This window comes from Nostoc sp. DedQUE05 (assembly GCF_034530955.1).
GTDB lineage: Bacteria > Cyanobacteriota > Cyanobacteriia > Cyanobacteriales > Nostocaceae > Nostoc.
In genome coordinates this window covers 57,672-115,342 of the sequence record NZ_JAVRCB010000024.1, presented here as the reverse complement: position 1 = coordinate 115,342, position 57,671 = coordinate 57,672, and the positions used below count along the sequence as shown (strand labels likewise).

Below are 57,671 nucleotides of genomic sequence, written 5' to 3'. Positions count from 1 at the left end.
CCAGAGATTCTGCGAAGCCTCGCTGATACTGGTGGTTTACCTAATTGGTTAGCACAGTTTTTGCGAGATGGTAGATTAATTATTTTTGGGTTACTTATAGTAATAGGTACAATCTTTTTCCCTCAAGGGCTAATTACTCCAGATGTTTTTCAAATAAAAAAACGAACCGTCAAGCAGGCAAAGGGCACAAAGGACTAAGAGTTTTAGAGAGTTATTGCGTAAGTTTTATAATTCATAATAATATGCGAAAATGTCACATAGTATTTCAGCAGCTAACAGCAATATTGTCTTAGAAGCAAAAGCATTAACTCGTCGCTTTGGTGGTTTGGTGGCGGTAAATAATGTATCTTTTAGTGTAAATAAACATGAAATTTTTGGGTTGATTGGCCCTAATGGTGCTGGCAAAACAACACTGTTTAATTTGATTACTGCCTTTATTCCACCTTCTGGTGGCCAATTAATTTATCAAGGTGCAGAAGTTTCTCAACTGCGTCCTCATCAAATTGCTGCTTTAGGTATCGCCCGTACTTTCCAAAATATCCGCTTGTTTGGGGAATTATCAGCGTTAGAAAATGTGATAATCGCGCGACATTTACACACCAAAAGTAATATGATTACAGGTGTTTTGGGATTACCACCAGCGCCTCGCGAAGAATTAAAAACTAAGCAAAAAGCTTTCGATTTATTAGATTTAGTAGGATTAAGCGATCGCGCTGACGAGAAAGCCAAAAACTTTGCTTACGGCGATCAGCGTCGCTTAGAAATTGCCCGTGCTTTAGCCTTAGAACCGCAAATTTTACTTCTCGACGAACCGGCGGCGGGAATGAACCCAAATGAAAAGCAGCAATTGAGTGAATTTATCCGTAGCCTGCGCGTTCGCTTCAATTTGACGATCGTCCTTATAGAACACCATGTACCATTGGTTATGGGTTTGTGCGATCGCATTGCTGTATTAGATTTTGGTCAATTAATTGCCTTGGGTGAACCATCTGTAGTCAGAAACGATCCGGCTGTAATTGAAGCTTATTTGGGAAATGAATGAATTTACGTAGACAAAATTACCATAAATTCGTCTAAAGAACTTACAGCGATCGCACTATCCATTAAATTTTCTAATTTTTCCACACTTTCACCCTCAAGCCTTGCTTCCACTTCATGAGGAATTTCACCAAAGCGTCGTCGCAATACTCGGATTAACTGCCGTTGTACACCCTGCTGAAGACCTAGCTGAATACCTCTTTGCTCAATTTCTTGATACCAAGGCGATTCTCGCAATACTGCCATATCCCACCTCATGATTTGTTGTACTAAAGGCGTGTCTAAGACAAAGCTAGCAAAAAATGCCAGCAATGATTCTAATTGGTTCAACTGTGCGTCTGCTCGTAGCGCCTGTAATGCGCGTTGCACAACTGATACCTCTCCCCCTCCTCGCAGGATTGGCACAAAGGGTAACAACGATGGTAGTGGTTGCTCAAAGACTATTTCAGCATCGATTTCCCACAAATTGATCGTGCGATAATCTTGGATAGCACGTAATCCTAAAAATTCCTGCTCGTAACTACTGACAATAGTTAAGTTGGATGAAGGCGGTAAAATGTTGATCAGTACTGGGTAAGTTGGCAATCGATAGCGTTCTTGTGCCAAGGCAGCATAAGCTCTCATCCGTAGAGGCATCTGTGTTGTGTAACGCAGTTGTAGTTCATTGAGTACAAGAAAATCTCCGTCAGTGGCACTGTATGCTTTCACTAACACATCTGTTTCGCGGCTAATCCAGTGAAACTCAGAGCCGAGAATTTCTCTCGCCACAACTTCAGGACGTTGTGTTACCCACTTTACCCATGCATCGGGAGCTAAATTAATTAGTCCTTTGCTACCAATATCTGCTACTTTTCCCACTGGACGCTTGATATATTTATCAGTAATTAATGGTACATCATAAAGATTACGGTATTATGGCGTTAGTTTGAAGTTGAAGCAATGTCTTGGCACTGTTTTAAGAAATGTATGATTGATGTATCTTAGATTTTGAATCAACATTTCTGGATGTAAACCGCCCATGAAAGCCGATAGTAAGCCAAACTATACAATTTTAGAAGTTCAAGAACTTGATGTAAATTATGGCGGTATCCAAGCTTTAAAAAAGATTAATTTAATTATTCAAAAAGGCGAGGTAGTTACTCTAATTGGAGCTAATGGTGCTGGAAAAACAACTACACTCCGTGCCATATCTAAAGTAGTTAATCCTAAGAGTGGCGTAATTATCTATAATGGACATAATATTACTCGTCGCCAAACTCACGAAGTTGTACAACTTGGTATTGCCCATTGTCCTGAAGGACGTAGAGTATTAGCGCGGCAAACTGTATTTGATAATTTACTTTTAGGTGCTTATATTCGCTCCAATCAAGCCGAGATCAAAGCAGATATTGGGCGCCAATTTGAGCTATTTCCCCGCTTGTCACAAAGACGCAATCAACTAGCAGGAACACTCAGTGGTGGCGAACAACAAATGTTAGCGATCGCTCGCGCTGTCATGAGTAAACCACAACTATTGCTTTTAGACGAGCCTAGCTTAGGTTTAGCACCTGCGATCGTTCGGGAAATCTTTTCTATTATTGAAAATCTTCGGGCTACAGGCGTGACTATTTTGTTAGTTGAACAAAACGCAAATTTGGCGCTGCAAATAGCCGATCGCGGTTATGTTTTAGAAGCTGGTTCTATTACCTTAACAGGAGCAGCATCAGAATTGATTAGTGATGAGCGAGTTAAAAAAGCTTATTTAGGGTAAATATTATTCTAACTTCTGAATTCTTCTTCAATTCCCAACAACTCTATTGTTGTAACACCGAGAGAGTACCTTCTAGAATTACACTGAGCGGTGCAGTTAGTTCGCGAAGTAGACGTTCATCATTGGCATCAAAGGGGCTACCTCCTAATTTGTTAGTCAACACAACCACTGCAAACACTTGGTTTTTGCTATTGAACATGGGTAAGCAAAGGATATTACAAGTATGATATCCAGTTGCTCGATCGATTTCTCTATAGAACTGAGGATTTTGCTGAACATCAGTTATATTTACACTCTCACCAGTTGTGGCAACATAACCACTAATACTATCATTCATCGGCAGGAAAATTTCTACCGCTTCTTCATTTTCACTCCGAGAAACCTTAGACCAAAGCTGGTTTTTTTCCCGATCGACTACAAAGATAGTTGCTCGATCCGCACGCATAATTTGGGCAATTTTCCAGGCTAAAGCCCTAATCACTTCCTCAATATTTGCTTTTAACATTTGCTCGCTGAGAATATTCATTGCTTGCAAAACTTGTTCAAATTCTTCTTTGAGCTTCTGAAGCAAACTCAAAAACTGAGGGATTGTTAATTCTTCGAGCGTGCGGCTCAATTCCTCTTTTTTCGCTTTAACTAATGAGGTTGTGGTACTCTCAATGTCTAAAATTGCTTGCTCTGTAGGCGAGGCTAAACGACCATCTTCTAAATGAACAATGCGATCGGCAATATCTAAAATTCGGTTGTCATGTGTTACTAGCAAAATGGTACAATTTTGCTGCTTTGCCAGTTTTTGCATTAGTTCCACCACATCTCGACCACTGGCTTTGTCTAGCGCTGCTGTTGGTTCATCTGCCAAAATCAGTTGGGGTCGGTTTACCAAAGCCCGCGCGATCGCCACTCGTTGTTTTTGTCCGCCCGATAACTGGTGTGGATAAGAATGAATCCGCTTTTGCAGTCCCACTTGCTCTAATATTGCTTGCGATCGCTCTTGCGCTTCTTCCATTGCGATCGCATCATTCAACACCAAAGACATTTGCACGTTTTGGTTTGCGGTTAGGGAACCTAACAAATTATGAGCTTGGAAAATGAACCCTATCTGCTTGCGGACATTTTCCAGCAACCGATTGCTGGCTTTGCTTAACTCGTGTCCTAGTATCTGAAGGCTACCTTCTTGAACAGAACGCAATCCCCCAATTAAAGTTAGCAGTGTTGTCTTTCCAGACCCAGAGGGGCCGGACATAATCACAATTTCTCCAGGATAAATTTTCAGGGAAATATCAAATAATATTTGTTTGCGTAATTGACCCTTGCCATAATAATGGTTGAGGTTTTTGATGACAATAATTGGTTCGTTAGACATCGGTTTATATCAACATCTATTCAAAATCTTTGTTAATAAATATCAGCAGGATCTATTTTTTTAAGTTTTCTGCTGGCAATCAGTCCAGAAATCACACACATTAAAATTGTTAAAAATAACACGAGGCTGATAACGTTAAAATCCATTTCTAATTGCAGCCCTGTAGCCGTAGAAATTAATTTATAAAAAATAGAACTTAAGCAAAAGCCCGGAAAAAAACCAAAAAATGAAAGAATTATAGATTGGAGAAAAACAATACTGACAAGATAAAAATTAGAATGGCCAATGGCTTTCAAAGTACCATATTGAGGTAGATTATCTGTAACATTACTATAAATAATGTTGTAAACTACGACAATACCAACCACAAAACCGATGATTGTTCCTAATCCAAAAATAGCCCCAATTCCAGATGATTGCATCCAATAATCTAGTTCTTTGGCAATAAAATGTTGTTTGGTGTAAACAACTATATCAGATGGTAAAGCTTGATTTAAAAACTTTTCTAGGCGATCGCTATTCGTTCCTGGAGTCACTTTGATTAGACCAATATCAACGTCATTGAGCGATGGACGAAGCTTGGAATCAATGCCAGAAGGTCTAGTTGCAAAGATTCTCAGAAAATTAAGATCGCTGACAATTAAATTGCCATCAGTTACAAAGTCAGCACCCAGTTCAAACGTGCCAATTATTTTGATGTTGACACCAGAAAGCTCAGTCGTCACACCCGGTTGCATAGAACCATAATCTTTGCGAGACCTGCTATCGGTCAATACAGTGTTGGGCATTTTGAGAACAGATTCAGCAGCTTGAATCTCAGGCAAAAGAAAAACAGGATCGTCTAAGTTAAATCCCAGTACTCGAATAGACCTTTCCTCAGCAGTTCCAGAACGTCTCCAACTACCGAGAGTGATATAAAGAGGATAAGCGGCGGCAACGCCCTCAAATTGTCTAGCTTGATATAATCGAGTTCGATTAAAGGTTTCGTCAATAACTGTAACATAGCGTCGCTGACTGAGCATGATTAAATCAGCATTTAATACCTGAATAAACGCAACGTTACTATTCAACATTGCATTCTGAAATCCGAGTTGGGAAAACATCAAAAAAACTGCAAAGGCGATCGCGGCTAATGCTGTGAAAAACTGCGATCGGCGCTGGAGCAGGTTGCGCCAAGCAAGGGAAAACTTAAAAAGGAGAACTCGAACCTTTTTTCTAGAAAACATCAGCGGGATCTGCAACTAATACTTTGCGAGCAACAATAAGTCCAGACGCACTACATGTCAGAATCGTCAAGCCAAATACTAATAACATCCGGCTAACAGTCATGGCGACTGGTAGTCTTGTGGCAATAAAAATGGCATGGTACATGCCCAAAGCCAGAAGACAACCGGGAATAAACCCCAGCGCCGCCAGCACAACCGCTTCTTGGACAACGACTGTCAGCAAACGCAGATTAGTATATCCAATGGCTTTTAAAGTTGCGTATTCGTGCAAGCGTTCAGTGACATCAGAACTCAGGACTTGATAGACAATGACAGTCCCAACTAAAAAAGCCATGACAACGGCAACACCAATGATATAACCGAGCGAAGAAGATTTAACCCAAAATTCCTGCTCTCTGGCCATGGCTTCCTGGCGATCGAACACCTTAATCGTTGCCGGCATGATTTGGCGTAAGCGTTGTACGACTTCATCAACGTTTACACCCGGCTCAACTTTCAGCAGCCCCAGACTCACATCATTTAGCGATCGCCCCGGATTGAGACGAATAAAATTTCCATCGCTAACAATCACAGTGCCATCAGCACGGATAGTGTTATTTAAGCTAAACAACCCCACAATCTCAACTTGTCGCCTGCTCAGTTCAGTTTTCAGACCTACTTCTCTCGGGCCAAATTCGGAGCGTGAAAAGCGATTCATTAGCAAGGTATCTTGGCGTTGCAGGTCTTGTAAATACGGATAAACTTCTGGCACGCGCAACACAGGATCTCGATAATTAAACCCCAAAACCAAAAGCGCTCGTATTCGCGTCGTTTCTACATTGCGCCACGAGCCAAATGACAGGTATAGCGGTCTAGCAGCAGCAACGCCATTCATCCCTCCTGCCTGATACAAATAACGTCGAGGAAAGGGTGGAACATTGGTAGACTCTGGCGACTTGGATGAAATCAATACAATGTCAAAATCGAGGCTGTCATAGAGGAGCGTCGCTCCCTTCATCACTCCGCCAAAGAGTCCAAGTTGCATAAATATTAAGGAAACCGCAAAGCTGATGGCTGAAACTCCCACGCTTAAGCGAGCTTTACTCTGCATTAAGTTGCGCCATGCCAACGGGGGCCCTTTCCAGTGTTTGCGGTGCTGACGTTTAGTCACATTCTCTGACTCCTAATGATTTAGACATCTGCAAAAATTGTTAAAGTCTAAGTTCCCTATTCCCTATTCCCCATTCCCCATTCCCTATTCCCTGTTCCCTATTCCCTGTTTTCTTTTGAAAAACCTTTAGCGAATTAATTTAAATCAATCTCGGTATCTACTTGCAGATTACTAAGATCGGAGACAAGTTTGCTTCGATCTAAGCGGATTTTCACTTCTACCACTCGGACATCTGATTTTGCTGTCGGATCGTCCCCAATAATGTCGTTTTTGAACACCAGTTGACCAATTTTGGCGACAGTGCCAGTCATTTTTTCTTCAAAAACCGGACTGGTAATCGTTGCTCGCTGTCCGACTTTAATCAACTTAACGTCTGTTTCAAAAACCTCTGCCACTACATACATATTACGTGTGTTGCCCAGAGCCAGAAGCCCGCGATCGGAAATCACTTCTCCAGCCTGGGTGTAAATCTTCAGGACTTGGCCGTTTTTGGGCGCACGGATAATAGTTTGCTCTAACTGTGCCTGGGCTAGTTTTAAATTTTGGATGGCTGAAATCAACCCACTATGGCTAGCGACTCGTTTTAAATTCATCTCTGAGCGTTTGAGGTTCTCTTGAGCTACTTTGATATCCTCTGTGCGGGTCGTGGTTAATTGATCTAACTTGGCTCTGGCTTGACTTAAATTCTCCTGAGTTTGTACAACCAGTAACTTCCTAATCTCATAATCTTCTTTAGGAACTGCACCTTCAGCATAAAGTTTTGCATAGCGATCGCGTATGATAATTGCTTGATCCAACTCTGCTTGCGATCGGCGAACAGCAGCCTCTTGAGAGCTAATTTCTTGCAAACGAGGAGTAGAAATCTGACTAATCTGTGCTTGTGCCTGACCAATCTCAATTTTATTGAGGGAGCTATCTGTTTGTATCTGTTTTTGCACCTCCTCTAACTGGCTAGCAACCAAATTTCGTTTAGCCAGCATTTCTTGGTGACTTTTGAGATCAGCCAAAACTTGTCCGGCTTTAACCCAATCACCCTCAGAAACTTTTAATTTATCAATCTGCGCCCCCACTGGAACTGCAACTTTGGTAATCTCCCCTTCTGGTTCCAACCGCCCCAATGCCAGGACTTTTGTTTTTTCAGCGGGCAACGATAACGAAGATGACGAGGCGTTGTTGGCGGGTGACGGGCTAGATACTTTAAACAGGAAAACGTATCCAGCCCCGATACTTAAGGCAAGTAGACCAGCAAAGATACTAAGATTGCGAGCAGTAACAGTAGGGGTCATAAGTAGCAAAAGTTACCAGTTCTTATTCGTTCTTCAAGTTCAGCCCCGATCGCTGAATTTCGCTTTTAAGTTCGTCTAGAGATTGCTTGAGATTCCGAATTTCTTCAGATGTCTGTTCTTGAACTCCCCGTATTTGTTCTTCGGTGGTCATCACAATCCCAGCTTCTTGTTCCTGGAGCATTTCTTGTAAAAAGATGCTGAGAATTCCTCTAATGGGTTGCCACAACTGATGCCACCGTTTTTTGTCTTCTTGCAGCAGTTGAATGTAGGTATCGAAACTGTGAGGGAAAGGAACACCTCCCATAAATTCTGCCGCTCCCCCAAAATTCAGAGAGACACCGTGATTTCCCAGTCCGATTACGTGATGAACTTCTCCCACATGTTCGTAATTGCCTAAGTAAAGTTCCCCCAATCTCAAGCCATTGCCAGCAACCATACTTAAAGGGAAAGGAAGGCTAAAGGGTACTAGAGTAAACGGATCGAGTTGATTTTCGACGCGGTAACTAAATCCTTCTCCTAATTGTTCGTTGTAGTAATTGGCAAAATGCCGATTGCCAACTTTCACAGATCCAAAGGTGTATACTTTGACTCGTAAAGCTAACTCTCCTAAAGAACTAAAGCGGCGTTTTAAGAACAGAGCGCCGAGTTGAGCTAAACCACCGCCCAAACTATGACCGCCCACGAAAACCTCAAGGCGGCTGGTATTTTTAGGTATCTTAGATATAGAATTTAAGCTAGCGTCAGCCCTGCGACTATTCGATAACTGACTCATTTCTCTAGAGATATCTTCAAAGTTCAACAGTTCATCGCGGGCAAAACTCCAGGCTCGATTCAGGTTGCCGATCGCATCATAAGAGAAGACTTCCGAAATTAGTTTTTTTAATCGGCGCTCAAAGGCCAGTCCGAATCGGATTCCTCCAGCCGCAGCAATGGCATGGGCAATAGCAATTTGTTTGCCAGAATTCAAGGTTTGAAATGTCTCAAAATCTTGAGCATTAATTTGACCTAAGAGAACCTGGAAAAAAACAGCAAGTTCGTCTTTGACCGCTTCAAATCCTTCAAAAAATCCCCGTGCAACTTTGACTCGCGTATCTGGTAGAGAACCATAGTTAATTAATGACCAATTGAGATCGGTCAAAATATCCGTTAATTCAATTTGACCGCGATCGGTAACAATCGAGCCTCGAAAAATCACCGCAAATTGATTACTTTCTTCTCGTTTAAAAATGAAACCTCGGATATTATTTTCATTATTTTGCAAGCTATGAACTAATTTCCAGCCCTCATTCTTATACAGAGAGTTATAGATATCTTGGACTTCGGCATCTTCAACAGAGCCTCCTCCGACTTGAAATATTTCATAACTTCGTTTGGAGAACTTAGCCATTAAAATCGCTTCATCAAAGCTAAAACCACTGCGAAGCTTTAAAGGTATACTCATAAGAAGTAGGTTGCTGTGAATATTGATTAGTGGAATCGGGCAGAATATAAAAGGGTTTCAGCCTATTTTATTTTTCTTTACATAGTTTGGTTTTTTGAAGCCGTTCTACTTATTGCTTGATTTTTATCCTCTGAATATAGATGGAGACTTGATAGGATAATATCAGTTAGTGCTGTTTTATAACTATCAGTAATCAAAGCGAACATTTTGGTTATTATTTATTTTTATAAATCTCCTGATAGTATTATCAAGCTAATACAAGCCTCTTAGAAAAGGGAAAATCTACAACACCTCCATCTTTTGAATCTGCGCGCGATCGAGACAAGCTTTTAGCTTTTCGGCAAGTACCTCTACATGGGGCGGGAGAACTAAATTCAGATGGTTTCCCGGAATTTGGTGAATCTCAATTCCTCCCATTGCTAGATCGCCCCAGCCAAGGGTTGCATCTTGGGGATTTTTTCCAGTTTGTTTGCTCGTCCGAAATAGGGTAACTTTACCTGGATAAGGCTGCGGCTTGTATTTGAGGAGGGCTGAGTTGTTAGCTTGTATGACTTGAAATAGCCGTCGCGCAGCTGGTTGGAAAAGCTTACTCAGCCTGGACTGGTGGGCGACAACCTTAGCTATACTTCCTGGCTCAACCAAAAAATCCAATGGCTTCGAGGTCTTAGTTGCAATCTGTTGGGTGAGTTGTCGTTCTTCGACAGCAGTCAGAAAATGGTCTACTGTTTCATCCAGATAAGGGCCAAGATTGCGAAGCACGGAATTCAGGAGAAATTTAGCCATCTGGAAGAAATTCTGAGTGCGATTGTCGCAAAAGGCGGGAGTATCAATCAGTGCAAGTAAAGCAATGGTCTGCCCTGCTTGCTGTAGCTGTTGGGCCATTTCAAATGCCACCAGCGCGCCAAAAGACCAACCTCCTAGACAATAGGGGCCTTCTGACTGCACCTGTTGGATACCGTGGATGTACTCAGCAGCAATGTCTTCTATACAATCTTTTGATTTGCTTTCGCCAGTAATCCCCGCAGATTGTAGCCCATAGAAAGGTTGTTCTTGACCCAATAACTCTGCCAGGTCGGAATAAACGGAAGCGACACCCATCACCGGATGAATGCAGAAAAAGGGTAGCTTTTCGCCTTGCTGCTGAGAATTTACTCCAGTCAATTGTCTGAGAATTTGAGCAGCGAGATTTGCAATGGTCACACCTTCTAGAAACTTGACCACAGGAACATTGACTTCTAGATCGACTTCGATTTGATGTTTAATCTCGATCGCAGTCAAGGAATCGAGGCCTAGCTGATGCAAGGGTTGTTGGGGATGGAGTTTCGCTAAATCAACTTTCAGTCCCCTGGCTAGTTTTGCTTGAATGTAAGACTCTAAGTGCTGTTGTCTTTGTGTGGGAGCGATCGCTAACAGTTCTGCTGCTGTGAGTTTATATTCGCTATTTTTGCCATCCCATTGGGGCAAGATGTCAGCAGCAATCATGTCCAAACTACCTGTTTGAAATCCATTGCGGCAAGCAGTACGGGAAATCTTACCACTCGATGTTTTGGGAATGCTGGCAGTCTTGAGCAGCAACACTGCATAAACTGATAACTCATGAACCTGTGACACCGCTTGCCGAATTGTGGCGATCGCTTCATCTGCATTCAGCTTTCTTAAGTAGGTGCGCTCGATTTCTTGAGCAACGACGATTCTTTCTTCTCCTTCTACCTCAATGGCAAACACTGCTCCACAACCTTGCCGGAGAGCAGAATGGCTTTCCTGTACCGTCAGTTCAATGTCTTGAGGATAGTAGTTGCGACCTCGAATCACAATTAAATCCTTGAGTCGCCCGGTAACAAATAATTCACCATTATGTAGAAATCCCAGGTCGCCCGTTCGCAGAAACGAACCCTCATCTGTATCGTCTAAACAGGCATAGAATGTTTCTTGCGTTTCTTGGGGTTTTTGCCAGTATCCTTGAGCAATACTTGCTCCTGTAACCCAAATTTCTCCGACTGTACCATCTGGACATCTCTGGAAAGATTGCGGATTGGCGATCGCAATTGTTTGACCTAACCCCGTCCTCCCCTGCCCAACAATCTTGATACTATGCTGCTGTTGCTCTGCACACAGCACAACTTGGTTTTGTTCGAGAGCAGCACTTTCTACATTACACACCGTTGGGTAGCACTCTTTTACCCCCCCGGAAATCAACAATGTGCCTTCAGCCATCCCATAGCAAGGATAAAAAGCTTCAGGGCGAAAGCCGTAAGGCTCAAACTTGGTAGCAAATCGCTCTAGGGTCTGGGCACGAACTGGTTCAGCACCATTGAAAGCAACTTTCCAACTGCTCAGGTCAAGACCCACTAATTGTTCTGGCTGAATCTTCTGCACGCACAAGTCATAGGCAAAATTCGGCCCGCCGCTAATCGTCGCTTGATAGCAAGAAATTGCTTCTAACCAACGGTATGGCTTCTGCAAAAACGCAACAGGCGACATCAAAATTATTGAGGAACCGACGTAAAGGGGTTGAAGGATGCCGCCGATTAAGCCCATATCATGATAAGGGGGCAGCCAGGATACGCCTAATTCGTTAGGAGTGGTTTGGAAAAACTGGTGAATCAGTTCTAAATTGTGCAGTAAGTTGCCATGACTGACCATAACCCCCTTGGGCATCCCGGTTGAGCCAGAGGTGTATTGCAGAAATGCGATCGCGTTTGGATCGAGTACGGGTTCGTGCCAAAACTCTGCTTGCTGATTAGCGATGGTGTCGGTAGTTAAAATCTGTTTTGTGGTCAGGTCTGGATGGTGGTTAAATTGAGTAGCGATGGTTGTAAGCAGGGAAGTTGTAGTCAGGGCAACCCTAGCTTGGGCATCTGCCATAATTGCCATCAGCCTGGAGATCGACTGATTTTGTCGAGGCGGATAAGCAGGAACGGCGATCGTACCAGCGTATAAGCAGCCAAAGAAGGCGGTAATGAAATCAAGACCAGGCGGGTAGAGAAGCAGGACACGCTCATGCTTGGCACTGACAGTTTGCAGTTGCACCGCGATCGCTCGTGCCGATAGATCCAGTTCTCGATATGTGAGACTAATTACTTCCTTTTCTCCATCCAGCAAAAAACTATAGGCGAGGCGATCGGGCTGTTGTTCGGCGCGATAACGCGTCAGTTCTACTAAATTTTTGACTGACAAACTAGATGTTAACAATTCATTCAATACCATATTTAGCCCTCTCCAAAACCCGATCTGCTTTTGCTTGTACTCGTCTCAATACCGAACTGAGGCTAAAGTGTTAACTCCTCTATTTCTTCGACAAAATTAGCAATCTGAATAGTTGGTATCAAATTTTTCAAAATTAATTGTTCGTGGCAAGCTTGAGCTAATTCCGCAATGCTAGGACTAGCAATGAACTGTTCGATTGGCAGTTCAATCTTTAAATTGGTGACAATGTGATTTCTCAGACTCACAGCCATCAGAGAATCGATGCCCATACTATTAAGTGGCTTTTGGACATCAACTTGAACAGGCTCACACTCTAACGCTTGGACAATTTGTGCTTGAATGTAAGTGCTTAATAAATCGGTGCGTTGGCTATTTACGGCTACTGACCATTGCTTTATAATATCAATCCCAGAGCCGTTGGATATAACCGCACTAGAGGTTTGGGCAGTATTAGATTCTCCTAATCTATCTTGCCGTGAGGCTTCTGATTCGTGCCAGTAACGCTGTCGTTGCCACGGATAGGACGGCAAACGTACAAAACAACCACCATGAGGATAAAGAGCATTCCAATCAATTGAATCTTCTAGGGTATAGCGCTCTGCTAAGGAATTCAATATCTGAGCGCGTTCAGTAGCAAAATTTAGAATTTTGAATTGAGGACTTCTCCCCTGCCCCTCTGCTCCCCTGCCCCTCTGCTCCCCCTGTTGCTCTACATAGCCGGAAAACATCGAGGGGCGGCTTTCTTGTGCGAGAAAAGCCATTAAATGCTCGGCGAGTTGTTTCTTAGAATCAACTACCATTGCTAAACGGTGGGAGTGATGGCTACGGCGCAAACTAGTTGTATAGCAAATGTCTGCCAATGAAATTGTCGGGTTATCCTGGGCAGTAAAAAACTCAATATAAGCTTTAGCAAAGGCTTTCAAAGCCTCTGGACTACGAGCTGACATTAAAAACAGTTGTGGTTGGTTAGCGATCGCCGCGTCAATTGGCAAGGATCTTGGCTTACCAATCTCTACACCTTGCAGAATCACATGAACATTCGTGCCCCCCAGACCAAAACCATTTACACTGACGATTGGTGGTTGATTATCCTTATTTATTAATGGTTCCAGAGATTGTGCCACGCGCAACCGCAGTTCTTGCCAAGGAATTTTGGGATTGGGGGTTTGAAAATGCAGATTGGCTGGAATCTGACGATGGCTAACTGCTAGCGCTGCTTTAATCAGTCCGCCAATGCCGGCAGCCGCTTCCATGTGTCCAATATTTGTTTTCACAGATCCGATGGCGCATTCATTGCCCAAAGCGCGATCGCTGCCGATGACAGCCCCGATCGCTTTGGCTTCAATCTCATCCCCCATCGGCGAACTGGAGCCTTGAGTTTCTACATACTGCACCTGCTGAGGGAGAATTCCTGCCTGCCGATAGGCTTTTTGCATGACTGCCTGCTGCGCCAAAGCTTCGGGGGCTGTAAAACTGCTGCCGCGACCGTTTTGATTGACAGCACTGCTGCGGATCGTTGCATAAATAGCATCACCGTCAGCGAGGGCATGAGATAGCGGCTTTAGAACAACAACCCCCACCCCTTCAGCCCGCACAAAACCATCTGCTGCGGCATCAAAACTCTTGCAACGACCATCCGCAGACAGTAAAAATGCCTTACTCATGGCGATGCTGACTTCTGGTTTGAAGATGACATTGACCCCACCTGCTAGGGCAAGGCTACATTCCCCATTCCAGAGACTAGAGCAAGCAAAGTGAACGGCGACTAATGATGAGGCACAGCCAGCGTCAATCGGTAGACTGGGGCCTGTGAAGTCAAAGCAGTAAGAAATGCGATTTGGTACCAAGTTGAGGTTTGAGCTAACTATGGTATGGGCATTAATCGCATCGCGATCGCGCTCCCCCAATTGAATGTAATTGTAATCCCGGTTAAGTACCCCAATAAAAACCCCGGTATCGCTGCCAGCTAGATGTTCTGGCACTTGTCCTGCATCCTCTAGCGCCTCCCACGTTGTTTCTAACAAGAGTCGTTGTTGGGGGTCAATCCGAGCCGCTTCCGCACCAGAAATCCCAAAGAATTTAGCATCGAACTGGTCTATCTGGTCGATAAACCCACCCCAGCGGCTATACATTTTACCTGGTTCCACCGGATCGGGATGATAAAATTTGTTAACGTTCCAGCGATCGCCAGGTATTTCGGTAATTGCATCCCTGCCATTTTGCAACAGGTTCCAGAAGCTAGCTGGGCTTTGGACACCTCCAGGAAAGCGACAACCAATACCAACGATCGCGATCGGTTCTTGATTCATATCCCACTCACTCGCCGATGAATTTCAGGCAAAAGCTGAACGCCAGATTCAAAATCAATCGCTCTAGCACCCAAGTAAAACACGTACATTGTCGTCAGCCAGTTGGTAAATTCTTGCTTAGAACCTAAGTGTCGCTCCATATTCAGCATAATCCAGCCCATCTGCGACCAGGTTTGGTAACAGGTTGAGCAATCGGGATGTTCGCTGGTGCAGCATGTCCTGGTTGATTTGCCATCAGGATTGTAAGCGCGAAAGTGAAGATTATAGGGTTTACCATTTTGGAATCGGGCTGCATTCTCTGGGCGATTTTCACTAATGCAAGGACAGACATCATAGCCCCAGGTTTCATCGTACATTTGCCCTGTAGTAAATACTTGATTCATGTAGGAGGTCATCAAGATGCGATCGGGATAGCGGGCAATCATCCGGTCGATTTCATGACGCACATCTGCAAACCCTTGTTGATTATCATAAACACCTCCTAACCCTGCCTTATCCCCGTAAAAGTTAAACATTACGCAATTACCGTTTTCGACACATTGTTCAACAACCCGTTCAATTTCATGGGCGTTACCAGCGGTCGTTGTGTAGTACCAAAAGGCTCGACGGTCGTCTTTGTAATTTTTGAGAGCCTTGCTGAAAACATCTAACTTGCCTTTTCCCCGCAGCTTTTTATCGGTTTCGCTATCTCCCCAAAGCGAAACACTAATAGCTGTATTTTCAAATCCCTCATAAGGAATTTTGATCATCCCGTTTGTGACAACAATCATCCAAAAATTTTGCGCCAGCTTTCGCAATCGATCCAGCATTAAGGTAGGCTCACCCCCAACTGCCGTAATGTAGTTAGTGCCTCTAGCTTTTTCTTGTGCAATTAAAGCCTCAAACTCAGCATCGTCTTTGGGTGCTGCATTTTGATCTAAGTCATCGGTGAAAAAACAACAACCCTCACACCGCAGATTACATAGATGAGTTAAGTCTACAGAGATTCCTTTAATAGCGCCCGCTTTTCTAATCTGTGCGAACAGGTTATACAGAAAAGGGTCTTCTAAATACTCCATTAAAGGATCTTGTACCTCGGTTTCTATTACTTGAGTAGCCATAGCAATTTATTTCCTTTGCGAAAAACCGAGCAATATAGAAACGAATAGATCCTGAATTACTAGCAATTTACTTTCCTCTGTGCTGAGTCTTGAGTAAGGAAAATTACTCAATATTGATGTACACAGGTATTAGCTTTGATTCTTCCGGGCAGTTTTTTACTCAGCACAGGCTAAACCTTAGCTATCCGCTAACAAAACTCAGCACTCTTGATTCGTTGATGAATTTCAGGTAAAAGTTGCACGCCAGATTCAAAGTCAACCATGCGACACATCAGGTAAAACAGGTATGTCGTAGTCAGCCAGTTAGTAAATTCTTGTTTGGAACCGAGGTGTCGTTCTAGATTGATCATGATCCAACCAACCTGCGCCCAAGTTTGGTAACAAGTTGAGCAATCTTGATTATCACCTGTGCAACAACGCCGAGTTGATTTCAGATCGGGATTGTAAGCGCGATAATGGGGATTATAACGTTTACCATTTTTAATCCGGTTTTGATTAATTTCATGATCTACAGTGAGACTGGTGCAAACTTCATAACCCCAAGTTTCATCGTAAAGTTGCTGTGTGGTAAACACGCTGCTCATGTACGAAGTCATTAAAATTTTGTCAGGGTAGCGGGCGATCGCTTTATCAATCTCACGCCGCACATCTGCAAATCCCAGATTATGATCGTAAACTCCTCCTAAGTCAATGCGATCGCTGTAAAAGTTAAACAAGACGCGATTACCGTTAGCTACGCACTGCTCGACAACGCTAGCGATTTCATGGGCGTTACCTGGTGTAGTAGTGTAATGCCAAATAGCACGCGGATCGTCTTTGTAATTTTTTAAAGCTTTGCTGAAAACATCAAGTTTACCACCTCCTCGGAGTGTCTTGTCAGTTTCACGATCGCCCCAAAGAGAGATAGCGATCGGCATTGTTTCAAATCCCTCATAAGGGATTTTGATCAGGGCATTGGTAACAACCATTAACCGAAAATTTTGGTAAAGCTTCTGCAATCGCTCTAGCATCAGGCTGGGTTCTCCCCCAACCACTGTAATAAAATTTGTTCCTCTGCTCTTTTCGTGAGCAATAAATGTATCAAATTCGGCTTCATCTTTGGGTGCTTTGAACTGATCCAATTCATCTAAAAAGAAATAGCATCCCTGACACCGAAGATTGCACGCATGGGTTAAATCAACTGATATCCCTCTAATTTGTTCAGCTTTTCTGATTTGTTTAAAAAGGTGATTTAAAAACGGATCTTCCAAGTATTCCATTAATGAATCTTGGACATCGGACTCGACAGTTTGAGTAACCATTTTCACCTGCTTTTGGAAAAAGAACGGGGACTGCAATACCGTTTGGTTAACGTGAGTTCGACAGACTTCTTTCTCCCAGCCGCTCTCACCTTTTAGGAGAGGGAAGAGTAACGAGAAAAGAAAATTTTTTGCTTTCCTCTCCTGGTAGGAAAGGGGCTGGGGGAGAAGTCAAAATAGCACTTGTCGAACTCACTGGTTAAGGTTTTTTGATGAAAGTTATAGATTACAAAGACGCGATTTATCGCCGTCTATACGAAGGAGCGATCGTTGTTGTAGAGACAGCGATTTATCGCTTCTTGTACCTTAAAACAATATTGACTGGGGAATTTTTATTGCGTAACTTTAACTTCTTGAGAAGCTTCGTCTTTAAACTTGGCGAACAGTTCCACCAAGTCATTGATTGTCTTAAAGCTAGAAACTTCTGTTCTGGGAATTTTTATTTTGAGTTCTCGCATACAAGCAGAAACAATTTCTACGCCGTCAAGACTACTAGCTCCATATTCTCCAATTGTTTTATGTGGATCTATTTCAACATTTTCCAGTCCATCTATGTTGAGCTTGATATGTTTAATTACGACATTTAATACTTGCTCTCGATCCATGATGTCTTGTCTCCTATATTGAAAATCAAAAAACAAAATTTAGGCTAAATAAGCCGCTTCGATGTGTGCTAATGTCCCTGGAACGCCAAAACAGATTTTGTGCATTAGGTGTTCGCGGGACAATGCTGCTTGGAGAGCTTGACGCCGGGGTAGACACAGGGTGTCTTTTACCATCTCCAAAACATGTCTGGGTTTTTCAGCAATTCTCCGTGCCATATCCAAGGCTAAAGTCATAACTTCCTCAGCTGGAACTATGTAGTTAAATAAACCTCGTTCCTTGAGTTCTTTACCTTTGTAGAGCTTGGCGGTGAGGAGCATCTCGCTAGCAAAGTGATGTCCAACCATTGCTGGTAAGACAGATAAGATACCCATTCCGGGGGTAAATCCCAAATCTGTAAAATTAACTCCGTACCGACTGTTTTCGGATGCGATCGCCAGATCGCAGTAGAGCGCTAACGCTATGCCACCTCCCACAGCATGACCCTGCAAAGCTGCAATAATTGGTACGGGAAAGCTGAGTAGTTGGTTGGGCAGTGATAAATCTTTGACATCTGCATTGCCACTCACAACTTGTTTGATGGTGTCCAAGCTTGCTCCGGCACAGAAGACATCCGATCGCCCACTCAAAATCAAGACTTTCAGGCTCGGTTCTGTCGCTAGATGAGTCAGGGCTGTCATTAATTCATCACATAGTTCTTCGCTCAAACGATTTTCGTTTTCAGGGTCATCGATTTGCAGTTGGAAGATGCCGTCTTCTAGGTTGGCGAGCAAAACTTTAGACATGGGTTTTTCCCCTGTACTTTTGAAACCAAGGTGGCGAGAATCCCTCGGTGAAACTTTGAATTCCTTCTAAGACCTCCGGTTGTGTTAACCATGAAACAAGTTGATTCAGGGCAATATTAATTTGTCGCTGTAAATCTGACCCATAGAGTTGTTCAAAATATTGTTTACTGGCAGCGATCGCTTCGGGAGAAGAACGAAATAGCCGTTGTAATTGTCGGTTCAAGGTGGTAGCCATACCTTCAGTCGCCACTTCATCTACTAACCCAAATGCCTTGGCTTCTAGGCTGTCAATACCCCGACTGCTGAGGGTTAAATACTTGAGCTGTGCTATGGTCAGACGACGCAGCAAGAACGGTGCAATTAGAGCCGGAATCATGCCAATGATCACTTCTGGCAACATAAATATTGCGTTCTCGTTGGCAATAACCAGATCGCAAGCCGCAACTAAACCTAGTCCTCCACCTGTAACATTACCTTCAACACAGGCGATTACGGGTAAGTGAGAATGGCAAATCAGTTGCAGACAATTTATAAAAGCTTGAAACAGTTCTATTTGAGGTCTTCCTCCCTGCTGTAATATCCATTCCAAGTCAAGTCCTTTGCAGAAGTCAGTTCCCTCAGCTTGAAGCACGATCGCCCGACAAGATGAATCGGCGATCGCAGCTTGTAACGCTTGACTAAGTTGATTAATTAAAGATGGATTGAGTGTATTACCTGTTTGGGGCTGCACCAAGGCAATCTGGGCAACTCCTGAATCGATTTTATAGCGGATGGCCTCTACTATTAACTCCATTTATATTGCCTATAGTAATTTTCAACATTGCTTAACACAAGTAAACCTTGACCTCGATAGCGTTTTTCATAGCGTTCATCTAAATAGTTTTCTAAGTTAAAGTCCCGGCGATCGCTATATTTTTCACGCGTCAATTCACTAGCTTCATAATCTGCAACAGATAAACGAAGTCGCTGATTGAGGTGTTCGTCAATGTTGAGCGATCGGACAATTTCAGTTGCAGCCTTTCCAATAGTGGCACTGTAGAATTCTGCTTGGCAGCCACCACCATAAGCAAACAAAGAAATGCGATCGCCCGGATTAAGATCCTTGGCATAATTCAAAAGACTTAACAAACAAATAAAATTGGAACCTCCATAGGAACTACCAATTTGTTGAGCAAAATGTATACTTTCTGCAACTTTTGATTGAAAACTTAACTTAGCAGCCGCTTTCCCTACCGCCTCAAATCGGTTGAGTATGGTGCGATGTGCCTGAAATGTCATTGCTGGAAAGGGCGCATGATAAATGTGTTTTTGGAAATCAGCATCATAGTCTACAGAACCTACGATTTGCTCGTAGTGACTGAATGCTCCCTCCAAAGCATCTAAATAAGAGTAAAGACTCGTTTCACTTTTGATAACTTCGGTGTTAAAAGTGGGGCGCAGATAGTCAGAAATCTCCTTTGTCCAGTAACCCGCCTTATCCAGTTCAATTTCGATAATTTGGGGATTGGCGCTAACGAGCATCGCTACTGCACCACCTCCGCAGATAAACTCCTGGTCGGTATTGAGCGTGATGCTGCTGAAGTCCGTGTTAATTACCAATGCCTTTTTTCCAGGTCTCGCCCCTGAAGCTACCCACGAAGCGGCCATTTTGAATGCCGCAGTGCCACCATAACAAGCATGTTTCACCTCGAAGTTACGGCAATTAGGAGACAAGTTACAAAACCGATGTACCCAGGTAGACAGGGATTTACCACAATCAACCGCAGATTCTGTACCCACGATTAGTAGTTCGATATCTTCCAGGTCTTGAGGTGATAAGAGTTGTTTGGCTGCATTCACCGCCAGAGTAATCGCATCTTCATAGACCGGATAAACCGATCGCGTTTTGCACATTAAGCTATCGGCAATGTGTTGGAAGTTTTTACCACGCGCTTCGGCAAGATCGGCAATGTCTAGATAGAACTGCCCTGAGTACAGATTGAGTTTCTCGATTCCTATAGGCATAGAATGTTGGCTAATTGCTGACTGGGAACAGTGGGGTATTTTTTATTTGGAAGTTCTTCAAAGAGAGTCAATCAATTTTGGATTTGGGATTTTGGATTTTGAATTGAGGAATTTTTAATCTAAAATCGGCAATCTAAAATCTAAAATTTAAGCGGGGCGGGGCATGAACCAAAAAATCTAAAATCTAAAATCTAAAATTCATTGTCAATCCAACAGCGTTGGCGCTGGAAAGGATAAGTGGGCAGGGCAACTCGTTGTCTGGGAGAATCTCGATGAAATTCTGACCAATTAATGTTTATACCCTTCTCGTATAAAGTAGCTAAGGTGTCGAGCAGCGATCGCCAGTCATTGCGCCCTTGTCTTAAAGAAGACAAGCAAATGGCAGTGTTTTTAGGTAGACAGCGCTTACCCATACTTGCCAAAGTATCTGTTGGGCCAATTTCCAAGAAAATATTATACCCTGCCTCTGCTAAAGTTTGGATACCTCCATCGAAACGCACCGGCGATCGCAGTTGGGAGCGCCAGTAGTCAGCATCTAGTATCCCTGCCTCGAATTCTCCCGAATGATGAGAGATAAAGGGTAGACAAGGTGGATGAAACTGCATTTTCCTCAAAGTCTGCTCAAAAGCATTTTGAATGGGGTCTACTAAGGGTGAGTGAAACGCGTGGGCAACATTCAACTCGCGAGTCATAATAAAATCGGATTCCAGACGGGCGATCGCTGCTGAAACTGCTTGTCTATCGCCCGCAATCACAGTTTGGGTAGGGCCATTAAAGGCAGCAATAGCAACAGCATCCTGGTACGATGCGATCGCCTCTTCTACAATCTCCTTAGCTGCAAACACCGCCACCATTTGCCCTTCTCTAGCTTGTGTTGCCATCAGTCGTCCCGGTTCCGCACTCAAGTACAGTCCTTCCTCCAAGCTGAATACACCTGTCACACAAGCTGCTACATACTCTCCGACGCTATGACCCATCACCGCATCGGGTTCAATGCCCCATGACTGCCACAATTTCACTAAGGCATACTCTACAGCAAATAGAGCAGGTTGGGCGTAGGCAGTTTCATCTAGAAGATGAGGCGCTGAGTTTCTTTCCCTTTCCCCTAATGGATACAGTACTTCCAGCAGTGGCCGATCCAAATAAGAGCGTAAGATGCGATCGCAATCGTCTAAGGCAGCACGGAAAATAGGTTGGCTGTTGTAAAGTTCCCATCCCATACCAACGTATTGCGAACCCTGTCCAGCGAACAGAAATGCAATCTTCGGGCGATTATCTGGCTGTAGCTGTCCTGTCGTCTGTTTGCTAGTGGCGAATGTCCTCAGTTGGGAGATTAAATGAGGTAAATCGCCTGATGAAATGATGGCATAACGATGGTTAAAATGCGATCGACCGATATTAGTTGTGAAACAGATATCAGGAATTGATTGAGCAGCATAGTTTTCTAAACTATCTGCATAACAACTTGCAAGTTCCCTCAACGCTGTCTCAGTTTTTGCCGAAAGCGTCAACAGCGATTTAACCTGCTCCCCTGCCCCCCCTGCTTCCCCTGCTCCCCTGCTCTCCTCTGGAGCTGCTTTCAGTACTACATGAGCATTAGTACCGCCAAAGCCAAAGGAATTAACACCAGCAAACCAAGGCTTGATATTTATCGGGCGATCGATTGTGGGAATCAAAAATGGTGTTGACTTGATGTCAATATGGGGATTGATGGTTTTGAAATGTGGATGAGGGGGAATTTCTCCGTGTTGCAAACAGAGAACAGTTTTGATGAATGCGGCAATCCCACCAGCAGCTTCTAGATTGCCAATATTAGTTTTCACAGAACCGAGTCCGCAGGGTTGGTCGAGGTTTCGCCCCTGTCCTAGCACCCCGAAGATTGCTTGTAGCTCGATGGCATCACCCATTGGAGTACCCGTACCATGTGCCTCAACATAATCAATTTCATGGGATGCCACCTTCGCATTTGCCAATGCTTGCCGAATCACTGCTTGTTGAGCCAACCCATTTGGTGCAGTTAGGCCAACACTGCGACCGTTATGATTTACGGCAGTTCCCCGCAGTAAGGCTAAAATGCGATCGCCATCTTTGACTGCATCTGAAAGACGCTTCAGGATAACTACCCCACATCCTTCTCCTCGGACGTAGCCATCGGCTGTAGCGTCAAAGCTTTTGCAACGTCCATCAGATGACATCATGCCAGCCTGAGAAAAGGTAATATTCACCTCCGGTAACAACATAATATTCACACCGCCCACCAATGCCAGATTTGACTCTTGATGCCGCAGACTTTGGCAAGCGGTATGAATGGCAACCAGGGACGACGAACAAGCAGTGTCAATTGTCACGCTAGGGCCTCGCACATCCAAAAAGTAAGACAGCCGATTTGCCGCCATACTGTTAGCAATTCCGGTGCCGGCTCTCGTGGGAATTGCGGTCATGGCTTTGTAATAATCACAAGTGGCAATTCCCACAAATACGCCAGTCTGAGAACCAGCCAGTTGTAAGGGGTCGTAGCCAGCGTTTTCTAATGCCTCCCAACTTACTTCTAATAGCAGTCGTTGCTGGGGGTCAATGGTAGCTGCTTCGCTCGTGGAAATTCCGAAAAAGCCGGGATCGAATTGATTGATGTTTGTTAAAAAGCCACCCCAACGGGTGTTAGTTTTGTCATAACTACTTAGATCGGGATCGTAGTAAGCATCTACATCCCAGCGATCGCTAGGGACTTCGGCGATCGCATCACCACCATTTTTGCATAACAGCCATAACTCCTCTGGAGAGTTAACTCCTCCAGGAAAGCGGCAACCAATACCGATGACTGCAATCGGTTCAGTTGCAGCATGTTCGAGGGTATCGAGCTTTGCTTGTAAGGCTGATAGCTCCAGCAATGCGTTCTGCATCAATTGCCCATAATCTCTGGTTTCTGAAGGACGACTCATAGCAGTTTTCCCTCTCTGATTGATGCTAGTTTTGCAGCCAGCAAATCTGCAATTTCGTCAAGCGATTGGTCGGGCGATGACAATTTCACTCTCTTTTCTAATGATTCTTGCAGTGAGGCTTGTTGTTCTAAACTCTCTGAGTTAGAGGCTGATTCTTGTGGTTCTAAGAGCGACAACACTTGCGTTTCTAGATAATTCGCCAACGCTGCTACCGTAGGATAATCAAATAGTGTGGTTGGGGAAAGAGAACAGCCTAAACTATTTTGCAATTGGTCTTTCAACTCCGTAGCAGTTAATGAATCCATCCCTAATTCAAAGAACCCTTGCTGCAAACCGATGGACTGGGGTTGCTTTAAGCCTAAAACTTTGGCTACTAATAAGCGGACATGAGTGACTAATTCCTCCTGTCGCACTCGTGGAGGCTTTGATACTAGCGATTGGATAAATGTTGATTGTGGGGTGTTGATGGTGGTAGCAATGGGCGATGGAAGATGATTGTGGTTAACTGGGTTATTGGTGCTGATGCTCTGAGCCAGGATGACAACCTGTTGGAATGAATCGCCGATCGCCTCGCAATCAGGCGCAAGATGCACAGCCCCTTGAAACCCACAATCAGACAACAATTCCAGCCAGTCAGTCACCGCTAACAAAGGGTAGAATGGTCGCAGCTCGTAGTCTGAGAATTTCCACCACCCTGGCGTTAATCCAAAGACCAAATCTAACCAGCATCGGGGACTTGTTCCCTCTAGCAACACTAATAATCCTCCCGGTGCTAACAGGCTGCGAACGTGACGTAAGGTTTGCTGTAAATCCTCAGTTGCGTGCAGGACATTTGCTGCCACAATGATGTCGTATTGATGGTTAGTAAATCCCTGAGATTGGGGGTCTTGTTCGATGTCTAAAGACTGATAGCGGATAAATGGGTAATCCCGAAATTTCTCTTGAGCCTTGGCAGTGAACCACGTTCCTAAGTCTGTGAACACATATTCAGTTCGCTCTGCTGGAAGATGAGGTAGGAGGTAAGCGGTTGTTCCGCCGGTTCCGGCTCCAATTTCCAAAATGCTGACTGTAGCAGTAGAAATCGCGGTTGAGATTGCCTTTTGGACTAGGGCGTTCATCACCTTTGCACCTGGGGAATCCTGGTAAAGCTGGGTTAATGCTGTCAAATCGCCTTGGGGAAATAGCAACTCCAGTGGGCGAGTTTCACCTTGGAGTATTTGAGCCAGGTGCGAACCGCAACGTTCTAGCAGTGTTAGTTCTGCATTTGCTTGGGGATATTGCGATCGCAAATTATCCAGTTGCGCTTCTGGTGTGGGTAACTCTAGTATTCGAGTTACTTCCCACTGATTACCAATTCGCTGAAGAATTCCTTCTTCAACCAGCATTTCCAACAGGCGCAAAGCAAGTTTCTGATGTTGTTCGATGACTCCTAGTTTGGTGAGTTGGGGGATGGAATAGCGATCGCCTAGTTGCAAATTCCACCCCATCTGCCGGAATGCCGCCACCACATAAAGGATACTCAGTGATTCTAAAGTACTTAGGGCTTCCCCATAGTGTTTGAGACTAAGTTGGGCTGTCAATTCAGCCAACTGGGGTACGAGCAAACGCTTGATTTCTGCTGGCGAACAGAGCGATTCTCTAGCAGTCAGGCTACTAGATGCAGTTTCCATCCAGAAACGCGATCGCTCAAAGGGATAATTGGGCAACACTACCCGACGATGTTGAGAGCCATAATGGAAGCCTACCCAATCAACTGATATTCCAGACTCGTACAAAGTTGCCAAACTGGACAACATCTGCTGTGAATTTGATTCCTTTTTGAGGCTGGGAAGCCACACATACTCGTTACTTGGTAAGCACTGGCGACCCATTCCCAATAAAATCGGTTGCGGCCCTACTTCCAAATACGCTAAGGCTCCTAGTTCTGCTAGAGTTGCCATTCCATCAGCAAACCGGACTGGCTGCATCACATGTTGCACCCAATATTCAGGCGTGGCGATCTCTGCTTTTGCTAGTTGACCTGTGAGATTAGAAATAAAGCGAATATCGGGGTTTGGCAAACAATAGTTTACTTGCTGGACAATTTGCTCAAACTCCGCCAACATCGGTTGCATCAACGGCGAATGAAAAGCATGGGAAACCTCAAGTGCTTTTGTCTTCACTCCCTTTGCTTCTAACCTAGCCACAGCTGATGTCATAGATTGAGACCCACCTGAGACGATCAGATGTGCGCCATTCATTGCGGCGATCGCCAAATCTGAATAGTCATCAATAATGCTCGATACTTCTTGCAATTGGGCAAAAACCGCTACCATTGCTCCCACAGACGGTAACGCTTGCATCAGTCTTCCTCGTGCGGCAATCAACTTTAGTCCATCTTCCAGACTAAACACTCCTGCAACTGTTGCAGCAACATACTCGCCGATACTGTGTCCCATCACCACACTCGGTTTGATTCCCCAAGACTGCCATAGCTGGGACAATGCATATTCCAATGCAAATAAAGCAGGTTGAGTATAAGCAGTTTCATTAATAGAGGCTTGAGTTGGGTTTTCTAACTCACTTGTAGGATATAGAACCTCTAACAAAGGTTGATTTAAGTATGGCTGCAAAATTTCAGCACAGCGTTCTATGGCTTGCCGGAAAACGGGTTGCGTGTTGTAAAGTTCCCGCCCCATACCGATATATTGCGAACCTTGACCGGTGAACAGGAAAGCAACTCCTTGACAACGATCGCCTATTCTAGAAGGTGGTGAATTATAAATGAACGCTGCTAGTTCCTCGCAAAATTCCTCAGAGGATTCTGCAACCAGAGCTAGCCGATGGTGAAAATGCGATCGCCCGACATTGCTCGTATAACAAATATCCCTTAGAGATACTTCTGAATTAAACTCCAAAAATGCCACATATCGCCGAGCTAATTCCCGTAACGCTATGTCACTTTTTGCCGAAATTGTCAACAGGGATTTTGGATTGTCATCAGCATCATCCAATCTAAAATCTAAAATCGGCAATCTAAAATCGGAGGGTGCTTCCTCCAAAACAACATGGGCATTCGTACCGCCGAAGCCAAAGGAACTTACTCCTGCAAAACGTTGCTCCCCAACACCAGACCACTTCTGAGTCTCACGGGGAATTGAAAAAGGCGTGTCTTGGATGGTAATCTTCGGATTTAACTGCTGGAGATGAAGCGTACCGGGAATCTCTTGATGTTGCAAAGCCAGTACAACTTTAATTAACCCTGCAATTCCGGCTGCTGATTCTAAATGACCGATATTAGTCTTCACGGAACCGATCGCACAAGGTTGCTTTGGGGAACGACCTGATATCAGCACTGATTGCAAGGAATTAACTTCAATCGGATCGCCCAAGGCTGTACCCGTCCCGTGAGCTTCCACATAGCTAATGGCTGCGGGTGCGACTCCAGCATTCACAAGCGCCTGATGGATAACGGCTTGTTGGGCGATTCCTCTAGGAGCAGTCAGTCCATTACTGTGACCATCCTGATTTACTGCCGAGCCGCGAATCAGCGCCAGGATATTATCCCCATCTTCGATCGCATCAGTAAAACGCTTCAGCACTACGATTCCACAACCTTCTGCCCGAACATAACCATCTGCATCTGCATCAAAGGTTTTACAGCGACCATCCCCCGACATGAATCTTGCTTGGGAGAGGGCGATTGTCATTTGAGGGGTGAGAATTAAATTAACTCCACCTGCCAAAGCCAAGTCACATTCCCCTAACCGCAAACTTTGGCAAGCCTGGTGAACTGCAACCAAAGATGAAGAACAGGCAGTATCGACTGCCCAACTGGGGCCGTGCCAATCGAATTGATAGGATAGGCGGTTAGCGGCAATGCTTAGAGCGTTGCCTGTGCTGGCATAGACATCAATATCAGACAAGCGATCGAACTGGAATCGAGCATAGTCATTGGTACTGATGCCGATAAATACACCACTGTTGCTGCCTGTCAAGCGATCGCTTGCTAATCCAGCATTTTCTAAAGCCTGCCAGCTCACTTCTAGTAACAGCCTTTGCTGCGGGTCCATCCGCTCGGCTTCACGAGGAGAAATGCCAAAAAACTGGGGATCGAATTGATCGACTTGCTCAATAAATCCACCCCAACGAGTACTCATTTTCCCTGGTTGGGCGGGGATTGGGTTGTAGAAAAGATGAGAATCCCAACGATTGGCGGGAATTTGGTCGATAGCACTTTTACCATTTCGTAGTAATTGCCAAAAGGCTTCTGGGTTATTAGCTCCGGGAAAGCGGCAGTCAAGACCAATAATAGCGATCGCCTCCACAGATTTGAGATTTTGTGTGGGTTGTGGAGATTCTCGCTGTTGGGATAAAGTTTCTGTGAGATAGGCTGATAGAGTTGCGATCGTCGGGTAATCGTAAGCCAAAGTAGGCAACAACTGACAACCTAACCAATCTTCTAAATCTGCTGACAGGCTGACTGCGGCAATAGAATCCAACCCATAATAAGCAAATGATTCACGCGGATCTATAGATTGGGGTGCAATGTTTTGTCGCTGAGAAATCTTATTTACCAACCAATCTTGAATTTCCGCCGCTCCCTTTTCTCCTGACTTGCGACTTCTCAATTCCCCCTGCTCCCCTGCTGCCGGGTCACTGAGCGTAGTCGAAGTGCTGCCCCCTGCCTTCCTCCACTGTCCCACCACTTCCAAAGTCCCCGCCAAAAATCCTGCACGGGTGGCGTAGCGTTGAATCTTCCCACTGGAAGTCTTAGGGATACTGGCTGGTTTCAACAACAAGACGGCATGAACTTCTAACTCGTGCTGTGTTGTGACTGCTTGTCGGATGCAGCCAATTACTTCACTTGCATCAAGCTTCCGCACAGCAGTTCGCTCGACTTCACACGCCACAACGAGTTGTTCTTCACCGTCTACCTCGATAGTAAATGCGGCTACTCCCTGTGTTCCTAAAGCCGAATGACTATTTGTGACTGTGAGTTCAATGTCTTGAGGATAATGATTGTGTCCTCGAATAATAATTAAATCCTTGAGTCTTCCGGTGATAAATAGCTCGCCGTCTTGCAAAAAGCCTAAATCTCCTGTACGCAGAAACGGGCCTTCCCCTGTATCTGCTAAATAAGCTGCAAATGTATGTTTTGTTTCCTCATATCGCTGCCAATAGCCTTGGGTGATACTTGCTCCTGCGACCCAAATCTCGCCGACTTCATCGGGTAAACATCGCCTCAATAATTCAGGATGAGCGATCGCAATTTGGGTATCGCCCTGCTGGCTATTGCCACATCCAACTAAAAGCCGCGTCTTGGAATCTTCTGCTGTTGCCAGCATTACCCGATTTTGTGCCAGTGCGGTTGTCTCTAGCTCGATCGTTATTGGCTGAGTTTGTGCCTCTACGGTAGTTACTTTCAGCGTCGCCTCAGCTAGCCCGTATGCTGGACAAAAAGCTGTTTCTTGAAATCCACAAGAAGCAAATGCTTTAGCAAATCGTTGGAGTGTTTCTGCTTTGACTGGCTCGGCACCATTGGAAGCAACTTGCCAAGAACTGAGATTTAGGCTAGCACGTTGTTCTGCGGTAATTTTCCGAAGGCATAGTTCATAGGCAAAGTTGGGTGCGCTGCTATGGGTTGCCTGGTAGCGGGAAATAGCTTGCAGCCAGCGAATCGGACGCCCAATAAAGGACACCGGCGCCATGATATAGGAAGGAAAGCCGTAGTACAAAGGTTGGAGTACTCCATAAATTAGCCCCATATCATGAAAGAACGGAATCCACGTCACCATCACGCTATTGGGTGTGTGATTCCAACCTTGGTCAATGTAGGCTAAATTGTGCAGCAGATTGCTGTGGCTGACCATCACTCCTTTAGGCATTCCCGTAGAACCAGAGGTGTATTGCAGGAACGCTAAAGTATTTCCATCAATATTAGGTGCTTGCCATTCCTGTGCTGCATCTACGCCCGTCGTAGACATTGCCTCAGAAATCCCATCGCTTGCCAACACTTTTAGAGATGCTAGTTCTGGATTGTCTGCAAAGTAGTTCTTTACGATTGGCAATAGTGCTGTTGTTGTCAGGATGGCAGTTGCTTGGGCGTCGGAAACGATCGCACCCAACCTAGCAATCGACTGATTTTGCCGAGGGGGATAGGCAGGAATCGCGATCGTACCAGCATATAAGCAGCCGAAAAAGGCAGTAATAAATTCTAAACCAGGTGGGTAGAGCAGGAGTACGCGATCGCCTGGCTTTGTAAATGTTTGCAAGTAGGTAGCGATCGCCCTTGCCTCTCGATCCAATGCTCCATACGTGAGTCTACTTCCCTCAGATTCACCATCTACCAAAAAGGTATAGCCTAGCGTCTGAGGTTGCCCAATAGCTCTGTAGCGCAATACGTCTACTAGCGTCTGACTAGTATGTTGTTTTTCCATGCACGGCTACTCCTAAAACCTGGAAATTGTTCAGAACGCTAATCTCTGGCAACTTGACAAGCAAAGCCAACATCTGCGAGTAAATAGACCTCTTGCAAAAGTCGTCTAACACCCTACCCCCAACCCCTCCCCGCTCTTCGGGAGGGGAGACAAAGCGTAGCTTTGGCGGGGTGGGGTTCTTTCTTATTTTTGATTTATGCAAGAGGTCTAATGAAGGTATTAAAAATTTATCAGACTGATGAAGCCATCAGTTTTGACAAATTTTGGTGTTCTCCGAGAAAATCTTGGTTTGGTGTTCTCCAAAAAATCTTAGTGTTCTCCGAGAAAATCTTGGTATTGTTTAGAATACCAAGATTTCACTCTTTATGCACAAATTTTATAAATTCTCAACTATTTAAGGGATGACTTTTATATCAAAATAACTTAAGAGTTATCGCAGGAGAATTGTGGAATTTCTATTTAAATTAGCAGATGCATTGAATTTAGTGAAGCGATCGCCGTCCTGAATCTTACCCCAATAATAAAGCGACAGGTCTATTTATGATCCAACAATCTTATGAAGAGAATGGCATAGCAGAGAATCAACAGCTAATTGAGGAACTGAAGGCCCTGCGGCGAGAGGTAGCTGAATTAAAAACAGAAAAAGCTGCTTTCCAAGCTCAAAAAAAGCTGCTGGAGCATTCAGTAGCAACAATCATCCGCGCTTCACCCGAAGAAGAGATGTTGAAAGCTACTTTACAAGACACGTTAGATGTTTGTAGTCAGCTTACTGGTGCCCAAAAAGGCAGTCTATTTTTACTCGATCGCCAGGGTGCTGTCACCGATAGTATCCTCACGCAAAGGGAGACAGCACTAGCGGAGCGCGATCGCCTGATTGGTTGTGTTTTAGCACAGGGGCTTGCTGGTTGGGTATACAGACAGCGCCAGATCGGATTGATCGTAGACACTGAGACCGACGATCGTTGGTTGCAGTTGCCCAATCAGCCTTACACTGTACGTTCAGCATTAGCTGTTCCCATTCTCAGAAATGAAGAGGTTCTAGGTATTCTTACCTTACTACACCCAGAACCGGGGCACTTTAGCCCAGAAATTGCCCATCTGATGCAGCTCACTGCTGACCAAATCGCTATAGTTTTAGAAAATGCCCAGCTCTATGGGAAAATTGAAACTTATTCCAAAGCGCTCAACTACGAATTAGAAAAAGGGCGGCAAATCCAGAGAGATTTTCTACCCAACGAAATCCCACAGCTACCTAATTTAGAGATTGCCACGTTTTTCTCTCCTGCGCGTCAAGTTGCTGGCGACTTCTACGACGTTTTTATGCTACCTGGCGACTACTTGGGGCTAGTTATTGCTGATGTCGCCGACAAAGGTGTAGGCGCTGCCTTATTTATGGCTTTGTTTCGGAGCTTAATCCGTATTTTTTCGGGACAAATTAGTTTGGGCGGACTCTCTATTATTGCCAATGAGGCGGAATTATCGATTTTACTGGAGTCAGAGATGGCAACCAATTTATACCAAATTAACCCCCTGAAAGCAGTAGCGCTCACGAATAATTACATCGCCCAGCAACACGCCCAGATGAGTATGTTTGCTACGCTGTTTTTTGGCGTGCTAGATCCGGCAACTGGCATTCTCACCTACATCAATGGTGGACACGAAACTCTGTTTGTTGTTGGTGAGACTGGTATCAAAGCCAGTCTCAACTCAACCGGGCCAGCAGTAGGGATGATGCCTAATATGAAATTTAAAATTCAACAAGTACAGTTGGAACCAGGCGATATCTTAATTGGCTATACCGATGGAGTAACTGAGGCACGTAGTCCCAGCGGTAAGTTTTTTACTGAAAAGCGACTGCGATCGCTCCTAGATCGATCTGCACTTTTGCCATCTCCCCTGCTAGAGCGCATTACAACTGATTTGTTCGCTCACATCAGCAACGCACCTCAGTATGATGACATCACAATGCTGATTGTGCAGAGAAAGGCATCAGACTAAAGTTTCATCCTTTCACTTACCCCCAATCTGTAAAATATGGAACCTTTAACTGTGCCTGGAACACTGGACTCTTTAAAGGCGATCGCAGAATATGTGATGGCAGCAGCAATGGTAGCAGGTTTGAATAAAAAAACCTCCTATAGACTGCGTTTGGCGGTTGATGAAATCGCTACAAACATCATTAATTACGGCTATAAGGCAGCAAATCGCGAAGGGATTTTGATTTTAAAAGCCGATTTTGACGATCGCTCCTTGACCATTACGATTAAAGATACTGGTGTTCCCTTCAATCCTACCCAGAAGTTAACTCCAAATGATTTGAACAAGTCGCTACAGCAACGACAGATTGGCGGTTTGGGAGTTTATCTAGCTCTGAAGAGCGTAGATCGGTTTATTTACCAACAAGACGGAAACCAAAATTGTAATATTTTAATTGTAAATCGTGACGACGGATTGGGAATCAGTTAAGTCGATTCGCAGGAATTTAAATTATAAAAAAACAATGAATTTAACTAGATACAACAAGATTTACAAGTTAATTGATTTTTATTTACATAGTTTTGTTTTTCGACACCGTTGCACTTAAAACTGAATGATTTTTGGACAAAAATCTTCCTAAAACTTGCTAGCAAATATTTACAAACCTTTAAGTCCAATTTTTCCAGATTCTCTTTTCAGGTTACTTGTTACAAATGGTCACGAAGTTAGTAACTACAAAAAAATTTCATGTATTCTCAATATTCACAAGGTAGCGACCTTAAACAGCAAATATGTCAAAAACGGCCAAAAAAAGCATATATAGCAGTTGCCTTGGTAGGTTAGGACATCAACCGATCGTCAAACCCCGACACCAAAAACTTTTAAGCCTATTGCCTATTAGCTGTTGCCTGTTATATCAAACCACCAACTAATAGGGTTGCTTGTAGAAGTAAAGACATCCCGCAACAGCAAACGTGTCTAAGTTAGTTTGGAGCTTATAGATGTTGGAGAAAATTAATACCCTCAATGGTTTTCAGGCAAACTTAGCAGACCAAGCAGCACTGGAAACTGCGCTCCTGAACCATCCAGAAATTGAAGAGTGTCGGGTATTAATCCGAGAAACAGAAACCGCAGATATGTGGTTAGTAGCCTACGTAGTTGCATCAGGAAAATGTTCGTTGGCACAGCTAAATGCATATTTGCAGGTTCATTTGCCAAACACTATCCTGCCTCAATCCTACGTTTGGTTATCCAGATTGCCGCTTACTAGTGAGGGACTGATTGACGATCGCCGTCTAACTGATTTAGCCGTGATTGACATAGATTTGATCGATCGATGGGAATCGTCTTTGCGATCGCTCCCTTCCATCAACCAAGTCGCAGTTATCGTACAAAACCAGACAAAACAACTGCCACCATTACACGTTTGGGATTTACTAGCGGATACTCAAACAACAAAGCTCAATTTTCAATTAGAGGATTCTGGCGTAAATCAACAAATTGAGCCTTCAAAATCTCAGATTTCCCAGCGAAAAGCCAAAGCAATTAGTCATGGCGAACCTTTACAACTGGAAACAGACGCAACCACTAACTTAGCCGAACTACTCCAAAGGGCAGCGTTACAAATCTCAAAAGGAATTACTTACATCCAACCCGATGATACTTACCAAAACCAATCCTACAAAGATTTATTAGACGCAGCTCAACGGATTTTGGGGGGCTTAAGAAAATTAGGACTTGTACCTCAAAATCGAATAATTTTTCAATTTGACCGGCCTCAAGACTTCATTCCTGCCTTCTGGGGCTGTATTTTGGGCGGATTCATCCCAATTCCTTTATCCGTTCCTCAGAGTTACGATCGCTCTGATGGTTTCGTTAATAAATTAGCTCAAATCTGGGAAAGACTAGAACCAAGCTTAGTACTGACTAGCGATCGATTAGCACCTGAACTGAGACGTTCCCTGACAGATTTGCCACTTGACAAATTGGCGATCGCTACCCTCAATGAGTTGCAATCTTACCATCCCGATCCTAACTGGTATGTTCCGGCGGCCGATGATTTGGCAGTGCTATTTTTAACTTCTGGTAGTACAGGTACGCCGAAAGCAGTTATGCAAAGCCATCGCAGTCTCATCTGTCGGTCGGCTGCGAGTGTCCAGATGAACGGGTTTACCCAAGAAGATGTTTCCTTAAACTGGATGCCACTCGATCACGTTGCCGGATTAGTGTATTTTCATATTCGGGATGTGTATGTGGGTTGTCAACAAATTCATGCCGTCACCGATTGGGTGTTGCAACAACCCCTGAAATGGCTTGATTGGATGTCTAACTATCGCGTGAGTGTAACCTTTGCACCGAATTTTGCGTATGGGCTAATCAATGCAGCCGAAGCAGAACTTTCTCAGGGGCATTGGGATTTATCATCAGTGCGATACATCTTGAACGGAGCAGAAGCTATTGTTGGCAAAACTGCGAGAAGATTTTTAGAATTGCTGACAGCGCACGGACTCCCGACTACGGCAATACATCCCGTTTGGGGAATGGCTGAAACTTGTTCGGGAGTGACTTACTCTCACAACTTTTCTGGAGAATCAACCACGGATGAAGATGCATTCGTAGAAGTTGGAGCGCCGATTCCCGGATTTTCTCTGCGGATAGTTGATGCTCAAGACCAGCTTGTTGAGGAAGAAGCCATCGGAAGGCTGCAAGTAAAAGGATTGACAGTAACATCAGGTTATTTTGGTCAACCAGAACTGAATTCAGAGGTTTTTACAGAAGATGGCTGGTTCAAGACGGGAGATTTAGCCTTCTTACGACAAGGACGTTTAACAATTACAGGCAGAGAGAAAGACGTTATTATCGTCAATGGACTGAATTACTATAGTCATGAAATCGAAGCAGTTGTTGAAGAAATTGCAGGCGTAGTTGTTTCCTACACTGCCGCAGTTGCAGTCCGCGATGGAGAAACTACAGAACAGCTAGCTATCTTTTTCCATACAGATGGCGCGAATGAAATCGAAATTGCAACGTTGATGCAAACCATTCGCCAAAAAGTTGTCCAACGTTGTAGCATCAATCCCAGCTATGTAATTCCAGTTGAAAAAGCTGCGATTCCAAAAACGGCCATTGGTAAGATCCAGCGATCGCAATTGGTTAAACGCTTTGAATCAGGTGAATTTAAACCTATCCTCCGTCAGTTTGATATCCTCAGTGGCAATGCCAACACAATCCCTGACTGGTTTTATCGCCGAATTTGGTGTGTTAAGCAGTTAAGTCACAAGCATTTGGAGTCAGTTAAACTTCCGACTCAGAAATTCCTCGTGTTTCTCGATGGTTTAGGTTTAGGAAATTACCTGTGTACAGAACTCAAACGCAATCATCAATCTTATATCTGCGTTGTAGCAGGTACGGATTTTATCAAATCTGAGCAAGGCGATCGCTTTACCATCAATCCCGAAAATCCCGATCACTATCGGCGGTTGCTAGAGTCTTTGGCATCGGATATTCCCACTCAGATTTTGCATTTATGGACTTATAACGAGTCTGCGGGTCAAGTTTCTAGTCTAGAGGAACTAGAACGCGCTCAGTACTTAGGGTTATATAGCATTCTATTTTTAGTGCAAGCCTTAGCAAATGCCAAGGAAAAACACCAACTACTAGATATAGACATTCAGTTACAAGTCATTTCTAACAACGTCCAGTTAACTAGCAGCGATGATGCGATCGCTTATGAAAAATCCACACTTATCGGATTGCTGAAAACAATTCCTTTAGAACTATCTTGGTTGCACTGTCGGCATATTGACTTAGAAATGAGGTCAATCGAAACAAATGCCAACTATGTTTTCAATGAACTAAATGTTACTAAATATGATAGTGAAATTGCTTATCGTCAAGATCAACGGCTAGTCTCATCACTCGCCAAAGTCGATATGCTTGCTAGTCCAACCCAGGAAATACCAATTAAACCAGGTCAGACCTATCTGGTAACAGGCGGATTGGGTGGAATTGGGGCTTCCGTTTGCCAATATTTACTTCAGCAATTTGATGTGCGATTGCTGATTGTTGGCAGAACAAACTTACCACCAGAAACAGAATGGTTGCAGCATCTCGAACAGAATACAGCGATCGCCAAGCGATTGAAAAATTATCGATCGCTTATCGCAACAGGTGGTGATTTATTATACAAATCTGTTGATATCTGCGATTTAACTTGCTTGCAACAGGCTGTCACAGAGGCAGAGTTGAGATGGAACCAACCCTTGGCAGGAATTATTCATCTCGCAGGTGAAGGCGATCTCAAACACCACTGGACGGTGATGGAAAATCACTGGATAGCTGTGGCTACACTAGAAAGCTTTCGTACCATGCTGCGCCCGAAAGTTCAGGGCACTTGGACGCTTTTTCAACTGATTCAGAATCGACCAGATGCCCTTTTCATCGGCTTTTCTTCTGTAAATAGTGTGTTTGGAGGAGCAACCTTTAGTGCCTATGCTGCTGCCAACAGTTTTTTAGATGGTTGTTGTCAGTATCAGCAATACCATTACCATCCTGATACTTACTGCTTTAACTGGAGCCAGTGGGATGATGTTGGTATGAGCGAAGGAAACCCCATCCACAGCCGGGAAGCAGCTCATCGCTTGGGGTATCAAAGTATTACTCAAGAACAGGGTTGGCGTTCCTTACTGGCAGGTTTATCGCGTCATCAATCGCAGTTGATTGTCGGTTTAAATGGCAGTAATCCCCATATTCGTCGATATCTGAAGACAGAAACCGATAACGTCGAGAAATTAACCGCTTATGTCACCACTGTGGATGGTGCAGGGTTGGATGGTTGGGAGCAAATGAGAGTTAGCGATCGCTTTGGGACTCCTAGCCATTGTGAAATTGTACAGCTTGCAAAAATGCCCTTAACACAAACGGGTACGATAGACATTGCCAAAATTATTGACAGAAATCAGAAGCACAACCAACCTTGGCAAGTCGTTTTGCCCCAAACTGACATTCAACGCCAGATAGCTCAAATATGGCAAGACGTACTGGGCATTTCTTCAGTGAGTATCGATCGCAACTTTTTTGAACTAGGTGGCAGTTCGCTCACCTTGGTTCGGGTTCACGATCGCTTACAAAAACAATTTGGGCAACATCTGTCACTGATTGATTTGTTCCAATATCCAACTATTCAGACGCTAGCAGAGTTTCTGAATCAAGCTCAAATGCCATTGCCGGAGCGATCGCAATTATCGCCATCCCATCGTTTGGGTAAGATGAAAGATACCCAGCAATTAGAAATTGCCATCATCGGTATGTCCGGGCGTTTTCCAGGAGCCAAAACACTCGATGAATTCTGGCAAAATTGCTGTAATGGCGTGGAATCGATTTCATTCTTCAGCGATGAAGAACTGGAGTTAGCCGGAATCGATTCTTCATCTTTGAATGATGCCAATTATGTAAAAGCTAGTGGTATCTTATCTGACATAGATTTATTTGATGCCGCGTTTTTCGATATCTCGCCCAAAGAAGCTCAAATCCTCGACCCGCAGCATCGGCTGTTTTTAGAGTGTGCTTGGGAAACACTCGAAAATGCTGGTTACGATCCTGCAAATTATACAGGATTAATCGGGGTTTATGCTGGCATGGGGATGAATCTTTATGCAGGTCGAACTTACTGGAATCACAATCTTTACCCAAATCGCGATCGCCTAGAACACGTTGATGACTCGCAACTAGCGATCGCCAATGGTACAGATTTTCTCCCCACGCGGGTTTCATACAAATTCAACTTGCAAGGGCCCAGCGTCAACGTGCAAACCGCTTGCTCGACTTCCTTAGTTGCCGTCCATCAAGCGTGTCGGAGTTTGATTCAGGGAGAATGCGATATGGCTCTGGCTGGCGCTGCTGCGATCGCCGTACCTCAAAAATCTGGTTATCGCTATCAGCCAGGGATGATTCTTTCACCCGATGGTCACTGCCGAGCATTTGACGCTAACTCACAAGGAACCGTTGGCGGCAATGGCGTTGGCATTGTGATGTTGAAACGATTGGCAGATGCGATCGCCGATGGAGATAATATTTACGCCGTGATTAAGGGTTCTGCGATTAATAACGATGGCTCTCAAAAAATTAGCTATACGGCTCCCAGCGTTCAGAGACAGGCAGCAATGATTGCCCAAGCGCAAGCGATCGCAGATATTAATCCAGAAACTATTACTTACATCGAAACTCACGGAACCGGAACGACTCTCGGCGATCCGATTGAAATTGCAGCATTAACCCAGGCATTTCGTAGCAAAACACAGAAGCAACAATTTTGTGCCATTGGTTCTGTAAAGACTAACATCGGACATTTAGATACAGCTTCAGGCATAGCAGGATTGATTAAAACAGTTTTGGCACTCAAGCACGGATTGCTGCCGCCTAGCCTAAATTTTAAACATCCCAATCCCAAGATTGATTTTGCTAACAGCCCATTTTATGTAAATACAACTCTATCAGACTGGCAAACAGACCAAACGCCTCGGCGGGCTGGCGTAACTTCTTTGGGTGTTGGCGGTACGAATGTTCATGTTGTTCTAGAGGAAGCGCCCTCCGATTTTAGATTGGATGATGCTGATGACAATCCAAAATCCTTATTGACGGTTTCGGCAAAAACTGAGACAGCGTTACGGGAATTAGCTCGGCGGTATGTGGGGTTTTTGGAGTCTCAGAAAGAAGTATGTTTGAGGGATATTTGTTATACGAGTAATGTGGGGCGATCGCATTTTGACTATCGGCTGGCTTTGGTTGCCGATTCACCCGCACAATTGAGAAATCAACTCACAACATTTATTGCCGAAAATTCGCGCACTCGCGTTCAGGCTTCAGGGGTAGCTTTCCTATTTACTGGACAAGGTTCGCAATATATCGGTATGGGACGAGAACTTTACGAAACCCAACCTGTTTTTCGGCAAGCTCTCGATCGCTGTGCCCAAATCCTGGACTCATTATTAGAGCAACCATTGTTAGAAGTGCTGTATCCATTAGGGGAAAGGGAAAAGGGGAAAGGGGAAAGGGAAAAGAACTTAGGGCATCACATTCTGGATGAGACGGGCTACACGCAACCTGTCTTATTTGCTCTGGAATATGCATTGTCTGAGCTATGGCAATCTTGGGGTATCAAACCTAGTGTTGTTATGGGTCATAGTGTGGGCGAATATGTTGCCGCAACTGTTGCAGGTGTATTCAGTCTGGAAGATGGATTGAAACTCATTGCTGCACGGGGGAAATTGATGCAAGCACTACCGCAGACAGGGGCGATGGTAGCGGTATTTACTGATTTGGCACAAGTATCTGCGGTAATTGATTCATTGCCGGAGGTGGCGATCGCTGCAATCAACGCACCAAGACAAATCACGATCTCTGGTGCGGCTGGGGCGATCGCATCGGCTGTGGCTATCTTAGAAGCAACAGGAGTGCAAACAAAGTCACTGAAAGTTTCCCATGCTTTTCATTCGCCGTTGATGCAACCAATGGTGGCAGAGTTTGGGCAGATTGCGCAGCAAGTGAGCTACCGTACACCAAACCCGAATATTCGTTTTATTTCTAATATCACAGGGCAATTGGCAGGAGTGGAGATTAGCACGCCTGAGTACTGGGTGCAGCACGTGTTGCAGCCAGTGCAATTTGCTAAGAGTATTGTCAGCCTGTCAGCGTTAGGAAATTTTGCTTGTTTGGAAGTGGGGCCGCACCCAATTTTGGTAAGCATGGGTCGTCAGTGTATCCCAGAATCGGGACATCTGTGGCTAGGAAGCCTCAAATCGCAAGAATCAGATTGGCAGCAGATGTTGGGCAGTTTAGCGGCGTTGTATGAGCAGGGAATATCGGTGAATTGGTCGGAGTTTCATCGGGGATCTGAGCATCGGCGCGTGGCGTTGCCGAATTATCCCTTTGAGCGATCGCGTTTTTGGGTTGAACCAAACAAAGACAGTAGCCACAAAAATTTTCAAATTCCCTCTGCAAATCTCAAATCTTCTCATCCTCTGCTCGGTTCTAGATTGCACTTGGCAGACTCGAAAGAAATTCGTTTCCAGACCGAAATCAATTCTAATTTCCCTGCTTTTTTAGCTGAACATCGCGTTTACGGAAAAGTAATCGTGCCAGGAACGGCTTATCTAGAGATGGTTTTAGGGGCAGCAGCTAAGGTTTTGAAATCCAAAAATTTAATTTTAGAAAATGTCTTATATAAACGGGCATTAGTTCTATCAGAAAATGAAAAAACGCTCCAGCTAATTCTTCAGCCAACAGAACAACAAGGATATTCCTTTGAAATTTTTAGTTGTGAATTAGATGAAGAAGATTCACCATCTTGGATGCTGCATGTTTCTGGAAATGTCACCGCATCCAATCTCAAACCATCGCTGGAACTTTCTGCAACGCACTGGCTCCCCAATCAAGTAGCTTCCCACAACCAAACCGAACATTACCAACAGTTTCTTCAACGGGGAGTTGATTATGGTGCTAGTTTTCGGGGAGTTAAACAGTTGTGGTTGAATTCAGAAGTAGTAACAGGGGAAATTGAGTTACCCCAAACATGTGTTTTAGAAACAGATATCTATCAGTTTCATCCAGCATTTTTGGATGCTTGTTTTCAGGTTTTGCAAGCTAAATTCCCACAAGATAGTAGCAAAGAGGCTTATGTGCCGATCGCCATCAAGCGATTGCAAGTTTGCGATCGCCCCAGCAACCGACTATGGAGCATCGCCAAAGTACATCCTAGCCAGAACAGTAACAAAACACTGATTAGCGATTTGCAATTAGTTGCAGATGATGGTGAGATTATAGCGGTTGTTGAAGGTCTGCAACTTCAAAGGGTCGCTTCGGGAACATTGACAGCTTCTCCTCAAGTTCCGCCAGATTGGTTGTATCAAATCGAGTGGCGACCTCAAGCCCGAATGGGGCGATCGCTCTCACCGGATTACCTGCTCAATCCCAAGGACATCAGCCAAAACCTGATTCCTCAATTAGCCGAACTTTTAACAACAACCTCATCAAACGAGGAATTTTTACCCCAACTCGAAGCCCTCAGTGTGTCTTATGTAATCAGTGCCTTACAACAACTAGGATGGGACTTTCAACTCGGATTGCAGTTTTCCTTTACAGAAATAGCAGAACAGTTGGGGGTGATTAGCCAGTATCACCAACTGCTACATCGGTTTCTGGATATTTTGACTGAAGCAGGGTGGCTCAGACCTCTTGATTGTGTCAACGGCAGACATCACTGGGAAGTAATTAGCGCCCTCGATCGCCAAACGCCGCAACCAGAGCGATTGTTAGCCCGATTCCCTACCGGAGATACTGAAATCGCCCTAGTAGAACGCTGTGGTGCCAGCTTACCAGAGGTACTTCAGGGAAAACTTGACCCGCTACAATTACTATTTCCCAATGGTGATTTCACCCTGCTGACGCAACTGTATCAAGATGCCCCAGCTGCTAGAGTGATGAATACATTGGTGCAAAAGGCAGTTTCCGCAGCACTGCTGCGAGTACCACAGAAAAGCAAGATCCGCTTGCTAGAAATTGGAGCGGGAACTGGCAGCACAACCGCTTACATTCTGCCGCAATTGAATAATTATCAAGCTGAATACACCTTCACAGACATTTCACCTCTGTTTGCAGCCAAAGCACGGGAGAAGTTTCGGGATTACCCATTTGTCCGCTATCAATCTTTAGATATCAGCCGAGATCCAGCGACTCAAGGCTTGGAAGGGCAACAATATGATGTGATTCTGGCAGCCAATGTCCTGCACGCGACACCAGATTTACAACAAACATTGGCCCACGTCCACAGCTTATTAGCACCAGGCGGAATTCTGGTGATGTTAGAAGTCACCGATCGCCATTGTTGGCTGGATCTGAGCTTTGGCTTGACCCCAGGTTGGTGGTTGTTTGCCGATCGCTGGTTGCGACCGAATTACCCGCTCTTAAGTAGTGCCGAGTGGCAAGATGTGTTGCAAGCGAATGGATTTACATCGGCGGTGGCGATCGCACCTAAAAATCAAGTCATCGGTTCCCTGGCTCAGGCTGCGATCGTTGCCCAAAAAGGAACCGAGAGCCATATACCACAAAACTGGCTAATTTTAGCAGATAGTCAAGGTATCAGTCAGAAACTTGCTCGACGGTTTCAAGAACGAGGAGATACTTGTACTCTAGTTTTTCCCGGACAGGAATACGAACTGTTGAGTGAGTTCGAGTTCAGGATTAATCCTCAGAAACCGGAAGATTTTCAACGGTTGGTTTCGCACATACTTAGCAAGCGATCGCGTCTCTCAGGGGTGGTACATTTGTGGAGCCTAGAGAGTGGAGAAACTGCACCAACCTTAACCGTCGAAGATTTGCAAGCAGCAACCCGTATTGGCTGTGGCAGTACTCTGTACTTGGTGCAAGCGCTAGTTAAAAAGATGGGTATAACGCCACCTCAGTTATGGGTAATAACTAAAGGAGCAGTTGCCGATAAAGCTGGATTAGTTCAATCGCCCCTATGGGGAATGGGGAAGGCGATCGTCAGAGAACACCCAGAATTACAGCTTCGCTTGATAGATTTAGACCTCCAAGAAAATTATCGGCTAACTCAAAACCCCCTTGATGCACTATTTGCAGAGTTGACATCACCAGATCGAGAGAACCAAATTGCATTCCGTAATGGGATGCGTCAAGTGGCAAGACTGGTTCCTTATCGTAACTCTCATAATCGAGCAGATATCCCCATCCATTCAGATAGTACGTACTTAATTACTGGTGGATTAGGGGGACTGGGACTGCTAATTGCCCATTGGTTAGTAGAACGTGGGGCAAAGCACTTAGTTCTCATGGGACGCAGGGGGACAAGCGAACAGAGCGATCGCCAGATTCAGCAGCTTCAGGCACAAGGTGTATCGGTGATGGTAATGCAAGCTGATGTGTCTGTGCAGTCACAAGTGGCGGAGGTATTGGCAGAAATTGGCCGCAGCCACCCGCCTCTACGCGGCATTATCCATGCAGCCGGAGTTTTGGATGACGGAGTTTTACTCCAGCAAACTTGGGAGCGCTTTCATCAAGTCATGGCACCGAAAGTACAAGGTGCTTGGAATCTACACGCCTTAACCCAAGCCCTACCGCTCGATTTCTTCATCTTGTTTTCTTCGGCTGCTTCTGTTTTGGGTTCTGCCGGTCAAGCTAACCACTGCGCTGCCAATGCATTTTTAGACGCTCTAGCACATTATCGTCATCAATTGGGATTACCGGGATTGAGTATTAACTGGGGAGCTTGGGCTGAAATTGGTGCAGCCGCCGAGCGTCAGTTCGGTAAGCAACTCCAACATCAGGGAATGGAAATGATATCGCCATCCCAAGGTTTACAGGCTTTAGAGCAGAGCTTTTTTTGGGAGGTTGCTCAAGTAGGTGTGATGCCGCTCAATTGGCTGACATTTATGCAGCAATTCTCACCGGGGAATTGTCCGGCATATTTGGCAGAGTTTTCTCAACTGGCGGTTACTCAATCGACATCACCACCGCCGATGGAAATTCAGCAGCAATTGCAAACTCATGACTTTGGCGATCGCTTGCAGATTTTAACCATTTACCTGAAAGAAAAGATTGCCAAAGTGTTGGGTTGTTCTGTGGATCGAGTCGATGCTAATCAAGCACTGAGCAAAGCCGGACTAGATTCTTTGATGGCGATCGAAATCCGCAATCGGATCATCACAGAACTGAAAATTGACCTTTCTTTAGAAAAGTTTGTTGAAGGTTCCAGCATCAACCAACTAGCAGACTTGTTATTAAAACAGCTAGCTTTACAGGGACTCAACGAAAATTCGGCGATGGAAATTACTGAGGATGTGGAAGAAATAATACTATGAACCTAAATGCCCTTTTAGCCGAACTTTCAGACCGGGGAGTGAAATTATTAGTTGATGGGGAACAACTCCGCATTCAAGCACCTAAAGGAGTTATCACTCCCGATCTCCGAAATGCTTTAGCTAATAATAAAGTAGAGCTAATCCGGTTACTACATCAGAACAAAATCGGGGCTGCTTCCATCCCTTTGGTTCCGCTTTCACAAACGCAAAACGTGCCGGTATCTTTCCAGCAGGAACGCCTGTGGATTTTGGCCCAGTTAGCTGCTGTAGAATCTGCTCATAATATTGCTCAAGCCTTGCGGCTGAATGGCGATTTAGATTTAAACTGCCTAGAAAAAAGTCTTAATGAAATTTTCCGTCGCCACGATGTCTTTGGGACAACATTTGGGGTGTGGGAAGGTAATCCCGTGCAAAATATTGCTGCACCAGAACCTTTTACATTATCTGTGTTAAATCTCGAGCATTTAGATGCAACCGAACAATTAAAAACTTTCTGGCAAATTGCCGATGAAGCAGCCGAAGCTCCCTTTGATTTGGCGATCGCTCCTTTATGGCGGATTAAACTCATTCGCTTAAATGCACGCGAGCATATTCTCTTGCTCGTCATTCATCACATTATCAGCGATATGATCTCGATGGGTTTATGGATTCGAGAACTGGCGACAGTCTACACTCATTTCTACAAGGGACAGCCTTCTCCACTGCCAGAACCTTCCATCCAATATCGAGATTTTGCCGTATGGCAGCGCCAGTGGCTCAACAATGATGCACTCAAAAGCGAACTAGCTTACTGGAAACAGCAACTAGAGGGGGCATCATTTGAATTAAAATTACCCATCGACCATCCCCGACCGCCACTCCAGAATTTCCAGGGTCGGCGAAAGTTTTTTAAACTCGATCCTCTTCTGTGGGCTGCAATCAAACAACGAAGTCACGAACAAATGGGAATTACTTCCTTTATGACTTTCGTAGCAGCGTTTAAGGCTTTGATTTATTTGTGTTCTCAGCAGGAAGACATTTTAATTGGCTTTACCGCCTCTGGTCGAGTTCATCCGCAAGTAGAATCTCTGATTGGTTTTTTTGGCTATCCTTTGTTGCTGCGTACAGATTTGTCTGGCAATCCCACTTTTACCGAAGTACTTAGCCGAGTGCGATCGGTGTTGTTATCTGCTTATGCTCACCAGAATGTCCCCTTTGGTAAAGTCGTTGAAGTCATGGGGTCGAGTCGGGTTGCCCAAGATACTCCCTTTTTTCAAACATTCCGCACCGGATTAAGCTATGTCAACAGCCAACTACCGAGCGATCTGACAAATTTACCCAATCTGACCTTTTCATTGATTGATGAGGGAATTTGGGGGCCGACTGATTTAGATTTATATACTTATATTTACGAAGTCGGAGCGGATTTACAAATAGGAATTGCATATAACACCGACATATTTGAAAGTGAAACAATTGACGCTTTTGGTAATGCTTTATTCCAAATTTTAGAACAATGGGTTGAATCAAAAGATATTCGCCTCAATGAATTGAGACTACCAAAAGACCTGGAGAGAAAAGCCAGATTAGCTAGGAGCCGATATCAAAAGCAAAAGTTGGCGATCGCAGCTACTTTTACCACCGATTCAGTTGCAGATTCTCTAAAATTCTGGATGCAGCAACTCAATTTACCCTCAGAAATTACCTTTGCTCCCTATAACCAAGTTTTCCAACAACTGCTGACTCCTGATAGTCTGTTATCGCAAAATGAAACGGGAGTCAATATTGTTCTAGTGCGGTTAGAAGATTGGGTTAGGTTACAGGATTCACAAGAGTTATCTCGTAACGAACAAAAGAATTCTATTGAGCGCAATACTCAGGATTTAGTTATAGCATTACGTCAATCTTGCGAACAAACTAAAATTCCCCATTTGCTTTGTTTGTTGCCAAGTAATTCAATAATTGCTGATGCAGAAATGGCAACTTTTTTGCAACAAATTGAAGCAAACTTATTAACAGAACTTGCCGATATTAGTGGACTGCATATTATTAATTATCAGGAGTTAGCAACAAGCTACCCAGTAACTAACTTCTATGATGCTTATAGCGATGAAATCGGACATATTCCATTTACGCCAACATTCTTCACAGCGTTGGGAACAATGTTGGCGAGAAAAATTCACTGCCTACATAGACCGCCTTATAAAGTAATTGTCTTAGACTGCGATCAAACCTTATGGCAAGGTGTTTGTGGTGAGGATGGAGTTGAAGGTATTGTCATAGATTCATCCTATCAAGCATTACAAGAATTTATGATTGAGCAGTGCGATCGCGGGATGTTGCTATGTTTGTGCAGCAAAAATAATCAAGCAGATGTCTTTGCTGTATTAGATCAACGCTCCGATATGCTGCTAAAGCGTCACCATTTGGCGGCTTGGCAAATTAATTGGCAGACTAAATCAGAAAACTTGAAATTGCTGTCTCAAGAACTAGGGCTGAGTTTAGATAGCTTCATCTTTATTGATGACAATCCCATCGAATGCGCACAAGTCCGCTATCACTGTCCAGAAGTTTTAACCCTGCAATTGCCCACAAATGCTACTGAAATTCCCGAATTCCTGGCTCATATCTGGGCATTCGATCGTCTCAAGATCACTGTAGAGGATCGACAGCGAACGATTGTTTACCAGCAAAATCGCCAACGTCAGCAAGCGGCAAACGAATCTCTCACGTTGCGAGATTTCCTCAATAGCCTCAATCTGCAAGTGGATATTATGGAAATGCAGCCCTCCCAGGTAGATCGTGTTGCTCAACTAACGCAGCGAACAAATCAATTTAATACCACCACCTTACGCAGAACGTCGGCTGAAATCAAAACCTTTTGCCTGTTAGATACTCATACTTGCTATGTTGTGGATGTAAAAGACCGCTTTGGTAATTATGGTTTGGTGGGTATGATGATGGTACAGGCCACAGCATCAGCCCTGGTGGTAGATACTTTATTACTCAGTTGTCGAGTGTTGGGCAGAGGAGTTGAATATCAAATGCTCAACTTCCTGGGTAAAATTGCCCTGGCACGCGGACTCAAGCAGATCGATATTATTTACAAACCCAGTTCCAAAAACCAGCCTGTTGGCGATTTTCTCGAACAGTTGACAGCCATTGCCAAGGAACGTTTAGCAGAAAGCTATTGCTATAAGTTATCAGCAGATGTTTGTCGGGCGATCGCTATTGCTTCTGAACGATTAGACAAAGAAGCAATACATTCGGCATCTGAAGGGAATTTAACCCCAAGCGATCGGGCAATACCCCAACAATCCGCTAATTACACCACCTTATTCCAAAAAATTGCTTCAGATTGGCATACACCAGAGCAGATTCTCCAGCACATGGAAGAGTCTCAAGTTCAATACCAACAACAGCATCAGACATTTGTTGCACCCCGCACCGAAACCGAGAAACACTTAGCTGACCTGTGGCAAAACTTACTTCACAGATCCCCACTCAGCATCTACGATAACTTCTTCGACTTGGGAGGCAATTCTTTGTTAGCAGTGCAACTGCTGTCTCGGTTGCGAGAAACCTTACAAGCGACCATACCCATTCATCAATTATTAGAAGTCCCAACAATTGCGGGAGTGGCTCAAGTAATTGAAGCGATCGCTCAGACAGGAATGGCTGCCAATTTAGCGATCGATTTGGCAGCAGAAGCTGTCTTAGATCCGGCAATTCGTCCAACTACACCATTCAAGTTTATCGCTCAACCCCAAACGATTTTCTTAACTGGAGCAACCGGTTTTCTCGGTGCGTATTTAGTAGACGAACTCCTGCAACAGACCACAGCTGATCTTTATTGCTTAGTGCGAGCGCAGAATCTAGAACAGGGCATCCAACGTATCCAAAGCCATTTGCAAGCATACGGACTTTGGCAAGAACAGTTTCGCTCCCGGATCGTTCCAGTCATTGGTGATTTGGCGTTACCCAACTTAGGTCTGAACGAGTCACAATTCCATCAACTTAGCGAGGAAATTGATGTCATCTATCACAATGGTGCTGTCGTCAATTTTCTTTATCCCTACGCCAAACTCAAAGCAGCCAATGTCTTGGGAACTCAGGCGATTTTGCGTCTAGGCGCTCAAACGAAAGTCAAACCCGTGCATTTTGTTTCGACGCTGGGCATTTTTTCGGCTCCTGCTTATGCAAATGCTAACTCCATTCCAGAATCCGATGAATTGGCAGAATTTCAAGGGTTGCAAGGGGGTTATTTACAAAGTAAATGGGTGGCAGAAAAGCTGGTCATACAAGCACGCGATCGCGGACTTCCTGTATGTATCTACAGACCAGGTGCAATTTCTGGACACAGCCAAACGGGAATCGCCAATGTGGATGACTTCTTTTGCAGCCTAACAAAAGGCTGTATCGAACTAGGTATGGTGCCGGATTTGGAATTCCCCCTCGATCTGACTCCAGTTGATTATGGTAGCAGAGCGATCGTCCACCTCTCTCAAAACCCTGACTCCTTCGGTAAGGCATTTCACCTTGTTTCTCCTGATTGTCTGTCTTGGGGTAAATGGTGTGAGTTAGTTCGGTCTTTGGGCTATTCGCTAGAGCAAGTTTCTTACCATGAGTGGTATGCTAAATTGCTACACAATGCGAAATACAATATTCCAAATGCTTTACATGCTTTCCTGCCATTGTTAGACGAACAATTATTAAAGAACGTACAGCTACCTGCATTTGATTGCCAAAATACATTGACTGGACTTGCTGACACCAATATTATTTATCCAACAATAAACACCGAATTACTCAATATCTACTTTGCCTACTTCAAGAAAAGTGGATTTTTCAGCGGAGTTTAGCTTTCTTTTGCCACCTTATAAGTAGGTGGTTGCAATTAAATATTAAGATAAACAGAGGACTTTCAGATTCAAGGTGTAACTGAATGCCTGTTGGGAAGCAAGTCGCTAAAAATAGTTATTGGATAGTTATTTTTAGTTTCATGGCTGTTTGTATGGAGGTATTGTTTGCATTTTATGCTTGGTGGATTAATCAATTTACCAATTGTCTAATATCAGATTTGCATCTTCACTAATTAGCTCTTGGGGGGATTGAGCTGCCGACTCTATAATCATCTTCGCTTCAGGAGTTCCAATTTCTGCTAATGCCAAGAGAGACTTTCTTGGCACATTGAGCCATTCATCATAAGACCATCGGTATGTCAATGCTTTGGATAATGCAGGAATTGCTCTTTCATCACGCAATACATCCAAAAGTTCAATAACTGATTCATGAAGACCATTATTGCTCTCATCATTGAGGATTTGACAAAGTATAGGTGTGTAATCCTTTGATAGGTTACGCCATGCTGCCATCATGACAAACGAAGCCCCAGGATAATCTTCTGGATTTGAAGCATATTTTTCCAACTCCTGAATCACTTCGCTAACTGAAGGAGGTGATGTATCAAATTCCTTTCTCATTTCATTAGCAATTCTGTCAGTTTCTCTATAATTAGGAGAATCCTTGAATAATTTCAAATATTTTTCAACTGTGTTCCTTAGCATCTTATAGCCTCTTAATATTGATAATATTTTTGTTAAAAAAATCAACTCCATTAGGGTTGCTACCCAAAAGAATACTCACAACTCCATAAAGATGCTCTGTAGCTTTGCCAACGAAAAACTTTGCCTTTTGCCTTATCCCAACGACAAACATTTAAGGACTCCCAAATAAAAAAATATACAAATATTTATTCTGGGGTGGGCGACACGAGCGCCTATAGTCAAAGGCGGGCAAGATGTCTACCCCACAAGATTGGATAATTTATTTCTTGGAAGTCCCTTACGCCCACCTACTTAAATTTTTACCAATAACCTGTGGAAAATCATCGTTTCAGCTAAAATGCTCTGACCAAAGCTGCTGACGAGGATGAAACAGTGCCACCTCAAGTTTTGTTTCTGGATCGCAATAGCTGGTTTTAGTATGCTTTCGACCATTGCAGCCATAACACGACCAAGCTAAATTTTCTACAAAGGTTGAGCCGATCCAAATTAAGAACAGATGTGCTTTTAGAATTACCCAAGGAATGTTTATAACGACCAAAAAGCAGGTTATTAATCATGCGTTTAAGTTTTTGCATAAATCTGCTTCGGTTTGATTAGTTTTTATTAAAATATAAATCTTAATAATATGTTATATTATTCATCTCATTCTTAAAACGGATTATTAGTAAAACAATTAACTAAAATAGATAGATAATTTAAGTATGATTTTCTCGTCGGAAATTTGACGTTAGCAAAAAGATATAAAAATATGCCTTGAATAGTAAAGCTTTGAGTTAGAGCAGACAGACTTTAGTTTTTAATAGCTGATGTTTGGAGAGTTTTAATCAACACTAATCATACTGTAGGTAGATCCAAAACAAATGAGAAAATATTCAAAATAGAGTTACAAATATTAATAATTTCTGATCGTGGATGAAATCTTGTGTAGCTGCTCCTGGAGATGGAAAAATGGTTTTTATGGAAAGTAAACGCTTGCTCTTCGTTGCTGACTTTCCATCTGTACAGCAGGGTAAAGACTTTTCTCAAACTTTAGTCCAAATACCACCGTCACCGCATTGCGAAGTTTGTGTAATTGTTCCAGTTCGCAATGAAGCTCAGATGTTGGCAGCAACCCTTACTGCCCTGATACATCAAGTTGATTTACAAGGACAGGTTTTAGATCCCAGACGCTACGAGATAATTTTGTTGGCAAATAATTGTAGCGATGAGTCAGCAGCTATAGCCCGGAGTTTCGCCCAAGAACATCCAGATATAGCACTGCATGTAGTGGAAAAAACTCTGCCTCCTGCACAAGCTTATATTGGTCGAGTGCGTCAGATTTTAATGGATGAAGCACACCGCCGTTTGTGTAGCTTAGGACGCACAAGGGGGGTAATCGCTTCAACTGATGGAGACTCGCAGGTAAGCCCAACTTGGATTGCTGCCAATCTGTATGAAATTAACTGTGGTGCTGATGCTGTAGGTGGGCGAATTCTTGTTGAACGCACTGGTCGTGCGGGTCTACACCCTTACGCCAGAGCTTGCTATCTGCGTGAAGTGGGCTACCGCTATTTAATAACCGAGTTAGAAACTTATCTCGATCCCGACCCTGATGACAGCTTTCCCCGCCACTATCAACACTATGGAGCAAGTTTGGCAGTAACAGCAGAAATGTATGCACTGGCGGGAGGCTTACCACCAGTGCGGACTCCTGAAGATGAAGCTTTTTACCGGGCTTTGGTACGGGTAAATGCCCGTTTTCGCCATAGTTCTTTAGTGCGAGTAGTAACTTCGGCCAGACAAATTGGACGTACCAATGTTGGTTTAGCAAATCAGCTGAATGAATGGATAGAAATGGGACGGCAACAACAACCATTTGTAGTCGAGCCAGCAGGGGCTATCGAAACTCGTTTTGTTGCCCGCCGTCAATTACGAGTGATGTGGTGGTGCGTTCTTAATGGCTATCAACCAGATCGCAAGAGCGTCGTATCCTTGGCAGAGATGCTGGGAGTTTCAGTCCAATGGCTTTTAGAAAAATTAACCCAACCTTATACCTTTGGTCAGTTGTTTGAACAAGTCGAAGAACGCCAGCAGTCAGAACAAATTTGGGCTTCGCGCTGGAAATTTGTGGAAATTGAACAAGCAATTGGAGACTTGCGCTTGCGTCTTGAGAGTTTACGGCTCAGTTACAGCAAATTCCACGGAAATTCGACCCAGGATGATTTGGAACTAACTAAAGAGCTTTACCCTACGAAAAGCCTAGAAAATGGGGGTCTTAAACCCTCGATTTAAGCGCGTCACAGAACAACCAATCACACAGAGCGTCGGGAGGAACGCGCGGTTGAGGTAGCATTCGCTACGTCAACCAATCTCTTTTCGGACATACAGACAACCTGTTTCTGATGAGCAATTCTGCGATAGCGAAGCGGTAGCGAGTATTCGAGCGTCGCGTCTTGATTCTGACCGGAGGCGGAGCATTTCCGGCTCCGCTCCTGAATTCTTCTTCAACCGAAAAGTATTGCACGCTGTACGTGATAGCGTCGGCGTCGGGTAGTTTACACTCGCTCGAATAAATCAAGTCGATATTCTTCATCCCGTTGACCTTTTAAATGCCGCAGTTTATTTGGGGTCAACTCAAAAAACGAGTCATGAACTTCATCTCCACTCAATGGATAATCACGGGCATAAAGTATCCAATGAACTAAAAGTAGATGTCCTCCAGGTTCCAGGTGTTCCAGAATGTACTGTTGGGATTTTTTCAGGTCTTCCCAGCACCAGTAATAGCCAACTTCTGAGACTAGGGTCAAATCAAACATTTCATCAGGATATTGCTCTGGGACACGCATAATCTGGAACTTGATATTGGAGAGATGCTGACAGCGCTCTTTTGCTCTATCCTGCGCCAATTTTGATACATCAACTGAGAGCAGTGAGTCACAACGTTCTTGCAGTTTTTCAGTTAAAACGCCAATGGAACCACCGATTTCAAAGGCAGACCGATAGCGATCTTTGGGTAAAGCTGCAATTGTGGCAGCATATTTGTTAGCTTCGTAAATACTTGTCTCAAACTTCCACGGGTCTGGATTTTCGCTGTAGAGTTTATCAAAGTAGCTGGGTGGTAGGGAATTAGATTGTAACGGGTTCATCGGTTTTCCTCTATATAAACTTCCCAAGGATGAGTAAAATTTGCTAACATTTCGGGAGTTAGGCGAAAGCCTTCTGGATCGTCATCAATTAAGTCTGTAGTTTGGGAACGATAAGCAGCGATCGCTTGCTGTTTCAACTCCACCACTGCGCTAATATTCAATCGCCAAGTTGTCACCTCAAGAGGTACTGGCAGACTCTCTCGTTGGTCAAAGTCCCAATCCCAAATCGGATACTCAATCAATCGGGGGGATAAGGGCAAGTCATTCAGCACTGTGTGAATTAACTTCCACGTCGCTCGGTGGTCTGTATGAGGGTCATATCGCCAGGGTAAAAAGATAATTTGTGGGGCGATTTCTGTAATGTAAGCACGACAACTAGCTACTGCACTTTGATACTGTGTTGAAATTGACCCATCCTGCATTCTACAGAAGGTGACATCATTCACCTCTACACCCAGCAATTTTAATGCTGATAGCGTTTCTGCTTCCCGCAGAGCTAAAAGTCTAGCTACGGGATATTTCTGGGAACGAGGGTGTGAAAGAGTACCATCACTGATGACTAACACTTGCACATGACAATTTAAAGACCGTAATAGAGCGATCGCACCTCCACAACCTAATGTCTCATCATCAGGATGGGGTGCAACAATCAGTACCGGGCTACAAGCGATCTCGTTAACTGAACGCCAGGGCAAAACATTAGGATTGTCTAGTGGTAATGCAATCAAGCCAAATTCATTCATCATTCCAAAGTATTGAAGCCGGATTACTTTCATGCAAGACATATTGCCCGACATTTGCCAAGGCTGCATCAAAAGCAGGTTGACGCAGATATAGAGTCAAATCTCGGATAATTCGTTCCATCGGATTTGGTGGTAGTAAGCCGCGAGTTCCCACAGAACGTTGACACAAATGCATCACATCAATGCAAATTTGTTCAATTGCTGTCCTGACCATGTTGGCATAGGCGACGAGTTGGTTTGCTTGCGGGTGAACAATAGTGGGATCGCCACCAAACACTGGTGCATAGGCTGCTACTCGATCCGCAGCCCCCCGCAGCCAGAGATTACCACTTTCAATGGCGATCGCCATTCTGCCAAGCCGTTCCTGTTGATATGGATCGTTTGTATATTCCAACTTTTGTAGATACTGACGAGTTAGGTTAAACAGTGCTTCTGCTCCACCTAGTTGCACAGCAGCAAACCGAATTACCCCAACAGATAACCAAGGCTGTCGATAGTAATCTCCTGGCTGGCCGATTAAATAGCTCCGATCCAACTCGACACCGCTAAAATCCACTTTGTAACTAGCAGTAGCTCGCATCCCAGAAGGTTGCCACCAAGCGGGATCGCTAAGAGTTGTCACTTCGTCCATTGGCACAATGCACATTTGCCAACCGCCCTCTGGCAATACTCCATTCACGAAAGGACGTTCAACATAGCCAGTACCACTACAAAACGTTTTAGAACCTTCCAGCCGATAACGCCCATTCTCACAAGGAATTATCTTCACACCATCAGAGGCTTCAGCATTCCAAACGCCAAATATTTTCTGGCGATCGCGGGCATCATCAGCGCAGCTTGCGATCTGTTCTATGGAACCAAAGGTCTGAATCAGTTGTAGGGCGTTGATATGTCCTTCATAAATTCGCCCAACTGCCAGATTGCCATGCCCTATCTGCTTTAATAGCATTAAAAGCTCGTAGGTAACATTAGCATCAATTCCTGCACCCCATCCGCCTAATTCTTTCGCTAATGGTGCAGCCAATAACCCAGCCTTAGCAATTAGCTCAAACTCTTGCTTGGGAAAAGCAGTATTGCAATCGATTGCAGTGGCATTGTTTAAACAATAATCCGCAATTTCTGCGGCACGTTTGAGATCCAGAGCAATGTTGGAATTATGCCATTTTGGGATGACGACATTCTTTAATAATTGGATGCTAATAGCCGACTCCTTTCTGTAATATTTCTTTATATCTTGTTAAGAAGAATTAAATTAAATAAGTTAACATCTCTATCTTTTGTATGATTATATACCTAACAAAAGGGAGATTATTATATGCATAAATTATTTTTTGCGTAGGACAATGGAGTATACTTTAATTTTAGCAGAATCACCAGAGTTTAACCATCAACTCTCATCTGCCAATATTAAACGTGCCAAATTAGAAGAATTTCATTAAGCAGCGTATAACTATTCAGGTAGAGCGTATGATGCAACTTTTGAACTGATGGATGCGATATTGCTGACGCGAAACGCTTACAGTTTGGTAGATTTATTGCTATCATTGAATGTCTGCTTGATTAAGAGTAGCGTTAAGTAGGCCGGCAGACAAAACTTGTCGGGTTTTGGGGGAAGGAGAAAAGGTAAAAAAACCCTTATAACAATTTTTTATAAAGCTGCATAGAATTCGATCCCCCCTAACCCCCCTTAAAAAGGGGGGAACCGGAAAAACATCTATCAAAGTCCCCCTTTTTAAGGGGGATTTAGGGGGATCAAGATATGTGCAACTTCACATTAAATTGGTATTAACCCTTATCCTTTAGCCCTTTCCCAACAATGAACGAGGCTAAAATCCTCTTCCTTCCTGCCTCCTACCCGATCCCAACTACTTAAATCTTACTAAGAATTACTTTGAGATCAGAACTTTTAGTAGTAAAGTAGATATAAAACAACCCATCTTCTATTGGTTTTTCTAAAACTTTAGCATAAATATCAGCGCTTAATTCTTTTGAATAATTTGGTGATAAAACTAATTTAATATTACTGAATAAAGAAGGGATGACATCTTTTTCTATATCCTTGGGACGTACCTCAGCCCCCTTAGTGGACAGTTTAACTAAACTGCCTTGAAAAAGGGTTTTATCAATGTGCTTTTCATCTAAAATTGTATATTCTATTGGTATTGCTTCAGCTAAGGGTAGTAATTTTTCTTCTTCTTGAGTTAGAAAGAGATTGTATTTTCCAATAATCCCGCTAACTTCGTAAATATTTATCGGTAGTTTAATTCCTTTTACTTGTACTTGCTTTTGCCCACAGATTTTAACAATTGACTCTACTTCTTTAAATGTCGATTCTGAAATAACAATCTGTCCTCCAATTGTATAGGATTCAATACGATAGGTGAGATTCACCTGGCCACCGACTACACCATATTTGGTTCGGATATAAGAACCAATATTTCCAACAACAACTTCGCCGGTGTTGACAGCTATTCCCATTTCTAATGGTGGCAGATTCCACTGCTGCATCTTTTCATTTATACTCATCATTGCTAACTGCATAGCGATCGCACAAGCAATAGCCCTTATAGTGTCGTCTTCTTTGGCAGTAGGCGCACCAAACAATACTAAAATACCATCGCCTGTAAACTCATCAATGGTTCCTTGATATTGGGTAATGATATCTGCCATTGATGCTAAATAAAAGTTGAGAATTTGAACAACCTTTTCCGGGGGTAATTGTTCCGAAATACTGGTAAATCCTCTTAAATCGGAGACGAGTATGGTGATTTTGCGCCGTTCGCCCCCAAGCTGTAAACCTTTTGGGCTTTCTAATAAGGTAGTGACTACTTCTTTGCTTAAGTAACGCCCAAATGTATAACGAATTTCTCCAGCAGTACGGGCGATGTAGACTGTAATAGCGATCGCAGATCCCAACAATGCTAATAATGGTGGTACTACAGGTATCCACCAACTAGCGATAAAGGCTGTATATGTACTAGCCAATAGCACACCTGCTGCCAAAATTGGGCTAGTTATTTTCTGGAAGGATAAAAATTTTATCCCACCTGCATATCGCCATTGCCAAGTTAGACTTGCACCCACAAAAGACCACAAAAAAATCCATCCTATTTCTATTGGCTGCGACCAACTCTTAATTAGTGGGCGACCTGCTGTAGCTGCACTGATAATTTGGCTAGCCATATTCGCGTGAATCTCTACCCCAGGCATAGGTTCAGGAGAAGTCAACAAATCACTACTATAGGGAGTGAAAAATAAATCCTCAAAACTCTCGCTGACGTTACCAATCAAAATAATGCGATCGCGTCCCCATTCTGGTGGTACCTTGTCTTCTAAAATATCTGTCATCGTGACTGTAGAAAAGCGCCTAGCTGGCCCCCTGTAATTTATTAAAATTTGGTAGCCACGGTCATCAGCTCGCACATAGCCACCATCATTAGCAGCAAAAGGGATAAATCTTGTCTTTCCTAACTGCCAATTTTTTGTCTGTCCAGAAGTTTGGGGTGCAATACCTTCGGCATCGAGATAAAGTAAAGCTAAATATAATGCAAAACTGTAAATAGTCTCTCCATTTTTATCTGTTAAGTAGAGCAAACTGCGTCTTACCTTTTTATCTGGATCTAAAACCAAATCATTTGCACCTACTTGCCCTTTATCTTTGAGTGCTGGTGGCGGGTCAATTGGCTCGCGTTGGTTATCTCCTACCACTCTTTGAATCCCGACTAAATTAGGGGTAGATGTAAATACTTTGGTTAATTCTTGATGTCCTGGTTCTACAGGTAAATCGCGGTAGATATCTAAACCAATAGCTCGTGGTTTCCTGGCTTTTAATTTTTGCAACAATTGAGCATACAGACCATCTGGAACGATTGGCTGACGAATTTTTTTCATGTCTGCAAGATTTACTCCCACAATGACAATTCGATCGTCGGGTGCTTCTTGGGGTCGCAGACGCATATATCCATCAAAAGCCTCCAACTCCCAAGGCTGCATTAAACCAGCAAAGCGTAATAAGATGACTACACCAGCCACACTAGGAGTAGTAATCAAAACACCGCGCCATTGCCACAGTAGCTTTTTCCACTTTCTCCAGATCATCTTGTTTGTACCAAAATTAATTTTTCCGGGTAGCAAAGTAGCCGTTTTAACTTTGCTGATATTTAGCTGTACTGAGGTTAGGGATCGCTCGTGCAGCAGTCAAGGAAAGGTTCTTTGGCGATCGCCTCTAAACCGACTGATTGTAAAAGTTCTTCCCATTCAGTTGGCTTCTCGCGGCGCAATTGAGCAACGGTATTCAGTGCTTCCTGCCAAATTTGAGACTTTGCATAAATTTTTGCCTGTTCTAGAAGTCCTGCCCCAGCTAGCTGATTTTTCAGGGATGAACTTACTTCAGTACGCTGGAGTAATCCCTTGACAAATTGATCCTGAGAGCGGTCTTGAAAATCGCAAATCATCGTGAAGTACCATCGATAATACTTGCCAATTTGGA

The 57,671-nt window shown here is 44.0% G+C and carries 31 protein-coding genes (2 of these 31 cut by a window edge); 8 read left to right on the top strand and 23 right to left on the bottom strand.

The features are described from left to right. On the top strand, positions 1–198 hold the final stretch of the coding sequence (locus RMZ42_RS18870) for a branched-chain amino acid ABC transporter permease (protein ID WP_322672825.1). 750 nt of this gene lie to the left of the window's left edge; the window shows 198 of its 948 coding nt (coding positions 751–948); the start codon falls outside the window, past its left edge; it ends in the stop codon at positions 196–198. A 52-nt stretch (positions 199–250) separates the two neighbouring features. Then, complete coding sequence (locus RMZ42_RS18865; RefSeq protein WP_322672824.1) at positions 251–1,042, top strand: ABC transporter ATP-binding protein; 792 nt, start codon at positions 251–253, stop codon at positions 1,040–1,042. A 2-nt stretch (positions 1,043–1,044) separates the two neighbouring features. Here RMZ42_RS18865 and RMZ42_RS18860 read toward each other — a convergent pair whose 3' ends face one another. Next, the gene (locus tag RMZ42_RS18860; protein WP_322672823.1) at positions 1,045–1,896 is read right to left on the bottom strand and encodes an Rpn family recombination-promoting nuclease/putative transposase; all 852 of its coding nucleotides are present in this window, start codon (positions 1,894–1,896) and stop codon (positions 1,045–1,047) included. 160 nt (positions 1,897–2,056) lie between these two features. Between RMZ42_RS18860 and RMZ42_RS18855 the strand changes: the two genes are divergently transcribed. Beyond that, on the top strand, positions 2,057–2,788 hold the full coding sequence (locus RMZ42_RS18855; RefSeq protein ID WP_322672822.1) for an ABC transporter ATP-binding protein: 732 nt from the start codon (positions 2,057–2,059) through the stop codon (positions 2,786–2,788). A gap of 43 nt (positions 2,789–2,831) precedes the next feature. Here RMZ42_RS18855 and RMZ42_RS18850 read toward each other — a convergent pair whose 3' ends face one another. The 15 genes from RMZ42_RS18850 to RMZ42_RS18780 all read right to left on the bottom strand — a co-directional run bounded on the left by RMZ42_RS18850 (position 2,832) and on the right by RMZ42_RS18780 (position 29,918). After that, positions 2,832–4,151: an ATP-binding cassette domain-containing protein gene (locus RMZ42_RS18850; RefSeq protein WP_322672821.1), complete on the bottom strand. Its 1,320-nt coding sequence runs from the start codon at positions 4,149–4,151 to the stop codon at positions 2,832–2,834. A 32-nt stretch (positions 4,152–4,183) separates the two neighbouring features. Continuing rightward, the gene (devC, locus tag RMZ42_RS18845; RefSeq protein WP_322672820.1) at positions 4,184–5,377 is read right to left on the bottom strand and encodes an ABC transporter permease DevC; all 1,194 of its coding nucleotides are present in this window, start codon (positions 5,375–5,377) and stop codon (positions 4,184–4,186) included. Next, positions 5,367–6,527: an ABC transporter permease DevC gene (gene devC, locus RMZ42_RS18840; RefSeq protein ID WP_322672819.1), complete on the bottom strand. Its 1,161-nt coding sequence runs from the start codon at positions 6,525–6,527 to the stop codon at positions 5,367–5,369. The genes devC (RMZ42_RS18845) and devC (RMZ42_RS18840) overlap by 11 nt, the downstream gene beginning before the upstream one ends. Positions 6,528–6,661: 134 nt before the next feature. Continuing rightward, positions 6,662–7,813: an efflux RND transporter periplasmic adaptor subunit gene (locus RMZ42_RS18835; RefSeq protein WP_322672818.1), complete on the bottom strand. Its 1,152-nt coding sequence runs from the start codon at positions 7,811–7,813 to the stop codon at positions 6,662–6,664. 22 nt (positions 7,814–7,835) lie between these two features. Continuing rightward, positions 7,836–9,254, bottom strand: a complete 1,419-nt coding sequence (locus RMZ42_RS18830) for a lipase family protein (RefSeq protein ID WP_322672817.1) — start codon at positions 9,252–9,254, stop codon at positions 7,836–7,838. A 282-nt stretch (positions 9,255–9,536) separates the two neighbouring features. Further along, positions 9,537–12,461, bottom strand: a complete 2,925-nt coding sequence (locus RMZ42_RS18825) for an AMP-binding protein (protein WP_322672816.1) — start codon at positions 12,459–12,461, stop codon at positions 9,537–9,539. 62 nt (positions 12,462–12,523) lie between these two features. Then, positions 12,524–14,770 (bottom strand): type I polyketide synthase, encoded by a 2,247-nt coding sequence (locus RMZ42_RS18820; protein WP_322672815.1) that lies wholly within the window; start codon positions 14,768–14,770, stop codon positions 12,524–12,526. Further along, entirely contained in the window at positions 14,767–15,870 is a 1,104-nt protein-coding gene (locus RMZ42_RS18815) for a hypothetical protein (RefSeq protein WP_322672814.1), read from the bottom strand. The genes RMZ42_RS18820 and RMZ42_RS18815 overlap by 4 nt, the downstream gene beginning before the upstream one ends. A gap of 188 nt (positions 15,871–16,058) precedes the next feature. Beyond that, complete coding sequence (locus tag RMZ42_RS18810; protein ID WP_322672813.1) at positions 16,059–17,171, bottom strand: radical SAM protein; 1,113 nt, start codon at positions 17,169–17,171, stop codon at positions 16,059–16,061. Between the two features lie 329 nt (positions 17,172–17,500). Beyond that, positions 17,501–17,773, bottom strand: coding sequence for a phosphopantetheine-binding protein (locus tag RMZ42_RS18805; protein WP_322672812.1), 273 nt, complete (start codon positions 17,771–17,773; stop codon positions 17,501–17,503). A gap of 39 nt (positions 17,774–17,812) precedes the next feature. Next, complete coding sequence (locus RMZ42_RS18800) at positions 17,813–18,556, bottom strand: polyketide synthase (RefSeq protein ID WP_322672811.1); 744 nt, start codon at positions 18,554–18,556, stop codon at positions 17,813–17,815. Beyond that, on the bottom strand, positions 18,549–19,349 hold the full coding sequence (locus RMZ42_RS18795) for an enoyl-CoA hydratase/isomerase family protein (RefSeq protein ID WP_322672810.1): 801 nt from the start codon (positions 19,347–19,349) through the stop codon (positions 18,549–18,551). The genes RMZ42_RS18800 and RMZ42_RS18795 overlap by 8 nt, the downstream gene beginning before the upstream one ends. Continuing rightward, positions 19,340–20,560, bottom strand: a complete 1,221-nt coding sequence (locus RMZ42_RS18790; RefSeq protein WP_322672809.1) for a hydroxymethylglutaryl-CoA synthase family protein — start codon at positions 20,558–20,560, stop codon at positions 19,340–19,342. The genes RMZ42_RS18795 and RMZ42_RS18790 overlap by 10 nt, the downstream gene beginning before the upstream one ends. A gap of 191 nt (positions 20,561–20,751) precedes the next feature. Beyond that, on the bottom strand, positions 20,752–23,499 hold the full coding sequence (locus RMZ42_RS18785) for a type I polyketide synthase (protein ID WP_322672808.1): 2,748 nt from the start codon (positions 23,497–23,499) through the stop codon (positions 20,752–20,754). Next, positions 23,496–29,918 (bottom strand): polyketide synthase, encoded by a 6,423-nt coding sequence (locus RMZ42_RS18780; RefSeq protein ID WP_322672807.1) that lies wholly within the window; start codon positions 29,916–29,918, stop codon positions 23,496–23,498. The genes RMZ42_RS18785 and RMZ42_RS18780 overlap by 4 nt, the downstream gene beginning before the upstream one ends. Positions 29,919–30,458: 540 nt before the next feature. Here RMZ42_RS18780 and RMZ42_RS18775 point away from each other — a divergent pair. The 4 genes from RMZ42_RS18775 to RMZ42_RS18760 all read left to right on the top strand — a co-directional run bounded on the left by RMZ42_RS18775 (position 30,459) and on the right by RMZ42_RS18760 (position 48,609). After that, positions 30,459–31,916, top strand: coding sequence for a GAF domain-containing SpoIIE family protein phosphatase (locus tag RMZ42_RS18775; protein ID WP_322672806.1), 1,458 nt, complete (start codon positions 30,459–30,461; stop codon positions 31,914–31,916). A 36-nt stretch (positions 31,917–31,952) separates the two neighbouring features. Beyond that, entirely contained in the window at positions 31,953–32,384 is a 432-nt protein-coding gene (locus RMZ42_RS18770) for an ATP-binding protein (RefSeq protein WP_322672805.1), read from the top strand. A gap of 512 nt (positions 32,385–32,896) precedes the next feature. After that, positions 32,897–43,768: an SDR family NAD(P)-dependent oxidoreductase gene (locus RMZ42_RS18765; RefSeq protein ID WP_322672804.1), complete on the top strand. Its 10,872-nt coding sequence runs from the start codon at positions 32,897–32,899 to the stop codon at positions 43,766–43,768. After that, a complete protein-coding gene (locus RMZ42_RS18760; RefSeq protein ID WP_322672803.1) occupies positions 43,765–48,609 on the top strand; it encodes a thioester reductase domain-containing protein in 4,845 nt (1,614 codons plus the stop codon). Before RMZ42_RS18765 ends, RMZ42_RS18760 begins: the two co-directional genes overlap by 4 nt. Before the next feature lie 195 nt (positions 48,610–48,804). Here the strand turns inward: RMZ42_RS18760 and RMZ42_RS18755 are convergent, their stop codons facing one another. Next, positions 48,805–49,365 (bottom strand): HEAT repeat domain-containing protein, encoded by a 561-nt coding sequence (locus tag RMZ42_RS18755; RefSeq protein WP_322672802.1) that lies wholly within the window; start codon positions 49,363–49,365, stop codon positions 48,805–48,807. 277 nt (positions 49,366–49,642) lie between these two features. After that, complete coding sequence (locus RMZ42_RS18750) at positions 49,643–49,852, bottom strand: hypothetical protein (RefSeq protein ID WP_322672801.1); 210 nt, start codon at positions 49,850–49,852, stop codon at positions 49,643–49,645. Positions 49,853–50,226: 374 nt separating this feature from the next. On the opposite strand from RMZ42_RS18750, the gene RMZ42_RS18745 reads away from it, so the two are divergent. Further along, entirely contained in the window at positions 50,227–51,585 is a 1,359-nt protein-coding gene (locus tag RMZ42_RS18745) for a glycosyltransferase family A protein (RefSeq protein ID WP_322672800.1), read from the top strand. 263 nt (positions 51,586–51,848) lie between these two features. Here RMZ42_RS18745 and RMZ42_RS18740 read toward each other — a convergent pair whose 3' ends face one another. From RMZ42_RS18740 to RMZ42_RS18720, 5 genes are all read right to left on the bottom strand, one after another. Continuing rightward, entirely contained in the window at positions 51,849–52,439 is a 591-nt protein-coding gene (locus RMZ42_RS18740; protein WP_322672799.1) for a class I SAM-dependent DNA methyltransferase, read from the bottom strand. After that, on the bottom strand, positions 52,436–53,185 hold the full coding sequence (locus RMZ42_RS18735) for a PIG-L family deacetylase (RefSeq protein WP_322672798.1): 750 nt from the start codon (positions 53,183–53,185) through the stop codon (positions 52,436–52,438). Before RMZ42_RS18735 ends, RMZ42_RS18740 begins: the two co-directional genes overlap by 4 nt. Then, positions 53,175–54,299: an acyl-CoA dehydrogenase family protein gene (locus RMZ42_RS18730; RefSeq protein ID WP_322672842.1), complete on the bottom strand. Its 1,125-nt coding sequence runs from the start codon at positions 54,297–54,299 to the stop codon at positions 53,175–53,177. Before RMZ42_RS18730 ends, RMZ42_RS18735 begins: the two co-directional genes overlap by 11 nt. A 752-nt stretch (positions 54,300–55,051) precedes the next feature. Next, the gene (locus RMZ42_RS18725; RefSeq protein ID WP_322672797.1) at positions 55,052–57,280 is read right to left on the bottom strand and encodes an adenylate/guanylate cyclase domain-containing protein; all 2,229 of its coding nucleotides are present in this window, start codon (positions 57,278–57,280) and stop codon (positions 55,052–55,054) included. A gap of 77 nt (positions 57,281–57,357) precedes the next feature. Then, positions 57,358–57,671, bottom strand: partial view of a DUF928 domain-containing protein gene (locus tag RMZ42_RS18720; protein ID WP_322672796.1) — the 3' portion only. It continues 424 nt past the right edge of the window; only the last 314 of its 738 coding nucleotides appear in the window; its start codon lies off the right edge, out of view; the stop codon is at positions 57,358–57,360.

Bases quoted from the DNA above. Each gene is read 5' to 3' on its own strand.
- RMZ42_RS18865 (WP_322672824.1), top strand. From the start codon at position 251: ATGTCACATAGTATTTCAGCAGCTAACAGCAATATTGTCTTAGAAGCA.
- RMZ42_RS18855 (WP_322672822.1), top strand. From the start codon at position 2,057: ATGAAAGCCGATAGTAAGCCAAACTATACAATTTTAGAAGTTCAAGAA.
- RMZ42_RS18850 (WP_322672821.1), bottom strand. From the start codon at position 4,151: ATGTCTAACGAACCAATTATTGTCATCAAAAACCTCAACCATTATTAT.
- devC (WP_322672820.1), bottom strand. From the start codon at position 5,377: ATGTTTTCTAGAAAAAAGGTTCGAGTTCTCCTTTTTAAGTTTTCCCTT.
- RMZ42_RS18835 (WP_322672818.1), bottom strand. From the start codon at position 7,813: ATGACCCCTACTGTTACTGCTCGCAATCTTAGTATCTTTGCTGGTCTA.
- RMZ42_RS18830 (WP_322672817.1), bottom strand. From the start codon at position 9,254: ATGAGTATACCTTTAAAGCTTCGCAGTGGTTTTAGCTTTGATGAAGCG.
- RMZ42_RS18825 (WP_322672816.1), bottom strand. From the start codon at position 12,461: ATGGTATTGAATGAATTGTTAACATCTAGTTTGTCAGTCAAAAATTTA.
- RMZ42_RS18820 (WP_322672815.1), bottom strand. From the start codon at position 14,770: ATGAATCAAGAACCGATCGCGATCGTTGGTATTGGTTGTCGCTTTCCT.
- RMZ42_RS18815 (WP_322672814.1), bottom strand. From the start codon at position 15,870: ATGGCTACTCAAGTAATAGAAACCGAGGTACAAGATCCTTTAATGGAG.
- RMZ42_RS18810 (WP_322672813.1), bottom strand. From the start codon at position 17,171: ATGGTTACTCAAACTGTCGAGTCCGATGTCCAAGATTCATTAATGGAA.
- RMZ42_RS18805 (WP_322672812.1), bottom strand. From the start codon at position 17,773: ATGGATCGAGAGCAAGTATTAAATGTCGTAATTAAACATATCAAGCTC.
- RMZ42_RS18800 (WP_322672811.1), bottom strand. From the start codon at position 18,556: ATGTCTAAAGTTTTGCTCGCCAACCTAGAAGACGGCATCTTCCAACTG.
- RMZ42_RS18795 (WP_322672810.1), bottom strand. From the start codon at position 19,349: ATGGAGTTAATAGTAGAGGCCATCCGCTATAAAATCGATTCAGGAGTT.
- RMZ42_RS18790 (WP_322672809.1), bottom strand. From the start codon at position 20,560: ATGCCTATAGGAATCGAGAAACTCAATCTGTACTCAGGGCAGTTCTAT.
- RMZ42_RS18785 (WP_322672808.1), bottom strand. From the start codon at position 23,499: ATGAGTCGTCCTTCAGAAACCAGAGATTATGGGCAATTGATGCAGAAC.
- RMZ42_RS18780 (WP_322672807.1), bottom strand. From the start codon at position 29,918: ATGGAAAAACAACATACTAGTCAGACGCTAGTAGACGTATTGCGCTAC.
- RMZ42_RS18775 (WP_322672806.1), top strand. From the start codon at position 30,459: ATGATCCAACAATCTTATGAAGAGAATGGCATAGCAGAGAATCAACAG.
- RMZ42_RS18770 (WP_322672805.1), top strand. From the start codon at position 31,953: ATGGAACCTTTAACTGTGCCTGGAACACTGGACTCTTTAAAGGCGATC.
- RMZ42_RS18765 (WP_322672804.1), top strand. From the start codon at position 32,897: ATGTTGGAGAAAATTAATACCCTCAATGGTTTTCAGGCAAACTTAGCA.
- RMZ42_RS18760 (WP_322672803.1), top strand. From the start codon at position 43,765: ATGAACCTAAATGCCCTTTTAGCCGAACTTTCAGACCGGGGAGTGAAA.
- RMZ42_RS18755 (WP_322672802.1), bottom strand. From the start codon at position 49,365: ATGGAGTTGATTTTTTTAACAAAAATATTATCAATATTAAGAGGCTAT.
- RMZ42_RS18745 (WP_322672800.1), top strand. From the start codon at position 50,227: ATGAAATCTTGTGTAGCTGCTCCTGGAGATGGAAAAATGGTTTTTATG.
- RMZ42_RS18740 (WP_322672799.1), bottom strand. From the start codon at position 52,439: ATGAACCCGTTACAATCTAATTCCCTACCACCCAGCTACTTTGATAAA.
- RMZ42_RS18735 (WP_322672798.1), bottom strand. From the start codon at position 53,185: ATGATGAATGAATTTGGCTTGATTGCATTACCACTAGACAATCCTAAT.
- RMZ42_RS18725 (WP_322672797.1), bottom strand. From the start codon at position 57,280: ATGATCTGGAGAAAGTGGAAAAAGCTACTGTGGCAATGGCGCGGTGTT.